The organism is Streptomyces griseorubiginosus, from assembly GCF_001514195.1.
Classification (GTDB): Bacteria; Actinomycetota; Actinomycetes; order Streptomycetales; family Streptomycetaceae; genus Streptomyces; species Streptomyces griseorubiginosus.
This window is the reverse complement of sequence record NZ_KQ948740.1, coordinates 171,059-226,049: the sequence shown is the minus strand read 5'-3', so window position 1 is coordinate 226,049 and position 54,991 is coordinate 171,059. Positions and strand designations below refer to the sequence as shown.

At 71.8% G+C, this 54,991-nt stretch carries 55 protein-coding genes (1 of these 55 only partly in view); 26 read left to right on the top strand and 29 right to left on the bottom strand.

Translation table 11 applies throughout. The annotated features are described in order from the left end of the window. Together AQJ54_RS29065 and AQJ54_RS29060 are read right to left on the bottom strand one after the other, a co-directional pair. Positions 1-747, bottom strand: the 5' portion of a protein-coding gene (locus AQJ54_RS29065) for an NAD(P)/FAD-dependent oxidoreductase (RefSeq protein WP_062242161.1). 930 nt of this gene lie to the left of the window's left edge; 747 of the gene's 1,677 nt are visible here — the first part of the coding sequence; it begins with the start codon at positions 745-747; its stop codon lies beyond the left edge, outside the window. Between the two features lie 191 nt (positions 748-938). Beyond that, the gene (locus AQJ54_RS29060; protein ID WP_062030496.1) at positions 939-1,292 is read right to left on the bottom strand and encodes a VOC family protein; all 354 of its coding nucleotides are present in this window, start codon (positions 1,290-1,292) and stop codon (positions 939-941) included. A gap of 58 nt (positions 1,293-1,350) precedes the next feature. On the opposite strand from AQJ54_RS29060, the gene AQJ54_RS29055 reads away from it, so the two are divergent. Then, the gene (locus tag AQJ54_RS29055; protein WP_062242159.1) at positions 1,351-2,223 is read left to right on the top strand and encodes a universal stress protein; all 873 of its coding nucleotides are present in this window, start codon (positions 1,351-1,353) and stop codon (positions 2,221-2,223) included. 1 nt (position 2,224) lies between these two features. Here AQJ54_RS29055 and AQJ54_RS29050 read toward each other — a convergent pair whose 3' ends face one another. The 3 genes from AQJ54_RS29050 to AQJ54_RS29040 form a co-directional block, all read right to left on the bottom strand. Beyond that, on the bottom strand, positions 2,225-3,466 hold the full coding sequence (locus tag AQJ54_RS29050; protein ID WP_062030499.1) for a DUF4032 domain-containing protein: 1,242 nt from the start codon (positions 3,464-3,466) through the stop codon (positions 2,225-2,227). Between the two features lie 40 nt (positions 3,467-3,506). Beyond that, entirely contained in the window at positions 3,507-4,253 is a 747-nt protein-coding gene (locus AQJ54_RS29045) for an MBL fold metallo-hydrolase (RefSeq protein WP_062030501.1), read from the bottom strand. Between the two features lie 258 nt (positions 4,254-4,511). Continuing rightward, positions 4,512-5,141, bottom strand: coding sequence for an alpha-ketoglutarate-dependent dioxygenase AlkB (locus AQJ54_RS29040; RefSeq protein ID WP_062242158.1), 630 nt, complete (start codon positions 5,139-5,141; stop codon positions 4,512-4,514). Positions 5,142-5,271: 130 nt separating this feature from the next. Here AQJ54_RS29040 and AQJ54_RS29035 point away from each other — a divergent pair, with 130 nt between their 5' ends. Together AQJ54_RS29035 and AQJ54_RS29030 are read left to right on the top strand one after the other, a co-directional pair. Continuing rightward, the gene (locus tag AQJ54_RS29035; RefSeq protein WP_062031064.1) at positions 5,272-5,898 is read left to right on the top strand and encodes a TetR/AcrR family transcriptional regulator; all 627 of its coding nucleotides are present in this window, start codon (positions 5,272-5,274) and stop codon (positions 5,896-5,898) included. Positions 5,899-5,915: 17 nt separating this feature from the next. Continuing rightward, positions 5,916-7,589, top strand: coding sequence for an FAD-binding dehydrogenase (locus AQJ54_RS29030; protein WP_062242156.1), 1,674 nt, complete (start codon positions 5,916-5,918; stop codon positions 7,587-7,589). Positions 7,590-7,646: 57 nt separating this feature from the next. Here AQJ54_RS29030 and AQJ54_RS29025 read toward each other — a convergent pair whose 3' ends face one another. Further along, complete coding sequence (locus AQJ54_RS29025) at positions 7,647-7,997, bottom strand: DUF488 domain-containing protein (RefSeq protein WP_062030507.1); 351 nt, start codon at positions 7,995-7,997, stop codon at positions 7,647-7,649. Positions 7,998-8,138: 141 nt separating this feature from the next. On the opposite strand from AQJ54_RS29025, the gene AQJ54_RS29020 reads away from it, so the two are divergent. The 5 genes from AQJ54_RS29020 (at position 8,139) to AQJ54_RS29000 (ending at position 13,435) form a co-directional block, all read left to right on the top strand. Continuing rightward, positions 8,139-9,524: a M1 family metallopeptidase gene (locus AQJ54_RS29020; protein WP_062242154.1), complete on the top strand. Its 1,386-nt coding sequence runs from the start codon at positions 8,139-8,141 to the stop codon at positions 9,522-9,524. Positions 9,525-9,628: 104 nt separating this feature from the next. Then, positions 9,629-10,378 carry a L,D-transpeptidase family protein gene (locus tag AQJ54_RS29015; RefSeq protein ID WP_062242152.1) on the top strand — a complete coding sequence of 250 codons (750 nt, stop codon included), beginning with the start codon at positions 9,629-9,631 and terminating at the stop codon, positions 10,376-10,378. A gap of 19 nt (positions 10,379-10,397) precedes the next feature. Continuing rightward, positions 10,398-11,099 carry a response regulator transcription factor gene (locus AQJ54_RS29010; RefSeq protein WP_062242150.1) on the top strand — a complete coding sequence of 234 codons (702 nt, stop codon included), beginning with the start codon at positions 10,398-10,400 and terminating at the stop codon, positions 11,097-11,099. After that, positions 11,096-12,916, top strand: coding sequence for a sensor histidine kinase (locus tag AQJ54_RS29005; RefSeq protein WP_062242148.1), 1,821 nt, complete (start codon positions 11,096-11,098; stop codon positions 12,914-12,916). Before AQJ54_RS29010 ends, AQJ54_RS29005 begins: the two co-directional genes overlap by 4 nt. Before the next feature lie 69 nt (positions 12,917-12,985). Further along, on the top strand, positions 12,986-13,435 hold the full coding sequence (locus tag AQJ54_RS29000; protein ID WP_062242146.1) for a DUF6098 family protein: 450 nt from the start codon (positions 12,986-12,988) through the stop codon (positions 13,433-13,435). A 159-nt stretch (positions 13,436-13,594) separates the two neighbouring features. Here AQJ54_RS29000 and AQJ54_RS28995 read toward each other — a convergent pair whose 3' ends face one another. Beyond that, entirely contained in the window at positions 13,595-13,849 is a 255-nt protein-coding gene (locus AQJ54_RS28995; protein WP_030325883.1) for a WhiB family transcriptional regulator, read from the bottom strand. A 110-nt stretch (positions 13,850-13,959) separates the two neighbouring features. After that, entirely contained in the window at positions 13,960-15,180 is a 1,221-nt protein-coding gene (locus tag AQJ54_RS28990) for a saccharopine dehydrogenase family protein (protein WP_062242144.1), read from the bottom strand. A gap of 112 nt (positions 15,181-15,292) precedes the next feature. On the opposite strand from AQJ54_RS28990, the gene AQJ54_RS28985 reads away from it, so the two are divergent. Then, positions 15,293-15,997: a TetR/AcrR family transcriptional regulator gene (locus tag AQJ54_RS28985; RefSeq protein WP_062242142.1), complete on the top strand. Its 705-nt coding sequence runs from the start codon at positions 15,293-15,295 to the stop codon at positions 15,995-15,997. Between the two features lie 58 nt (positions 15,998-16,055). On the opposite strand, the gene AQJ54_RS28980 is transcribed toward AQJ54_RS28985, so the two are convergent. Continuing rightward, on the bottom strand, positions 16,056-16,946 hold the full coding sequence (locus AQJ54_RS28980; protein ID WP_062242140.1) for a LysR family transcriptional regulator ArgP: 891 nt from the start codon (positions 16,944-16,946) through the stop codon (positions 16,056-16,058). Between the two features lie 69 nt (positions 16,947-17,015). Here AQJ54_RS28980 and AQJ54_RS28975 point away from each other — a divergent pair, with 69 nt between their 5' ends. Together AQJ54_RS28975 and AQJ54_RS28970 are read left to right on the top strand one after the other, a co-directional pair. After that, positions 17,016-17,633: a LysE/ArgO family amino acid transporter gene (locus AQJ54_RS28975; protein WP_062030525.1), complete on the top strand. Its 618-nt coding sequence runs from the start codon at positions 17,016-17,018 to the stop codon at positions 17,631-17,633. Positions 17,634-17,743: 110 nt separating this feature from the next. Then, positions 17,744-19,042: an MFS transporter gene (locus tag AQJ54_RS28970; RefSeq protein WP_062242138.1), complete on the top strand. Its 1,299-nt coding sequence runs from the start codon at positions 17,744-17,746 to the stop codon at positions 19,040-19,042. Between the two features lie 22 nt (positions 19,043-19,064). Here AQJ54_RS28970 and AQJ54_RS28965 read toward each other — a convergent pair whose 3' ends face one another. The 3 genes from AQJ54_RS28965 to AQJ54_RS28955 form a co-directional block, all read right to left on the bottom strand. Beyond that, on the bottom strand, positions 19,065-19,520 hold the full coding sequence (locus AQJ54_RS28965) for a cyclic nucleotide-binding domain-containing protein (RefSeq protein ID WP_062242136.1): 456 nt from the start codon (positions 19,518-19,520) through the stop codon (positions 19,065-19,067). Between the two features lie 255 nt (positions 19,521-19,775). Further along, on the bottom strand, positions 19,776-21,254 hold the full coding sequence (locus tag AQJ54_RS28960; protein WP_062242134.1) for an aminotransferase class I/II-fold pyridoxal phosphate-dependent enzyme: 1,479 nt from the start codon (positions 21,252-21,254) through the stop codon (positions 19,776-19,778). Positions 21,255-21,288: 34 nt separating this feature from the next. Then, on the bottom strand, positions 21,289-21,525 hold the full coding sequence (locus tag AQJ54_RS28955; RefSeq protein ID WP_062242133.1) for a hypothetical protein: 237 nt from the start codon (positions 21,523-21,525) through the stop codon (positions 21,289-21,291). A gap of 214 nt (positions 21,526-21,739) precedes the next feature. On the opposite strand from AQJ54_RS28955, the gene AQJ54_RS28950 reads away from it, so the two are divergent. The 5 genes from AQJ54_RS28950 to AQJ54_RS28930 all read left to right on the top strand — a co-directional run bounded on the left by AQJ54_RS28950 (position 21,740) and on the right by AQJ54_RS28930 (position 24,872). Beyond that, positions 21,740-22,183 carry an ATP-binding protein gene (locus tag AQJ54_RS28950; RefSeq protein WP_062242131.1) on the top strand — a complete coding sequence of 148 codons (444 nt, stop codon included), beginning with the start codon at positions 21,740-21,742 and terminating at the stop codon, positions 22,181-22,183. Positions 22,184-22,387: 204 nt separating this feature from the next. Continuing rightward, positions 22,388-23,245, top strand: a complete 858-nt coding sequence (locus AQJ54_RS28945) for a SigB/SigF/SigG family RNA polymerase sigma factor (RefSeq protein ID WP_062242129.1) — start codon at positions 22,388-22,390, stop codon at positions 23,243-23,245. A 145-nt stretch (positions 23,246-23,390) separates the two neighbouring features. Continuing rightward, a complete protein-coding gene (locus AQJ54_RS47830) occupies positions 23,391-23,483 on the top strand; it encodes a hypothetical protein (protein WP_428843807.1) in 93 nt (30 codons plus the stop codon). Positions 23,484-23,569: 86 nt separating this feature from the next. Continuing rightward, positions 23,570-24,409: a DUF1206 domain-containing protein gene (locus AQJ54_RS28935; RefSeq protein ID WP_062242127.1), complete on the top strand. Its 840-nt coding sequence runs from the start codon at positions 23,570-23,572 to the stop codon at positions 24,407-24,409. A gap of 28 nt (positions 24,410-24,437) precedes the next feature. Continuing rightward, a complete protein-coding gene (locus tag AQJ54_RS28930) occupies positions 24,438-24,872 on the top strand; it encodes a hypothetical protein (protein ID WP_062242125.1) in 435 nt (144 codons plus the stop codon). A 34-nt stretch (positions 24,873-24,906) separates the two neighbouring features. Here the strand turns inward: AQJ54_RS28930 and AQJ54_RS28925 are convergent, their stop codons facing one another. From AQJ54_RS28925 to AQJ54_RS28915, 3 genes are all read right to left on the bottom strand, one after another. Beyond that, on the bottom strand, positions 24,907-27,138 hold the full coding sequence (locus AQJ54_RS28925) for an FUSC family protein (RefSeq protein ID WP_062030543.1): 2,232 nt from the start codon (positions 27,136-27,138) through the stop codon (positions 24,907-24,909). Between the two features lie 62 nt (positions 27,139-27,200). After that, positions 27,201-27,413: a DUF4287 domain-containing protein gene (locus AQJ54_RS28920; protein WP_062242124.1), complete on the bottom strand. Its 213-nt coding sequence runs from the start codon at positions 27,411-27,413 to the stop codon at positions 27,201-27,203. A 94-nt stretch (positions 27,414-27,507) separates the two neighbouring features. After that, complete coding sequence (locus tag AQJ54_RS28915; protein ID WP_062242122.1) at positions 27,508-28,884, bottom strand: NAD(P)/FAD-dependent oxidoreductase; 1,377 nt, start codon at positions 28,882-28,884, stop codon at positions 27,508-27,510. Between the two features lie 268 nt (positions 28,885-29,152). Between AQJ54_RS28915 and AQJ54_RS28910 the strand changes: the two genes are divergently transcribed. Further along, on the top strand, positions 29,153-29,512 hold the full coding sequence (locus AQJ54_RS28910) for a ribosome maturation factor RimM (protein ID WP_062030549.1): 360 nt from the start codon (positions 29,153-29,155) through the stop codon (positions 29,510-29,512). Positions 29,513-29,548: 36 nt separating this feature from the next. On the opposite strand, the gene AQJ54_RS28905 is transcribed toward AQJ54_RS28910, so the two are convergent. Both AQJ54_RS28905 and AQJ54_RS28900 read right to left on the bottom strand, forming a co-directional pair. Further along, positions 29,549-29,953 (bottom strand): ATP-binding protein, encoded by a 405-nt coding sequence (locus AQJ54_RS28905; RefSeq protein ID WP_062031066.1) that lies wholly within the window; start codon positions 29,951-29,953, stop codon positions 29,549-29,551. A gap of 179 nt (positions 29,954-30,132) precedes the next feature. Further along, positions 30,133-32,037 carry an AMP-dependent synthetase/ligase gene (locus AQJ54_RS28900; RefSeq protein ID WP_062242120.1) on the bottom strand — a complete coding sequence of 635 codons (1,905 nt, stop codon included), beginning with the start codon at positions 32,035-32,037 and terminating at the stop codon, positions 30,133-30,135. A gap of 152 nt (positions 32,038-32,189) precedes the next feature. Here AQJ54_RS28900 and AQJ54_RS28895 point away from each other — a divergent pair, with 152 nt between their 5' ends. Beyond that, on the top strand, positions 32,190-32,423 hold the full coding sequence (locus tag AQJ54_RS28895; RefSeq protein ID WP_062242119.1) for a DUF6480 family protein: 234 nt from the start codon (positions 32,190-32,192) through the stop codon (positions 32,421-32,423). A gap of 54 nt (positions 32,424-32,477) precedes the next feature. Here AQJ54_RS28895 and AQJ54_RS28890 read toward each other — a convergent pair whose 3' ends face one another. From AQJ54_RS28890 to AQJ54_RS28865, 6 genes are all read right to left on the bottom strand, one after another. After that, positions 32,478-33,566, bottom strand: coding sequence for a glutamate--cysteine ligase 2 (locus AQJ54_RS28890; protein WP_062242117.1), 1,089 nt, complete (start codon positions 33,564-33,566; stop codon positions 32,478-32,480). A 66-nt stretch (positions 33,567-33,632) separates the two neighbouring features. Continuing rightward, positions 33,633-35,834 (bottom strand): 1,4-alpha-glucan branching enzyme, encoded by a 2,202-nt coding sequence (glgB, locus tag AQJ54_RS28885; protein WP_062242116.1) that lies wholly within the window; start codon positions 35,832-35,834, stop codon positions 33,633-33,635. A gap of 3 nt (positions 35,835-35,837) precedes the next feature. Further along, complete coding sequence (locus AQJ54_RS28880) at positions 35,838-37,202, bottom strand: maltokinase N-terminal cap-like domain-containing protein (RefSeq protein WP_062030558.1); 1,365 nt, start codon at positions 37,200-37,202, stop codon at positions 35,838-35,840. A 26-nt stretch (positions 37,203-37,228) separates the two neighbouring features. After that, a complete protein-coding gene (gene treS, locus AQJ54_RS28875) occupies positions 37,229-38,947 on the bottom strand; it encodes a maltose alpha-D-glucosyltransferase (RefSeq protein ID WP_062242114.1) in 1,719 nt (572 codons plus the stop codon). Next, complete coding sequence (locus AQJ54_RS28870; RefSeq protein WP_062242112.1) at positions 38,944-40,920, bottom strand: alpha-1,4-glucan--maltose-1-phosphate maltosyltransferase; 1,977 nt, start codon at positions 40,918-40,920, stop codon at positions 38,944-38,946. The genes treS and AQJ54_RS28870 overlap by 4 nt, the downstream gene beginning before the upstream one ends. 75 nt (positions 40,921-40,995) lie before the next feature. Next, complete coding sequence (locus AQJ54_RS28865) at positions 40,996-41,295, bottom strand: DUF5133 domain-containing protein (RefSeq protein WP_062242110.1); 300 nt, start codon at positions 41,293-41,295, stop codon at positions 40,996-40,998. A 291-nt stretch (positions 41,296-41,586) separates the two neighbouring features. Here AQJ54_RS28865 and AQJ54_RS28860 point away from each other — a divergent pair, with 291 nt between their 5' ends. Both AQJ54_RS28860 and glgX read left to right on the top strand, forming a co-directional pair. After that, positions 41,587-42,081 carry a hypothetical protein gene (locus tag AQJ54_RS28860; RefSeq protein WP_030325233.1) on the top strand — a complete coding sequence of 165 codons (495 nt, stop codon included), beginning with the start codon at positions 41,587-41,589 and terminating at the stop codon, positions 42,079-42,081. An 85-nt stretch (positions 42,082-42,166) separates the two neighbouring features. Beyond that, positions 42,167-44,263, top strand: coding sequence for a glycogen debranching protein GlgX (gene glgX / locus AQJ54_RS28855; protein WP_062242431.1), 2,097 nt, complete (start codon positions 42,167-42,169; stop codon positions 44,261-44,263). 70 nt (positions 44,264-44,333) lie between these two features. Here the strand turns inward: glgX and AQJ54_RS28850 are convergent, their stop codons facing one another. Further along, on the bottom strand, positions 44,334-45,137 hold the full coding sequence (locus AQJ54_RS28850) for a VOC family protein (protein ID WP_062030562.1): 804 nt from the start codon (positions 45,135-45,137) through the stop codon (positions 44,334-44,336). A gap of 169 nt (positions 45,138-45,306) precedes the next feature. On the opposite strand from AQJ54_RS28850, the gene AQJ54_RS28845 reads away from it, so the two are divergent. Next, positions 45,307-45,639: an ANTAR domain-containing protein gene (locus tag AQJ54_RS28845; RefSeq protein ID WP_062030564.1), complete on the top strand. Its 333-nt coding sequence runs from the start codon at positions 45,307-45,309 to the stop codon at positions 45,637-45,639. Positions 45,640-45,665: 26 nt separating this feature from the next. Here AQJ54_RS28845 and AQJ54_RS28840 read toward each other — a convergent pair whose 3' ends face one another. Further along, positions 45,666-46,454: an RNA polymerase sigma factor SigF gene (locus AQJ54_RS28840; RefSeq protein WP_062242106.1), complete on the bottom strand. Its 789-nt coding sequence runs from the start codon at positions 46,452-46,454 to the stop codon at positions 45,666-45,668. A 248-nt stretch (positions 46,455-46,702) separates the two neighbouring features. Here AQJ54_RS28840 and AQJ54_RS28835 point away from each other — a divergent pair, with 248 nt between their 5' ends. From AQJ54_RS28835 to AQJ54_RS28820, 4 genes are all read left to right on the top strand, one after another. Beyond that, positions 46,703-47,158, top strand: a complete 456-nt coding sequence (locus AQJ54_RS28835; RefSeq protein ID WP_062242104.1) for a MarR family winged helix-turn-helix transcriptional regulator — start codon at positions 46,703-46,705, stop codon at positions 47,156-47,158. Next, complete coding sequence (locus AQJ54_RS28830; protein WP_062242102.1) at positions 47,155-47,976, top strand: ABC transporter ATP-binding protein; 822 nt, start codon at positions 47,155-47,157, stop codon at positions 47,974-47,976. Before AQJ54_RS28835 ends, AQJ54_RS28830 begins: the two co-directional genes overlap by 4 nt. Further along, on the top strand, positions 47,936-48,778 hold the full coding sequence (locus AQJ54_RS28825) for an ABC transporter permease (protein ID WP_062242100.1): 843 nt from the start codon (positions 47,936-47,938) through the stop codon (positions 48,776-48,778). The genes AQJ54_RS28830 and AQJ54_RS28825 overlap by 41 nt, the downstream gene beginning before the upstream one ends. Before the next feature lie 192 nt (positions 48,779-48,970). After that, positions 48,971-49,486: a hypothetical protein gene (locus tag AQJ54_RS28820; RefSeq protein ID WP_062242098.1), complete on the top strand. Its 516-nt coding sequence runs from the start codon at positions 48,971-48,973 to the stop codon at positions 49,484-49,486. Positions 49,487-49,576: 90 nt separating this feature from the next. Here AQJ54_RS28820 and hemC read toward each other — a convergent pair whose 3' ends face one another. Then, positions 49,577-50,512 (bottom strand): hydroxymethylbilane synthase, encoded by a 936-nt coding sequence (gene hemC / locus AQJ54_RS28815; protein ID WP_062030578.1) that lies wholly within the window; start codon positions 50,510-50,512, stop codon positions 49,577-49,579. 113 nt (positions 50,513-50,625) lie between these two features. Continuing rightward, entirely contained in the window at positions 50,626-51,825 is a 1,200-nt protein-coding gene (locus AQJ54_RS28810) for an MFS transporter (RefSeq protein WP_062242096.1), read from the bottom strand. A 123-nt stretch (positions 51,826-51,948) separates the two neighbouring features. On the opposite strand from AQJ54_RS28810, the gene AQJ54_RS28805 reads away from it, so the two are divergent. Beyond that, on the top strand, positions 51,949-52,938 hold the full coding sequence (locus tag AQJ54_RS28805) for an ArsR/SmtB family transcription factor (RefSeq protein ID WP_062242094.1): 990 nt from the start codon (positions 51,949-51,951) through the stop codon (positions 52,936-52,938). Here AQJ54_RS28805 and AQJ54_RS28800 read toward each other — a convergent pair. Together AQJ54_RS28800 and AQJ54_RS28795 are read right to left on the bottom strand one after the other, a co-directional pair. Next, complete coding sequence (locus tag AQJ54_RS28800) at positions 52,935-53,960, bottom strand: questin oxidase family protein (RefSeq protein ID WP_062242092.1); 1,026 nt, start codon at positions 53,958-53,960, stop codon at positions 52,935-52,937. The genes AQJ54_RS28805 and AQJ54_RS28800 overlap by 4 nt on opposite strands. Positions 53,961-54,092: 132 nt before the next feature. Continuing rightward, a complete protein-coding gene (locus tag AQJ54_RS28795) occupies positions 54,093-54,872 on the bottom strand; it encodes an NPP1 family protein (RefSeq protein WP_062242090.1) in 780 nt (259 codons plus the stop codon). Positions 54,873-54,991 lie beyond the last annotated feature (119 nt).

Genomic DNA, 54,991 nt, shown 5'->3' with positions numbered 1-54,991 from the left:
CACCGCGGCTCCGAGCCCGGCCGGGCCGCCTCCGATGACGACGAGGTCGTAGAAGTCGGCGGTGGGGGTCGTGGCCAGGCCGACATGGGCGGCCAGGTCGGGCGCCTCCGGCTTGACCAGGGGGGTGCCGTCCGGGGTGATGACCACCGGCAGCCGCTGCCCGTCCTGGCCCGCGGCGGTCAGCAGCCGCTGCCCCTCGGGCTCGTCGGTGGAGTACCAGCGGTAGGGCACCTGGTTGCGGGCCAGGAACTCCCGGACGTCCGAGGAGCGCGCCGACCAGCGGTGTCCGATCACCTTGGTGGCCGGGACGGGCCGGTAGTCGCTGGACCGCCACGCCTCCAGGAGGTCGTCGAGGACCGGGTAGAGCTTCTCCTCGGGCGGGTCCCAGGGCTTGAGGAGGTAGTGGTCGAGGTCGACGACGTTGATCGCGTCGATCGCCGCGTTGGTGTCCGCGTACGCCGTCAGCAGCACGCGGCGGGCCCCCGGATACACGTCCAGGGCCTGTTCCAGGAACTCGATGCCGTTCATCTGCGGCATGCGGTAGTCGGCCAGGATCACCGCCACGAGGTCGCCGCGCAGCTTCAGCTCCCGCAGCGCCTCCAGCGCGGACTCGCCGGACTCCGCGCGCACGATCCGGTACGACTCGCCGTAGCGCCGCCGCAGGTCGCGGGCGACGGCACGGGAGACCCCCGGGTCGTCGTCCACGGTCAGGATGACGGTCCGCGCCGATTCGGCGGCCTGTGCCATACGTCTCCCCACCCCGGGCGGTCCGTGGGGGCACGGCGCCCCCCGGGTCACCGGCCCGGTCCCGCCCATCGTATGTTCGATCGCCCGGCTTCGCGCCGGGATGACGGACCCTGCCGGGGTCAGGCTCGGCGCCGGCCCGGCACGCGGAAGCGTGGGTCGGGCCCGGCGCCGCCCGGGACGCGGAAAGGGCGTCAGGTCCGGCGCTCGCCCAGCACGCAGAACTCGTTGCCCTCGGGGTCCAGGAGCGTCACCCACGACTGCTCGCCCTGCCCGATGTCCGCGTGCCGTGCGCCCAGGGCCAGGAAGCGGGCGACCTCGGCCTCGTGGTCGTCGGGCCGGAAGTCGAGGTGGAGCCGGTTCTTGACGGTCTTCGCCTCCGGCACCGGCACGAACAGCAGCCCCGGGATCCGGTCCTTCTCGGGACGGATCTCGAACTCGTCGGGGGAGTCCTCGACCACCACCCAGCCCAGCGCCTCCGCCCACCAGCGCCCGAGCGCCGCGGGGTCGGCGGAGTCCACGATCACTTGCTCCCATTCCAAGGTCATTCCGGCAGCGTAGTGAAGACTGGGGTTCCACGTCACCGCGATAAAAGGAGGCCACCCCATGCCCGGCCCGATCACCGCAGGCATCGACGGAACCGAGGAGAGCCTCGCCGCACTGGGCTGGGCCGCCCGGGAGGCGGTCCGGCGGGGCACGGGGCTGCGGGTGGTGCACGCCTGGCGGTTCCAGGCGTACGAGGGGATCGACGCCGGCGACCGGGACACGCAGGCGAACTGGGCGCGGGACGCGATGGCCGAGGCCGTGCGGGCCGTCACGGGGCGGCACACCGGTCTTGAGGTGGACACCGACCTGGTGGAGGGCGGCAGCGTGGACGTGCTGGTCGCCGCCGCGGCCGACTCCGAACTGCTGGTCCTCGGCTCCCGCGGGTACGGCCCCGTGGTCGGCTTCCTGCTGGGCTCGGTCGGCCGGCAGGTGATCGCCGAGGCGACCCGGCCCGTCGTCCTGGTCCGCGCCGGCGACCAGGGCACCGCGGAGGCCGCGGGACACGAGATCGTCGTCGGTCAGGAGGGCGACCCGGAGGACAGCGCCGAGACCCTGCGGTTCGCCTTCGAGACGGCGGCCGCCCGGGGAGCCACGGTCCGTGCCGTGCGGGCCTGGACCCTGCCGCCGGTGTTCGCCTACAGCCCCGGCTCGCTCAAACTGCTCGACGAGGCCGGCGGCTTGGAGCCGTACGAGAAGAAGGCCCTGGCCACCGCGCTCCAGCCGTGGCGGGAGCGCTTCTCCGACGTGCCGGTCGCCGAGCACGTGGAGATGGGCAGCGCCGGTCAGGTGCTGCTGTCGATGTCGGCACGGGCGCAGCTGATGGTCGTCGGCCGCCGGGCCCGCCGTACCGCCGTCGGCGCCCGCATCGGCTCGGTGGCGCACGGCGTGCTGCACCACGCGGACTGCCCGGTGGCGGTGGTGCCGCACACCTGAGTCACTCGGCGGTGGCGGGGGTGGGCTGGAGCGTCTCACGGGCCTTGGGGAGGATGTTCGTGATGTAGTCCTCGACGGCCGTGTCGAGCCCGATGTCGTGCTGGGCCCGCTCGGACAGGTACCAGCGGTGTTCGAGCAGCTCGTGGTAGATCTCGGCCGGGTCCATCGAGCCGCGCATCTCCGGTGGCACGGCCCGCACGGTCGGCCGGAAGACGTCCCGTACCCAGCGGTGCGCGAGCACCTCCGGGCGGGCGCCGAGGGGGTCGCCCGGGGCGTAGTCGTCCTGGGTGGCCATCCAGCTCTCCAGGTCGTTGAGCAGCCGCCGGGCCTGGTTCTCCTCGGTGTCCAGGCCGGTCAGGCGCAGCAGCTGGCGCTGGTGGTGGCCGGCGTCCACGACCTTCGGCACGAACGTGACCGAGTCCCCGTTCGGGGCGTGCTCGATCTGCATCTCGGCCACGTCGAAGCCGAGGTCGTTCAGCCGCCGGATCCGGCGCTCGATGAAGTGGTACTTGCCCGCCGGGTACACCGACCTGCGGGTCAGCTCGTCCCACAGGCTGCCGTAGCGCGAGCAGATCTCCATGCCGAACTCGATGGCGTCCACGGAGGGGTGCAGCGCCCCCGAGGCCTCCAGGTCGAGCAGCTCGCCGCTGATGTTGACGCGGGCGAGGTCCAGGTCGTAGTCCCGCTGCCCGGGGCTGAGCTGCGGATGCAGGTCACCCGTCTCGGCGTCCACCAGGTAGGCGGCGTAGGCGCCCGCGTCGCGCCGGAACAGGGTGTTGGACAGGGAGCAGTCGCCCCAGGCGAACCCGGCCAGGTGCAGCCGGACCAGCAGGACGGCCAGGGCGTCCATCAGGCGGTGCATGGTGGCGGGCCGCATGGTCGTCTCGAACATCGAGCGGTACGGCATCGAGCCGCCCAGGTGCCGGGTGACCAGCACCGACTCCAGGGGCGCGTCGTCGGCGTCGGTGCGCCCGGTGACCACGGCCAGCGGGTCGACGGCGGGGATGGCAAGCCGGTCCAGGTCGCGCAGCAGCTCGTACTCGCGCAGCGCCGGGCGCTCGGCCAGTTCCTTGACGGCGATGACCTCGTCGCCGGCGCGCGCGTAACGCACCACGTGCCGGGATATTCCGCGCGGCAGCGGGACCAGGACCTCCTCCGGCCACTCCTCCAGCGGCAGGTGCCAGGGCAGTTCCAGCAGGAGCGCGGGGTGCTCCGGGTTCGTCGCGCTGATCTGCAGTGCCATGGTGCGGTGTCCTTGTCCGGCCGGTGATCGTCACCTCACCTTAGAGCGCGCGGTCCCGCGCCTGAAGTGCCGCTTCACGGACCGGACCGCGGTGGAGCGGACCGTGCCCGGGAAGCAGTGCGTCGCCCTCCAGCCCGGCGAGGACGTCCAGGGAGGCCACGGCACGCGCGCGTTCGTGGTGGAACATGTCCGGCAGCAGCTGGGGCCCTTTGACCCGGGACGTGGCGTGGCCGCTCACCAGGGCGTCGCCGGAGATCAGCACCCCCCGCTCGGGAAGGTGGAAGGCGCAGTGCCCGTCGGTGTGGCCCGGCGTGTGCACGGGCACCGGACGGCCGGGCAGGTCCAGGGCGCCCTCGGCCGGGAACGGCTGCGGGGAGGCGACCGGCACATGGGCGGTGCCGCCCACACGGATCGCGTGTACCGCCCACGGCAGCACACCGGGCCGCCAGCCGTTCTTCAGGACCGTCCCCACGGACACCTGGTGCAGGAAGTCCCGCCGTGCGTGGGGCACTTCGGCCTCGTGCAGATAGACCGGCGTGCCGTAGGCGGTGCGCAGGTACTCGGCGGAGCCCAGGTGGTCGTTGTGGGCGTGCGTGACGAGGACGGCGGTGACCGCCTCCGGTGAACTGCCCACCTCGGTCAGGGAGGCGAGCAGCTGCTCCCGGTCGCCCGGGTAGCCGGTGTCGACGAGCGTGGCGGAGCTTCCCTCGGTCAGGATCACCCAGTTGGTGTTGCTGCCGTGCACCAGATAGGTGCCGTCCGCGACTTGCTGCACGCCCGCGCTCATGATCGCCCCGCCCGCTGAGTACCTGCCCGACGGCACACAGCAAAGCAGACGCTCAGCCGATCCGGAGCGCCGGGTACCGGTCCTCCAGCGCTCAACTTCCCCTGCACTTCCGGCATGTGCTTTCGGCGGGACGGGCTCGGGCATCGGGACCTGCGCGCACAGGGCCCCGCCCGTCCGGCTCGCCGCGGGACGGGGCTGCCTCCGGCACCGTCCGCCGGAGGCAGCCCCCGCGTGCCCCGAAGCGGCCGCCTCTCCGCCTCAGTGCACGCCGTGCGGGCGGAACTGGATGCTGATCCGCGGTCCCGTCGCGCGCGTGGTCTTCGGTACCGAGTGCTCCCAGGTGCGCTGGCAGGAGCCGCCCATCACGATCAGGTCGCCGTGGCCCAGCGGCCGCCGTACCGTCTCGCCGCCGCCACGCGCCGGCCGCAGCAGCAGGTCGCGCGGCGCGCCCACGGAGAGGATCGCGACCATGGTGTCGTAGCGGCCGCCCCGCCCGCCCCGGTCGCCGTGCCAGGCGACGGAGTCCCGGCCGTCCCGGTAGTAGCAGAGCCCGGCCGTGGTGAACGGCTCGCCGAGTTCGTCGGCGTAGTGAGCGGTGAGCGCCGCCCGCGCCTCCTCCAGCACGGGGTGCGGCAGGGCGTCGTCCGCGCGGTAGAAGGCCAGCAGCCGCGGTACGTCGACGACGTGGTCGTACATCGTGCGGCGCTCCGCCCGCCAGGGCACCTCGTCGGCCAGCTGTTCGAACAGGGTGTCGGAGCCGGTGAGCCAGCCGGGCAGTACGTCGATCCAGGCGCCGAGACCCAGCACGGTACGGCGGATCCCGTCGAGGGAGCCGAGCCGGAGCTGGTCGGTCTGGTCGAAGAGGGAGCCCTGGAGGTGCGCGGTCATGGATCCAGCGTACTCCTGATTCGAAAATCTGTTCCAATGGGATCCGTCGAGATGTTCGGCCTTCCCAGGCGCTCGCCTCTTTCGATACATCGGTGTATCGGATACATTCATGTATCGAATGGAGGCGGACATGGCGGTGGAAGAGACGGCCAGGCGTGTGACCAAGCGCCGGGTCCGCACCCGTGCCAACCTCCTCGACGCGGCCTTCGCGGTCTTCGCCGCCAAGGGCTTCGGCCGGGTGTCGATCGAGGAGGTCTGCGAGGCCGCCGGCTACAGCCGGGGCGCCTTCTACTCGAACTTCGACAGCCTCGACGAGCTCTTCTTCGCGCTCTACCAGCAGCGCGCCGAGCTGATCGCGGAACAGGTCGCCGGAGCCCTCGCCCTCGACGGACCGGGACTCGACGTGCCGGCCGCCGTCGACCGGGTGACCGAGGTGCTGCTCCTGGACCGGGACTGGCTGCTGGTCAAGACCGACTTCCTGGTCCACGCGGCCCGCGCCCCCGAGGTCGCCCGCACCCTGCTCGAACACCGGGCGCGGCTCCGGCGGGCGATCGCCGACCGGCTGGCACGCACGCGTGGGGAAGCCGCACTGCCCGCCGTGCTGGTCGACGCGGAGGGGGCCGCCCACGCCGTGGTCGCCGCCTACGACGGGGTCACCGTCCAACTGCTGCTGGACGGGGACCTGGAGCGGGCCCGCGCCTGGCTCAGGCAACTGCTCACCGCGCTGCTCACCGACGGCAGCGACACCACCGTATGAGGGAAGGGACGGTCGCCATGGATGCCGACGTCATCGTCGTCGGAGCGGGGCTCGCGGGCCTGGTCGCCGCGCACGAACTCACCAGCCGCGGCAAGCGGGTCGCACTGGTCGACCAGGAGAACGCCGCCAACCTCGGCGGCCAGGCCTTCTGGTCCTTCGGCGGGCTCTTCCTCGTCGACTCCCCGGAACAGCGCCGCCTCGGCATCAAGGACTCCTTCGACCTCGCCTGGAGCGACTGGCAGGGCAGTGCCGGGTTCGACCGCGTCGACGACGAGGACTCCTGGGCGGTGCGCTGGGCGCGCGCCTACGTCGAGTTCGCGGCGGGGGAGAAGCGGTCCTGGCTGGAGGGGCACGGCATCAAGTTCCTGCCCACCGTCGGCTGGGCCGAGCGCGGCGACCTGACCGCGCACGGCCACGGCAACTCCGTGCCGCGCTTCCACATCGCCTGGGGCACCGGCACCGGTGTCGTCGAGCCGTTCGTCGGCTACGCCAAACAGGCCGCCCGTGACGGACTGTTGACCTTCTACCACCGCCACCAGGTCGACGAGCTGGTCATCGAGGACGGCACCGCGCGAGGCGTGCGCGGGACGGTTCTCGCCCAGGACGACTCCGCGCGCGGGGTGGCCTCCAACCGCGACCCGATCGGCGACTTCGAACTCACCGCCCAGGCCGTCGTCGTCACCACCGGCGGCATCGGCGCCAACCACGACATCGTCCGCCGCTACTGGCCCGAACGGCTCGGCACCCCGCCCGCCGAGATGGTCACCGGCGTGCCCGCCTACGTCGACGGCCGGATGCTCGACATCAGCGCGGACGCAGGGGTCCGCCTGGTCAACCGCGACCGCATGTGGCACTACACCGAGGGCATCCAGAACTGGGACCCCATCTGGCCCGGCCACGGCATCCGCATCCTGCCCGGCCCGTCCTCGATGTGGTTCGACGCCCTCGGCCGCCGGCTGCCCGACCCGTGTCTGCCCGGCTACGACACCCTCGGCACCCTCCGGCACCTGCGCACCACCGAGGACATCGCGGAGCACGGCCACTCCTGGTTCATCCTCACCCAGAAGATCATCGAGAAGGAGTTCGCGCTCTCCGGCTCCGAGCAGAACCCCGACATCACCGCCAAGGACCGCGCGGGCTTCCTCAAGGAGCGTGTCCTCGGCAAGGGCGCGCCCGGGCCGGTCGACGCGTTCCTGCGCAAGGGCGCGGACTTCGTGACCGCCCCGAACCTGGAGCAGCTGGTCGAGAAGATGAACGGCCTCACGGACAAGGCCCTCCTGGACGCCGCCTCGATCCGCCGCCAGATCGAGGCCCGCGACCTCCAGATCGCCAACTCCTACAGCAAGGACGCCCAGGTGCAGGGCATCCGCAACGCCCGCCGCTACATCGGCGACCGTCTCGGCCGGGTCGCCACCCCGCACCGCATCCTCGACCCCGCGGCGGGCCCCCTGATCGGCGTCAAGCTGCACATCCTGACCCGCAAGACCCTCGGCGGCATCCAGACCGACCTCGACTCCCGCGCCCTGGGCACCGACGGCAAGCCGCTCGAAGGCCTCTACGCGGCGGGCGAGGTGGCCGGCTTCGGCGGCGGCGGCGTCCACGGCTACAACGCCCTGGAGGGCACCTTCCTCGGCGGCTGCCTCTTCTCCGGCCGCGCGGCGGGCCGGGCGGCCGCGAAGCAGGTCGGCTAGGGCTGGGGGCAGGCGAGCCGGTGAGCCGGTGAGCGGGGTCCGGCCCACCGGGGCGGGCTAGGACCCCAACAGCCCGGCCAGGACCGTGGCGTGGCTCTGTTCCGGTGTCTTCGACGCCGTCAGCAGGGTCATGTCGCCCTGGTGCGCCAACTCCCTCAGCCCGTCGAGGGACTCGACGGCCTCGGGTGCGGCCAGCTCCGCCTCGTACCGCTCGGCGAACTCCTCGTAGGAACCCTCGCCCGCGTGGTACCAGCGGCGCAGCTCGGTGGACGGGGTGAGCGCCTTCGGCCATGCGTCCACGCGGGCCGCGTCCTTCGACAGGCCGCGCGGCCACAGCCGGTCCACCAGGACGCGGACGCCGTCCTCCGGCTCGGGCGGGTCGTAGACACGGCGGACGCGCACGCTCACGGCAGGCCTCTCGACGAAGTGCTGGGTGTGCCGCGAGCGTACTGTCCGACCTGCCGCGACTTGACCTGATCATGGGTGAGTCGCATCGCGCCCGGCCTTTAGGGTGAGGCGACCATTCGCCCCCCATCTGTAGGAGCGCACGTGCCGAAGGCCGCCAGACGCACCTTCGTCCTCGTCACCACCCCCGTCGCCCTCGTGGCCCTGATCGGCGCCGCGGCACCCGCGGCGACGGGTTCCAAGGGAGTGGGAGACCCCTACTTCCCCCTCGCCGGCAACGGCGGATACCACGTCGAGCACTACGACCTGACCCTCGGTTACGACCCCGGCACCCGGCACCTCGACGGCAAGGCGGTCCTCACGGCCCGCGCCACCCAGCGCCTGACCCGCTTCGACCTCGACTTCAAGGGACTGACGGTCACCGGTCTGACGGTCGGTCACGCCAAGGCCGCCTTCCGCCGCGACGGACAGGAACTCGTCGTCACCCCGAGGCGCGCCCTGAGCAAGGGCGAGCGCTTCTCCGTGACGGTCACCTACAAGGGCAAGCCGGGCCCCGTCAAGGACCCGGACGGCTCGCTCGACGGGTGGATCCCCACCGACGACGGCGCCTTCGTCGCCGGGGAGCCGCAGGGCGCGATGACCTGGTTCCCGGCGAACAACCACCCCAAGGACAAGTCGTCGTACGACTTCACAATCACCGTCCCCAAGGGGCGCACCGCGGTCGCCAACGGCGTGCTGCGCTCCCAGCGGACCACGCACGGGAAGACCACGTTCCGCTGGCGCCAGAGCGAGCCCATGGCCGCCTACCTGGCCACCGCGACCGTCGGGAAGTTCAAGGTCGAGCAGTTCACCACCCGCGACGGCATCCGCGTCTACAACGCCGTCGACGCGCGCGAGGCGGCCGCCGCGGCCCCCGTCCTCAAGAAGCTGCCCTCCGTTCTGGAATGGGAGAGCAAGCTCTTCGGGCGCTACCCCTTCCGCGCCGCCGGCTCGATCGTGGACCACGCCCCGAACGTCGGCTACGCGCTGGAGACCCAGTCCCGTCCCGTCTACGACCGGGCGCCCGACCTGAGCACCCTCGTCCACGAGAACGCCCACCAGTGGTTCGGCGACTCCGTGTCGCTGACCTCGTGGAAGGACATCTGGCTCAACGAGGGCTTCGCGACCTACGCGGAGTGGCTGTACGCCGAGCAGCACGGCGGGGACAGCGCGCAGAAGGCCTTCGACGACCTCTACGCGAAGCCCGCGAGCGACGAGCTGTGGGAGTTCCCGCCCGGCGATCCCGGCAGCGGCGGCAACATCTTCGGCACCCCCGTCTACGCCCGCGGCGCCATGACCCTGCACGTGCTGCGCACGACCGTGGGCGACCGGGCGTTCTTCGGGATCCTGCGCGCCTGGGCGGGCGGACACCGGGACGGCCACGGCACCACCGCACAGTTCGAGCGACTGGCGGAGAAGGTCTCGGGGAAGAAGCTGGACGGACTGTTCAAGACCTGGCTCTACACCCCGGGCAAGCCGAACCGGCCCTAGAACCCGCCGAACCGGCCCTGGAACCCGCCGAACCGGCCCTGGAACCTGCCGAACCGGCCCTGGAACCTGACGAGTTTCTTACAACTCTCCGTCAGAGTCGCATCATGATCACACGCAGAACCCATGTGGCCCTGCTCGCCGCATCCCTTCTTCTGACCGGATGCGGCGGCGGTGCCCTGGCCAGTACGGAGGGCGCGCCCGCGCCCGCACGCGAGACTCCGGAGCCGGTGCCCACGCCCTCTCCGGAGATCTCCGTCGAGGTGGCTCCCCAGCAGATACCCGGCCTCGGCCCGAAGACCTGGGCGAAGGTACCGGCCGACGCCCGGCAGGCCGTCGTCGTCACCGGAGAGGGCCCCGACTCCTCGGACTCGACCGTGGTCCTCTTCCAGCGCACCGAGGCGGGCTGGCGGGCCGGCGAGAGCTGGCCCGCGCACAACGCCCTCAAGGGCTGGACCGACCACCACCTCGCGGGCGACCTGCGCTCACCGATCGGCGTCTACACCCTCACCGACGCCGGAGGACTGCTGAGGAACCCCGGCACGAAGCTGCCGTACGACCGCTCCGGCAGCTTCACCGCACCCGGCACCGGCTTCGAGGGCGAGCCGCTGGCCGGGTCGTTCGACTACGTGATCGCCATCGACTACAACCGGCGGCCCGGCACCTCGCCCCTGGACTGGACCCGCCCGATGGGCGCGGGCCGCGGTGGCGGGATCTGGCTCCACGTCGACCACGGCGGCCCCACCCACGGCTGTGTGAGCGTCTCCGAGGAGCACATGAAGGAACTGCTCCGCACCCTGGACCCCGGCCTGCATCCCGTGGTCGTGATGGGCGACGGCCCGTCCCTGGCCCGCTGAAGCGCTTAGGATCCGCCGGGTGTGCGCACATGTGCTGGTCGCCGAGGACGACGAGATGCAGGCCGAACTCATACGGCGGTCCCTGCTCGCGGAGGGTCACACCGCCACCGTGGTCCACGACGGGCGGGCCGCCCTGGACGCGGCCCGGCGGACTGCTCCCGACCTCGTCGTCCTGGACCTGATGCTGCCCGTGATCGACGGCTTCGGAGTGTGCCGGGTGCTGCGCCGGGACGCGGACATCCCCGTGGTGATGCTCACCGCCCGGTCCGCCGAGGACGACGTCCTGCTGGGCCTGGAACTGGGCGCCGACGACTACATGACCAAGCCGTACAGCCCGCGTGAGCTGATGGCCCGCATCCGGACCGTCCTCAGACGCAGCGGCCGGGGCGTGGACGCCGGACCGCGCGAGGACCCCGTCGTGCGCGCCGGTGACCTCGCCGTCGACCCCGTACGGCACGAGGTCCACTGCGACGGGACGCCGGTGGAGTGCACGCCGGCCGAGTTCGAGATCCTGCTCGCCATGGCCGCCGAGCCCGAACGGGTCTTCTCGCGGCGGCAGTTGCTGGAGGTGACCCGGGGCACCGACCGGGCCTCCACCGAACGGGCCGTGGACGTGCACATCATGAACCTGCGCCGCAAGATCGAGGCCGATCCGCGCCGCCCGGCCCGGCTGCTCACGGTGTTCGGCGTCGGCTACAAGCTGAGCGGCGGCCGCGGATGACCCCCTGGCGCAGGCGGCGGGCGAGCGTCCGGATACCCCTGCACAAACGGCTGCTGGTGCGATTGCTGATCACGTCCGGGCTCATCGCCGTGTGCTCGGTGGCCGCGACGGCCTGGCTGGCCGTGGCCACCACCACCCAGGCCCTGCGCGAGGAACAGGGCCAGGCGCTCGCCGACGACATGGAGGTCCTCGCCGACCTCAGCGGGTACGCGGCCACCCATCCCGATTGGAGTGGTGTCGCCGCCACCGTGCGGAGACTGTCCGAGCGGACCGGCCGGCGTATCGCCCTGACCACCTCCGACCGCCGGCTCATCGCCGACTCGGCACCGCGCGGGACGTCCCTGCCGCCGAGCGCGGCCGCCGCCGTGGACCCGCTGCACACCGACACCTACAGCGAGCGCGGCGCCCAGATCCCCGGCATCGACCCGCGAGCGGTGGGCCCGTACCGCCTCCCCGAGAAGGAACGCGTCACGGTCGCCGCCCTGGCCCGCAAACGCCAACTGTGCTTCTCCCGGCACGGTCTGGAGACCCGACTGAAGCGGACCCCCAGCGGGCGGACGGAGCTCACCGACCCGGACAGCGGCTCCACGCCCGACTACGTACCCGACGCCTGCGCCGACGGACTCCTCAACACCCCCACCCCGACGGAGGAGAAGGCGACCGAAGCGCTCAAGGGGCTGGCCCACGACTGCCTTGCCAAGGTCGGACTGAGCGGTGGGATGGCCGTGCCGGTCGGGAGCGAACTGGGCGGGCTGGACGCGCGCGACCCCCTGTCCGGGAAACTGGGCGACAAGGAGAGGCGCCTGGCCCAGCCCTGCGTCGACGAGGCCCGCCGCACCCAGCTCGACCCCTATGTGGCACCCGTGGCCGAACTCTTCCTCGGCACCGGGGACACCCCCGCCGTGCTCTTCGACATGTCCCCGGGCAACAAGGCCAAGGTCGTCGGCACCGCCGCCCTGGTGCTCGCCGTCACCGTCGCCGCGACCGCCCTGGTTGCCGGCCGGCTGGTACGGCCGCTGCGGGCGCTCACCGCGGCGGCCCAGCAACCGCCCGAACTCCACGTACGGGTGCCGGTCACCACCCGGGACGAGACCGGCATCCTCGCCGCAGCCTTCAACGACCTGACCGAACGCCGTGAGCGCCTCGAGGCCCAGCGCAAGGCGATGGTCAGCGACATCGCCCACGAACTGCGCAGTCCGCTCACCAACATCCGCGGCTGGCTGGAGGTCACCCGGGACGGTGTCGTCGAACCCGACCCGGCGCTGCTCGCTTCCCTGCACGAGGAGTCGCTCGTCCTCCAGCGCGTCATCGACGACCTCCAGGACCTCGCGGCCGCCGACGCCGGCACGCTGCGTCTGCACCGCGAGCCGGTGCGCTGCGACGAACTGCTCCAGCAGGTGGCGGCGGCCCACCGGGTCGCCGCCCGGGTGGAGGTGCGCACCCGGGCCGAGGACGCGCTGTGGCTTGACGCCGACCCCGTGCGGATGCGGCAGGCGCTCGGCAACCTGGTCTCCAACGCGCTGCGGCACACCCCGCCCGACGGCACGGTCACCCTGTCCGCGCGCCGGGACGGCGACGAGGTCGTGCTGGCGGTCGCCGACACCGGCTCGGGCATCGCACCCGAGGACCTGCCGCACGTCTTCGACCGGTTCTGGCGCGCGGAGAAGTCCCGCAGCCGCCGTACCGGAGGCTCCGGGCTCGGTCTGCCCATCGTCCGCCATCTGGTCGCCGCCCACGGCGGCACGGTCGACGCGGCGAGCGAGCCCGGCAAGGGCAGTGTCTTCACGCTGCGGCTGCCTGGCGGCCCGACCCCCTAGCGAGATCCCCGATTTCCTCCGTGGCCTGCGGGTACTCCGTAGAACCGCGAGACAGAGGGAGGTCACGAGATGGATGAGTCGGACGGGCTGCCGGTGGTGCGGACACTGGCGGAACTCGCGGACCTGGCCGGGCGGTACGAGCGGCTGTACGTCCGCTGGTCGCGCGGCCCCGCGGTCGACCTGGCCCGCTCGTCCAGCACCGACGACCTCACCGGGCTGGCCCTGCCGGGGCTCTCGGCCAACCCGCTCGACATGGAGGAGTGGTGGCAGGGGCGGCCGGCGCGACTGTGGGTGGCCCGCCGGCTGTACGACTACTCCCATCTGCCGCACGACAAGGGCCCCGGGGTACGCCCCTGGGTGCTCCAGGGACACGAGCGGGGCCGGGGACCGGACAACGAGCCGCTCGTCGCGGACGTGCGGCCGATGTGCTGGATCGATCCCGTGGTCATCGACGAGGCACGGGACGCGGTGGAAGGCCAGGAGACCGCCTGGGGCCCACTGCGCCGCACGGGCCCCTGAGCGGGGCGGCCCGGACAGTGGCGGGCTGCCTACGGGCTCCGAGCGAATGGCCCAGGCAGCGGCTGCCGACGCGGGAACGGGCCCGGTTCGGCGTCTGGTCCGGACTCGTTGCCGAACCGGACCTGGCGCCGAACCGGGCCCGCCGTCGGACCGGCCCGCTCAGCCGGACCTTCTCCGTGCGGCACTCGCCCGCCGCGCCATCGCGCGGCGTTCCGTCTCGCTGGTGCCGCCCCAGACGCCGATGCCCTGTCCCGTCTCCAGGGCCCACTCGAGGCACTGCTCCTGGACGGGGCAGCGCCTGCACACGGACTTGGCCTGCTCCGTCTGTCCCACAGCGGGTCCGGTGGTGCCGATCGGGAAGAAGAGGTCGGGGTCCTCATCGCGGCACGCGGCATGGGTTCGCCAGTTGTCCATCAAAAGTCACCTGCGATCGAAGTCGTACGTGCCCTCGTGCATGCCTTACTCGCTTTCGGGTGACCTGTCGATCCGCCGTGAAACAAACGGGTCCCGTGGGAATCCCCGAGTCACTGCTCGCGGATGCCCCACGGGGAGCCGTACGCGGTCAGCAACTCCAGGAAGGGGCGGGCCGGGAAGGCCTCCGGTCCCAGCACGCCGGTGCCCGACCAGGCGCCGTCGGCGAGGAGTTCGAGGGCGACGACCGGGTTCACGGCCGTCTGCCACACCACCGCCTGGCTGCCGTACTCCGCCATGGACCACTGGTTGTCGACCACGTGGTAGAGGTACACCTCGCGTGCCGAACCGTCCTTGACGCCCTTCACCCACGTCCCCGCACAGGTCTTGCCGTGCATCCGCTCGCCCAGCGTCGCCGGGTCGGGCAGACAGGCGGCGACGACGTCCCGGGGCGAGACCGCGACCGGCCCCGCGGCGCTCGGCACGGTCACCGGCTCGGTGCGGTCCAGGCCCAGCAGGTGCAGGGTCCTCAGCGTCTCGACGAACTCGCGGCCGAGGCCGTACTTGAAGGTGACCCGGCGGGCGCCGACCCAGCGCGGGACGAGCAGCACCTCCTCGTGCTCCACGTTGACGCACTCGACCGGGCCGATGCCCTCGGGGAAGTCGAAGACCTCGGGCTCGCTGAAGGGTTCCGTGGTGAACCAGCCGCGGTCGGCCTCGTACACCACGGGCGGGTTCAGGCACTCCTCGATGGTGGTCCAGATGCTGAAGGAGGGCGCGAAGTCGTAGCCGTCGACGGTGAGGTTCGCCCCGTCACGGACACCGATCTCCTCGATCTCGTCGAAGAGTTCGTCGGCCGCGTACCGGGCGAAGACGTCGGAGAGGCCCGGCTCCACCCCCATGCCGACCAGGGCCAGCCCGCCCGCCTTCTCCCACTCCTCGGCCAGCGCGAACTGCTCGTCGCCGAGCTTGACCCCGCATTCCTGGTAAGGGCGTGAGGGGTGCGGCCGGGAGAGGGACATCGCCATGTCGACATAGGTCGCCCCGGCGGAGCCGGCCGCCCGGAACAGCGGCATGACGAACCGGGGATCGGTGGCGTTGAGCAGCACGTCGCAGGAGTGCCGCTCCAGCAGCGCGGTCACGGCCGACTCGTCGCTCGCGTCCACGCGCTCGGCGGTGAACCGGCCGGCCCGCTCGCCGAGGGCGGCGACGGCTGCCTCGGCGCGGGCCGGGTCGTAGTCGGCGACGACCATGGCGTCGAAGAAGGGGCGGCGGGCGGCGATCCGGGTGATGGCGGTGCCGACGCCGCCGGCACCCACGAGCAGGACACGCATGACGATGACTCCCTGTTTCGGGTCGAAGGTCGCGGATGTACGGGGCCCCTGCGGGAGATACAACGCCGTGCGCTCGTTTAAGGTCAATGGCGTTGGCATAAGGAGGCCGGTGATGCCCAAGCCCGTCGTCCCCGAGGAGAAACGCCGCCGTCGCAGGCCCACCAGGAGCGGCACGGTGCTGTCGGAGCGGCTGATCGTCGAGACCGCCCTGCGCATGCTCCGCGAGCACGGCAGCACCGGTCTCACCGCCCGCCGCCTGGGCCTCGCCCTGGACGCCGACCCGAGCACGCTCTACCGCTACTTCCGCGGCATGGACGACCTGACGCTGGCGATCGGGGACGCGCTGATCGGACAGGGGCTGGCGGGCTGGGAGCCGACGGGGGAGTGGCGGCGGGACCTGCGCGAGGTGGGCCTGCGCATCCACGCCGCCTACGTGGCCCACCCGCAGGCCGCCCTGCTGACGACGAGCCGGGTCACCGGCCGGGCGAACGAACTGGCGGCGGACGAGGCGGTCCTCGACGTCCTGCGCACGGCGGGCTTCCCGCTGGCCGACACCGTCCGCATCTACCACGCCTTCATCGACCAGACGCTGGCCTTCGCGGCGCTGGACGCGGCGTCCCTGGCCCTGCCGAGCGCGGCCCTGGACGAGGACGAGGCCAGGTGGCGTTCGACCTATGCGCGGCTTCCGGCCGACCGCTATCCGAGGATCGCCGAGGCCGCGCCCCTGCTCGCGCAGCGCATGATCACCAGCGCCTATCCCACGGCCCTGGACATGCTGCTGGACAGTGTGGAGGGACGGCTGGGCAGCGCCCCGTGAGGGGCGCGAGGAACGGCGCGACCAGCCACGACGAGCCCGAGGCGAACGACGGCGAGTCCTATCCGAGCGCTTCCGACGCGGCCTCCGCCACCGCCGACGCCACAGAGGCCAACGCGGGCGAGTCCAGCTTCCACTGCTGCCAGTACAACGGGACGTCGACCGGCCGGTCGGGCGCCAGCGCGACCAGCCGCCCCTCCCGCAACAGCCTCTCCGCCTGCACCTCCGGCACCATCCCCCACCCCAGCCCCAGCGCGACCGCCTCCACGAACCCCTCCGACGTGGGCACCGCATGCCGCGCCGCGCTCGCACCGGCGCAACCCAGCTCCCGCAGGAACCCGTCCTGGATGTCGTCGCTCCGGTCGAAGGTGACCACGGGCGCCTCCCCGAGCCCGGCGACCGACACCCCGCCGAGCCACCGCTCGACGAACCGCGGACTCGCCGCCGCCAGATACCGCATCCGCCCCAGCGGCCGTACGGAACACCCCGCCACCGCTTCCGCCGAGGACGTCACCGCCGCCATCACCGCCCCCTCCCGCAGCAGCTCCGCCGTCCGCTTCTCGTCCTCGCGCAGCAGCTCGAAACAGAGCCGCTCCCTTTCGGGGACCCGGGTCAGGGCCTCCAGGAACCAGGTCGCCAGCGAGTCCGCGTTCACCGCGACCGAGACCCGGGTGACCTCCCCCTCGGCCGGCATCCCCAGCTCGGCGAGCGCGTCCCGTTCCAGCCGCGCCAGCTGCCGCGCGAAGCGCACCACCACCTCGCCCGACTCGGTCACCCGCACCGGCTTCGTCCGCACCAGCAGCACGCGTCCCGTGCGCTGCTCCAGCGCCTTGACCCGCTGGCTCACCGCCGACGGCGTCACGTGCAGGGCCGCCGCCGCGGCGTCGAACGTGCCCTCGTCGACCACGGCGAGCAGCGTCCGTACCTGATCCAGAGGCAGTTCGGTCATCATCACGTCAGCTAATGATACGTAAGAATCTTTAGCTGTACGTACGGTGATCGTCTCCGTACCGTCGAAGCCATGCCAGCCTCCCTGTCCGCCGCTGCCGCCGGTTTCGGCACCGGCCTCTCGCTCATCGTCGCCATCGGCGCCCAGAACGCCTTCGTCCTGCGCCAGGGGATCCGCCGCGACGCGGTCCTCGCCGTGGTCGGGATCTGTGCCCTGTCCGACGCCGTGCTCATCGCCCTGGGCGTCGGCGGGGTCGGTGCCGTGGTGGTCGCCTGGCCGGGCGCGCTGACCCTGGTGGGCTGGATCGGCGGGGGATTCCTGCTCTGCTACGGCGCCCTCGCCGCCCGCCGGGTCCTGCGGCCGGGCAAGTCGGGGCTGCGGACGGAGGGCGCGGCGTCGGACTCCCGCCGCCGCGCGGTGCTGACCTGTCTGGCCATGACCTGGCTCAACCCGCACGTCTACCTCGACACGGTGTTCCTGCTCGGCTCCGTCGCCGCCGACCGGGGCCCGCTGCGCTGGACCTTCGGACTCGGCGCGATGCTCGCCAGCCTGTGCTGGTTCGCCGCGCTCGGGTTCGGGGCACGGCTGCTCAGCGGCTTCCTCGCCAGGCCGGCCGCCTGGCGGTTCCTGGACGGGCTGGTCGCCGCGACGATGATCGCCCTCGGCGCCACGCTCGTGGCCGGAGCGTGAAGTCCGCCCCCATGTGTCCCACGAGCTGAGACATCGCGCTTCGAACTCCTGGGCGGTGCTGCGATAGTGAACCCCGGACCCGATAGATGTAACGAGCAACCAGGACGCGCGTGGACACCGGCGAGAGCAGCACCGAACCCCAGACCCCCCGCGCGGACACCGCACCGCCGCCCCGGCGCGGCTGGCGGCGCTGGGCCATGGACACCCGCCCGCTGCGCATCCCGGCCTACCGCCGCCTGTGGAGCTCGACGATCGTCACGGCCGTCGGCAGCCAGCTCACCGCCGTCGCGGTGCCCAAGCAGATCTACGACATCACCGGCTCCTCGGCCTGGGTCGGCGCCGCGAGCATGGCCGGGCTGCTGCCGCTGATCGTGTTCGCGCTGTGGGGCGGCGCGGTGGCGGACACCATGGACCGCCGCAAGCTGCTCCTGATCACCAACAGCGGCATCGCCGTCACCTCGGTCCTGTTCTGGCTTCAGGCCGTGACCGGACTCCACTCGGTGGCCGCCCTGATGGGCCTGCTGGCGGTGCAGCAGGCCTTCTGGGGCCTCAACTCCCCGGCCCGCAACGCCTCCATCGCCCGTCTGGTGCCCGAGGACCAGCTGCCCGCCGCCAACGCCCTCGGCTCCACCGTCATGCAGACCGGCCAGGTCATGGGCCCGCTGCTCGCGGGTGTCCTGATCCCCGTCATCGGTCTGCCGGAGCTCTACCTCCTCGACGCGCTCGCGCTGTGCGTGACGGTCTGGGCCGTGTACCGGCTGCCCTCCCTGCCGCCGCTGGCGAAGGCCGTGGCCCGCCGGGCGGGCGTGCGCGAGATCGTCGAGGGCTTCCGGTACATCTCCGCGCACAAGGTGCTGCTGCTGTCCTTCCTCGCCGACATCGTCGCCATGGTCTTCGGCATGCCCCGGGCGCTGTTCCCGCAGCTCGCCTCCGAGACCTACGCCTCCTACAACGAAGGGGTCGCGCTGGGCCTGCTGTTCGCCGCCATCCCGATCGGTGCGGTGGTGGGCGGGCTGTTCTCGGGCACGTTCTCCCGGGCCCGGCGGCACGGCTGGATGGTCATCGGCGCGGTCGTCGCCTGGGGCGCGGCCGTCACCGGGTTCGGGCTGAGCCGCAGTCTCTGGATCGCCGTCGTCTTCCTCGCCGCGGCCGGGGTCGCCGACATGGTCTCGATGGTCTTCCGCGGAGCCATCCTGCTCTCCGCCGCCACCGATGAGATGCGCGGCCGCATGCAAGGCGTCTTCACCGTCGTCGTCGCCGGCGGCCCGCGCCTGGCCGATGTCCTGCACGGCACCGCGGGATCGGTCTTCGGGCCGCGCGCCGCGGTGGCCGGCGGCGGCCTCCTGGTCGTCGCCGTGATGCTGGGCCTCGCGTTCGCGTTCCCGGCGCTGCGCCGCTACCGGATCTGAGCCCCGGCAGAGCGGCCCGCGCCTACAGCGCGCTTCTGCGGCGCGAGCCGTACTGCTCCATCAGCCTGCCGCGCGTCGTCTCCAGCCGGTGGGCCAGGATCTCCGCGACGCTGCGCACCAGGATCATCCCGAGCTGGGGATCCTCCTCGCACAGCCGCAGCACCGCCGACGCGTCGAACTCGTAGGCCCGCACCGGGCTGAAGGCCTCCGCGCCGAAGTCCCACTGGTACGGCGGGAACAGCCAGGACCAGCCGAGCAGGTCGCCGGAGCCGAGCCCGGCGACGGTGACCCGGTGCTGGGGGGTCACCTGCTGGGTGAGCGAGACCGCGCCGGAGCGGATGACCCAGAAGCGGTCGGCCGTGCCGCCCGCCTCGAAGATGTGGTGGTCCTCCGGGAAGGAGACCTCCCTGGCGAGCGTCATCAGGCTCTGGCGCTGCGGTGGCGGCAGGGCGGTCAGCAGTTTCGTCGCTTTGGTCATGACGCGGGGCTCCTCGCCGGCCAGGGATTCCGGTGTTGTGCCTATGCCCATTTCAGCGGCTGCCGCCGTCCGGGGCACCTCGGCGGAGGTGAGGATCTGCCCACGGCATGGAAAAGCCCTGGCTGGACGGGGGAGGCCAGCCAGGGCAGTCAGAGGTGGTGCGGAGGAGGATGTCGACCCCGTCACCACGTATGGATGAACCGTAAACCATCCATGGTGATTTCGCGCAATCCGGTGCGGGGCAAGTGACCGGTTTCACTCGGAACTGGTGTTTACCACCCTGATCGTCTCCAACGTCGCATCGGCCGGATCGGGGAGGTTCATGCCCGCGGCCAGTCCGGTCCGCAGGTACTCCAGCACCGGCTCGGTCAGCAGCTCGCCGGGCAGCACGGCCGGGATCCCCGGCGGATACGGGGTGACCATCTCCGCCGCGATCCGCCCCGCGGCCTCGCCGACCGGAACGTTCTCGGCCGGCCCGAAGAACGCGTCCCTGGGCAGCCGCACCTGCTCCAGCCGCAGCTCGGACGGCGGCGGCACCGCCACCCGCGGGGCCGGTCCCCACTCCGGTGCCGCCCGGACGAGATCCCTGAGCGCGTCGAGCAGCTGGCCCGTGGTCTCCTCGTCGTCGCCATGGGTGATCTGCATGCCGATGCGACGGTGGTCGGTGAGGTGGGCATCGATGCTCCGGTGCTCGCGCAGCCAGTCCGCCGCCTGGTACCCGGTGATCCCGAGCCCGGTGACGTCGATGACGCCGGGCAGCGGATCGAAGTCGTCGGCGAGACCCGGCCCGCAGAAGTCGTCCCGGTCGTTGACGTGCAGCCCCTCGATCTCCTCGACGGCGGCCCGGACCCGGGCCGCCAGATCCAGCGCCCCGCCCATCAACTCCTTGCCGTGCAGGGCCATCTGCCGCCGCCAGCCGTCGATCCCGGCGTACAGCAGCACCGAGGGGCTGGTCGAACCCAGCAGGTCGGCGCGCATCTTCAGCAGGTCCGGCGGGACGAGATCGCCCTGGAGGTGGAACACCGACCCCTGTTCGAGACCGCTGCCCATCTTGTGGATGCTGGTCACGCAGATGTCGGCGCCCGCGTCCATGGCCCAGGCCGGCAGATCGGGGTGGAAGGGCAGATGCGCCCCCCAGGCCTCGTCCACGATCAGCGGCACGGAACGGCGGTGGCACACCTCGGCGATGTCCTCCAGCGCCGCGCAGCCGCCGTACGGCGTCGGGCTCACGACGAGGGCGCCCTTCGCGTCCGGGTGGGCCTCGAAGGCCCGCTCGAAGTCGGCGGCGGACGGCGGGTGGGCGAGATGACGCCCGGCGTCCCACCGCGGCTCGACCCACACCGGCTCGATCCCCGACAGGATCAGCCCCGACACCACCGACTTGTGGGCGTCCCGTCCGATCAGCAGCTTCTCGTGCGGGCCGGCGACGGCCAGCATCGCCGCCTTCACGGACAGGGAACTCCCGCAGGTGGTGAAGAAGGTGTGCTCCGCGTGCACCGCGTCGGCCAGCAGCTCCTCGGCACGCTCCAGCACCCGACCGCGGGTCAGCCGGTCGTCCAGACCGCCCGACGCCAGCACATCGCCGAGGAAGACCGCGTCGCCCAGTACCTCCCGTACCGCGGGGTCGGCCCCACGCGCCTGTTTGTGGCCCGGCGGGGCGAACGCCGACAGCCCCTGACGGTGGAAATCGGCCAGGGCCTGCGGAACCGGTGCTTCGGTGTGGTCGACAGTCATGGGCCGCCGGGTGCCCGGACCCGACCCGCGTCAATCAGTCCCCGTCGGACCCCGCCGAAGGCCGCCGGCTGCCCGGTCGCAGCACCTCGTCCAGCACCCGGGTCACCGCCTCGTAGGCCAGCGTGCGTACGGCGGCGTCCCGGGCGGCGCCCGTGTCGGCGGGGCCCAGCTCCTCGCTGCGGGCCCGCCAGGACCGCTCCTCCTCGGCCGCACAGGCCCGGGCTCGTTGGATACGGCGCAGCAGTTCGTCTGAGTCCACGACATCCGTCATGCAGACCGCGTACCCGTCCTGAGCCGACGAATGACCCGGACATCCACCCGAGACGGGGAGGTTTGACCAGGCGCGCACAGGTCAGCCGATTACAGGAGGCCCACGGAGAGTACGCACCGCAGACCGCGGTCACCGTGTTCGCGGGCCCGGGCCGGGCCCGGCTTCTGCTGCACAGACCAGACAGCCAGTCGAATCACCGATCAGGAGCCACGTCATGTGCGACGAGCACAGGACCGACGCCACCCCCGAATCCTCCGTGGCGTTCCGACAAGCACCGGCACGCCCCTACCGGCCGGCCGAGGCGCGCCGCGCCGTCGCACGTGCGGTGTCCGAGCGATGCCGAGCCACTCACACCTCCTGCGACGAGCAGGCCCTGTCGGACGCGCTGCTCGTCGCCTCCGAACTGACCACCAACGCCATCCTGCACGGCGGAGGCATCACCGACTTCGACGTGTGCGTCGATGAGCGGGACGTACGCGTCTCGGTGAGCGACCGCAGCACCGCGCTGCCGGTCGCCAAGGAACCCGTCGACCGGCAGGGCCGGTGGCGGCCCGGCGGCCGCGGCTGGCCCATCGTGTGCCGGCTGGCCCAGGACGTCCGGGTCACCGATCTGCCCGCGGGCGGCAAGTGCATCACCGCGATGGTGCCCCTGAGCTGATCCGGCACTGCTGGGAAAGCTCCGGAAACGGAGTTTCGACAGCGGTGTTTGGGCCGCATGCAGCAGGGCAGACGCAGTTTCGTGCTTCGGACCGGAGGCGCGCCAGCGGGAGCCGTACGGCTTGCTGCGGGCCCCTCTTCGGCGGTCCCGGCGGCCTTCCTCCCGCGGTCATTCCCTGAACCCGTTCTTCAGGAGCGAATCCGCATGCTCACCGACACGTCGACCAGCCGTCCCACCACCCAGGACCGCCCCGCCGCAACCAGGCGGCGGCACGACGACGCCCCCGACACCATGGCCCAGTTCGCCCGGCTGGCCGGTCTGGCGGAAGGACCCGAGCGAGACGCCCTGCGCGACGAGCTCGTCACCGCCTGGCTGCCCATGGCCCACCGCATCGCGGGCCGGTTCCGCGACCGCGGGGAGTCCCTCGAGGACCTGCGCCAGGTCGCGGCCCTCGGGCTCGTGAAGGCCATCGACCGGTTCGATCCGGAACGAGGAGCCTTCGAGAGCTACGCCGTGCCCACCATCACGGGCGAGGTCAAGCGCCACTTCCGCGACCGCATGTGGGCCCTGCGGGTGCCCCGCCGGGTGCAGGAACTGCGCAACAAGGTGCGGTTGGCCCGGCGCGAACTCACCCAGAACCCCGGCTCCCCGGAACCGTCCCCCGCCGACCTCGCCGCCCACACCGGCCTGACCGAGGAAGAGGTCACCACCGGTCTGGAGGCGCTGGAGAGCTTCAGCACCCTGTCCCTGGACGCCGAGCTGTCGGCCGGCGACGACGGCTACAGCCTCGCGGACACCCTGGGCGGCCCCGACACGTCGTACGACGTGGTGGTCGACCGCGAGTCCGCCAAGGAAGGCCTGCGCAGGCTGCCCGAGCGCGAACGCGCAATCCTCTACATGCGTTTCTTCGAGGACATGACCCAGAGCCGCATCGCCGACCAGCTCGGCATCTCCCAGATGCACGTCTCCCGGCTCATCAGCCGCAGCTGCGCACGGGTGCGCGACGAGGCGCTGGCCGACCGGGCGAGGCGGCAGGCCGCCGACGGCACGGCCGGGGCCTGAGGGGACGAGGGGGGAGACAGATGCTGATACCCGATCCCGCGTTCCTGCGGGGGCTCGTCGAGGAGTACGAGGCACTGCGGGCCGCCGAGGCCCGGACGCCGCCGAGCCGAGCCCGCGGGCGCGGGACCTCGCCTACACGCTCTGCGTGGTGACCGGGACCCGGGACGTGCGGCCGGCCCTGGAGACCGCCCACCGGCTCCTCGGGGCCGTCCCCGACCGCGCCCGAACCGCCGACTGACCGTATGCCATACGACCGCCCGCCCAGGGCATCCGTGCCTCAGGATGCGATCGCCCGCCCAGGGCATCCCCAACCCAGGAGTGGACATGAACACTGCCTCCGTGGCGCAGACCGGCCGGACCGGGGCCAGACGCGCGGCGCGCGGCTCCGTGACGAAGGGGGCCGCCCGCGTCGGCTTCACCGCCCGCGGGGTCATCTACCTTCTCGTCGGCGTGCTGGCGCTCCAGATCGCCTTCGGTGACGGCAAGCGCCAGGCCGACCGCGGTGGCGCCCTCGCCACCCTCGCCGACAAGCCCTTCGGCTCGGTCGTCCTGTGGGCGCTGGGCATCGGGCTCGCCGGAATGGCCCTGTGGCGGCTGTCCGAGGCGCTGTTCGGCGCGGCCGGGCCCGACGGCCGCAAGGCCGGCAAACGGCTGATGTCGGCCGGGCGCTTCCTCTTCTACGCCTTCGTCGCCTACTCCGTCCTGTCCTTCGCCGCGGGTTCCGGTTCCGACGGCAGCGGTTCCAGCGACAAGCAGTCCAAGGACGTCACCGCCCGGGTGCTGGAGTGGCCCGGCGGGCAGTGGATCGTCGGCGTCGCGGGCGTAGGCGTCGCGGTGGCGGGCCTGTGGATCGCGGGCCGGGCGTTGATGCGGTCCTTCCACGACAAGCTCAAGCTCCACGAGATGAGCCCGCGGGTCCGCAAGCTGGTCGACGTGACGGGGGTGGGCGGCGGAGCGGCGCGCGGCGTGGTGTTCGCCGCGGCCGGCGCGTTCGCCGTCCGCGCGGCGGTCGACTACGAGCCGGACAAGGCGAAGGGCCTCGACGACACGCTCCGTTCGTTCGTCGACACCCCGCTGGGGCCCTGGCTGCTGGTCCTGGTCGCGGCCGGTCTGGTGCTGTTCGGGGTGTTCTCGTTCGCGATGGCCCGCTGGCGGCGGGTCTGATCGGCGGCTGGTGGGGAACCCGGGGTGTATGAGCGAACCCGAGCTTCCGCCCGACGGTAGGCCCGTGGACGTCTACCTGGACCTTCTGCGCATCCGCATGCCCTCGGAGGACTACGAGCTGCTGCTCAGCGTGGTCCGTCCGGTGCTGCGGGCGATCGACGAACAACGGCTGCCCGCCCTGGACTTCGCCCTTGAGGACAGTCAACAGGACGGGCTGCCCCAGGAGATCCGCGACGAGGCCGCCCTGGTCATCGCCACCGCCGTCACCGGGCGCATGGACAACAAGGTGATCGAACTCCACGTCGACGAGCGGACCGACCCGATCCGGGTGGTCACCGACGCGGACACCGCCGACGATCCGGTACGGCTCGGCGAGATCGCCGAGTACATCCGCGAACGCAGGCGGCTCGACGACGAGTTGCGGGGCATCGCCGAGGTGAGCGGTCTGCCCACGGACCTCTGACCACCCTGCGGACGTCCGAACGACCAGGCGTCCGCTACCTCTTCGGAGCCGAAACCGGCACGTGCAGCGGCCGGGCCAGACCCACCAGGGTCTCGTCCAGCCGCTGCACGTGCCGCAGCACGCGGTCGGTGACCCGGCCGAACCGCGGGGTGCCGGGGACCTCGGTGTCCAGCAGCGAGGCGATGCTCGGCCCGGTCTCGACCGCGGCGGTCGAGTGTTCGTCGCGCACATGCGCGGCGATCGCCGCGATGTTGTCCCCGATGCGCCGGCCCGCCCGCCGCAGCCGGGGATCCGCCGCGATCGACGGGTGCGTGGGCAGCAGTTCGGCCGTCGCCGCCAGGGAACGCGCGTGGTACGCGCAGGTCTCCAGCAGCGCCACCACATAGCGGGCCGTGTCCCGGCGGGCCCGCAGCGGTGTGATCGGATGCGTGAGCGGCTGGGTCGCCGCCCGCAGATCCGCCAGCGCCTGGTCCAGGTCGCGCGCCTGGTCGAGCAGTTCGACCGGGGTGCCGCCGCTGAGCTGGTCCACGGCGGCCTCGGTGACCTCGTCGAGCCGCTCCAGGACGGTGACGAGCAGGTCGTTGGTACGGCGGTCCGTGCGCACCGGCAGGACGAACGCCGCCGCGATCACCCCGCAGGCCGCGCCGAGCGCGGTCTCCTCCACCCGCAGCACCAGCACCGAGAGGCTGTAGGTGTGCAGCAGGGTGTAGAGCAGGCCCAGGGCGGCCGTGACGAAGAACGACATCAGCGTGTAGGAGAGCGGCGCGGTGTAGAACATCGCGAACACCAGCACCAGCACCAGGGCGAACGCGGTCCAGGTGTGCTGCCCGACCGACCCGGCCAGCACGATTCCGGCGAGCACGCCGAGGACCGTGCCCAGCAGCCGGCGGTAGCCCTTGACCAGGATCTCCCCGGTGGACGAGGTGTTGAGGAAGACGATCCAGCAGGTCAGCACGGCCCAGTACCAGCGCTGGCTGGACAGGAACTCACCGCCCACGATGGCGAGCGAGGATCCCACGGCCACCTGCACCGCGGCACGGGTGGTGGGCCGTCGGAGCCCCGTCAGCTCCTCCTGCGCCGCTCCGTCCGCCTCACCGGCGTCGATGACGGCGTCCTCGGCGTCCAGCTCCTCGCGCGAACGGGCCGTTTCCGGGGAGTCGTCCGACTCGTCCTGCGGACCGTCCAGGGCGATCCTGAGGCCCAGGACCGCCCGCGCGGTCTCCCCGATGCCCCGGAAGACGTCCTGGACGGCGGGCGGCGCGGGCGGCAGCCGGTCCTCCTCGCGGTAGCCCAGCAGCCGGTTGCGCACCTGGGACAGCGCGGTGCCGGACCGGGCCGCCGCCGGACGCAGCACCAGCAGCCGCAGCGCCTCCAGATCCCGACGCACCTGCGCCATCGCCTCGTCCCGGCCCGGCATCCGCCCCGCCCGCGGGGCCGGCGCGCCCGGCAGGTGCAGGGTCAGGGTGTCCGCCCGCTCCGCGCTGCGGGCCGTCAGCAGCAGCAGGCCGAGCCGCTCGGCGGCGATCTCGGCGTCCGCGATCCGCCGCTGCACCAGCCGCGCCGTGGCCTCGTCGGCGGTCCCCTCCTCCAGCCGCCCCTGGATCATCAGCGCCGTCTCGTGCAGCCGCGCGGTCCCCTCGCGTACCGTCTCCAGCACCTCGTCGATCTCCTCGGGCCCGGCGTCGAGGAGCCCCAGCTGTGCGGACACCAGCTGGGCGAGCCGGGCCCGGAAGGCCTCCCGCAGCCGCTCAAGGAGGCCCGCCGGGGTCTCCGGCACCAGCAGGAACCGCGCCGCCGCGCTGCACAGGAAGGCCACCGCGAGGACGCCGTACAGCTCGGGCAGGCCGGAGACCGTGGCGCCGACGAACAGGGAGACGAAGTAGACCTGGAAGCCGATGAGACCGAGGGCGGTGCCCCGGTCGCCGAAGCGGCGGCCGTAGACGGCACAGAAGATCAGCGCCACGAAGAACAGGTCACCGGCCACCACCCGGGAACTCAGCAGCGCCCCCAGCGACAGGGAGACCAGCGCCAGCGGCAGTCCCAGGGCGAGCGTCACCGCCTGCGCGGTGCGCTGCTTCTCCCGGATGGCGAAGGTCGCGACCATGGCCGCGATGGCGCCCGCCACCAGATGGCGGACGCTCACGCCCGCCAGACCCAGCACCGCCAGCGTGAGCGCGATCGCCGCCACCGTGCGCAGACCGGCGGCCAGCCGCAGCAGCCCCGGATCCGACGCGGCGACTCGGTCCCGCAGCCTCGCTGTGTTCACTCCGCCGTACTCGCTCCCGTGTCACGTCATGATCCGTTTCCAGCATGGCACGGCGGAGTGGATCACTTCCCCCTGGCCTCGGCGAGGGTGTGCGCCACCAGCGCGTTGGCGTGTCCGTGGCCCATGCCGTGCTCGGACTTGAGCCAGGCGACCAGCTCCATGTGCCGGGTCAGCGGGGAGGAGCGGATCAGTTCCTGCCATTCGGCGACGGGGCGGCCGTACTTCTTCTCGATCGAGGGGAAGTAGCTCGCGGGGCCCTTCACGGTCTCGGCCATGACGGTGTCCTTTCGGGGGACGCGGATGTCGTCCCTCCTGCGACCGCCGACCGGCCGGAAACCGATCGGCGGTCCGGGGTGACGTGCGCCACACCTACGGGTCCAGTCGCTTCGCCCCCTCGACCTGGGCCCGGACCTGTTCCGGGGTCAGATAGGCGTCGGTGTACTCGAAGTCCTTCAGCTTGGCGGGCTTGCGGGCCTGGAAGCCGGTGCGGACGAAATCGTCGCCCGCGACCGCGTTGAGCGTCCAGTTCGTCGCCACCCGGACCTTGGCGACGTTGGTGCGCAGCGCCGCCCAGTGATAGCCGCGGGCCGCGAACTGGGCGGGCAGGCCGCGCAGTTCGATGCCGAGCGGCTTGGAGACGGCGTCCGTGCCGCCGAGGTCGACCACCAGGCCGAGGTCCTTGTGGACGTACGGCTTCAGCGCCTGGCCCCGCAGCGTCGCGATGACGTTGTCGGCGACCACCTTGCCCTGCCGCATGGCGTGCTGGGCCGTCGGCGGGCACACCGCGCTGTCGTCGTCCTTGGCCTTGTCGGGCACGGCGGCGGAGTCACCGAGCGCGAACACCCCGTCCTGGCCCGGCAGGGTCATCTCGGCCGTCACCGCGAGCCGTCCGCGCACCGTCTCCGCGCCGAGCGTGGCGATCAGGGGGCTCGCGACGACCCCGGCGGTCCAGATCAGGGTCCTGGTGGGGACGACCCGCCCGTCGGTGAAGGTGACCTCGTCCGGACCCGCCTTCTCGATGGATACGCCCAGCGACACGTCGATACCGCGCCGGCGCAGGATCTCCTGCGCACTGCGGCCCAGCTTGTCGCCCAGCTCCGGCATCAGCTTCGGGGCGATGTCGATCAGATGCCACTTGATCAGCGCGGGGTCGATCCGCGGGTACCGCTTGACCGCGGCGTGGGTGAGCTTCTGGAGGCAGGCCGCGGTCTCGGTGCCGGCGTAACCGCCGCCGACGACCACGAACTGGAGCCGGGCCGCGCGCTCCGCGGGGTCGTGGCTGGCGTCGGCCAGGTCCAGCTGGGAGATCACGTGGTCGCGGATGTAGGCGGCCTCGGCCAGCGTCTTCATGCCGAAGGCGTGCTCGGTGAGGCCGGGGATGTCGAAGGTACGGGTGATGCTGCCGGGCGCCAGCACGATGTAGTCGTACGGCTCGTTGACGATCTCGTCCGTGATGGTGCGGATCACACAGACCTTGGACTTGAGATCCACGCCGATCGCACCGCCCGGGATGATCCGGGTGCGGTACTTCTTGCTGCGGCGCAGGGAGACGGCGATCGACTGCGGCGTCAGCACGCCGGAGGCGACCTGGGGCAGCAGGGGGAGATAGAGCTGGTAGGCGAACGGCGTCACCAGGGTGACGTCGGCCTCGTCCGGCGAGAGCTTGCGTTCCAGCCGGCGCACGCACTCGACGCCGGCGAAGCCGGCGCCGACCACCAGGATCCTGGGTCGTGTCACGGTGTTCATCCCTTTCTGCGGCTCCAGGCGGTCTGCCTCGAACGCCCTTCGTCTGCCCATGCGGACGCGACGAATGCGTTCGAGGACCACCATGCCCGTCCTGGCCCCAAAACGCACCGGGAGAAAGGTGAAGACGGTGCGCGCAGCGGAGGCCGGGAAACCGCTTGCGAGGCCGTCCGGTCCCGAATGCGCGTGCGGCATACGGGTATTTGGTGCAGTGGGCCCGTGCGCGGCGGACCGCCGGGACCCGTGCAGCGTGCGGGAGGAAAGGAGCAGTGTGACCACCGACAGAATCTGGTCGTACCCGCCGGACAGCGGACTCGTCGAGGGACAGGACCTGACGGGCTTCAGCGTGGACGCGAGCGACGGCACGATCGGGCTCGTGGACCGGCAGGCCGCCCCCGGGGGACTGGCCCACCTCGTCGTGGACACCGGCGTGTGGATCTTCGGCCGCAGTGTCCTGGTTCCGGTGGGCGTCGTGACCCGCGTCGACCTCGAGGGCCGCCGGATCACGGTGGCCTGCACCAGGTCGGAGGTGAAGGCGGCCCCGCGCTTCCGCACCGACAGCGAGACCCGCGACCGCGCCTACCTGTCCCAGGTCGGCGCCTACTACCTGGGCCTCACGGCCACCGCCTGACCGCCGTCGGGCACCTCACCACGACCGTCGGGCACCTCACCACGGCAGGAAGACGTGCACGTCCTTGCCGCGGTCGTCCGGCACCACGCTGACCTGGTCGCACAGGGCGTGGATGAGATGCCAGCCGATGCCGCCGCCGCCCGTGCGGGGATTGAAGGAGCGGGGGGCGGGCGGCGTCGGGTTGGTGTCCCGCAGGGTCACGTGCACACCGTCGAAGGTCCGCCGCATCCGCAGCGCGAACGGCCCGGGTGCGTACTGGACGGCGTTGGCGGCCAGTTCGGTGACGACCAGCAGGATGTCGTCCCAGTGCTCGGGGCTGGCGGGCGGCTCGTTGTCGCCGAGGTCGCTCAGGAATTCCTCGGCAGCGAGCCGCGCACCCGTCACACAGTGCGGTTCGCCCGCGAAACGAGTGGTGCGGCTCGGAATCGCCTCGGAAGTCAGGGTCTCTCCCCACGCGGCTCGGGCGCCGTGCCGCTCGCGCGGCCCGGCGTCAGCGGGACTCTCGGACACCGGTCATGGTGCCACTGATCCGTGTTCCCGACGGCGCGCCGCCCAATCGTTCCGGCCTTCCCGAACGCGCCAGGTGTGACCTCCCCGAACGCGCTAGGTGTGCGCCCCGGTCAGCGGAACACGTCGTCGGAGTCGTCCCAGCTCAGCAAGTCCTCGGCCGCGTTGCGCCGGGCGCCGGCCGAGCGCGCCTGGTACATGGCGTCGATCTCGGCGGCGTACCGGTGCACGATCTCGTCCCTGCGCAGCTTCATCGACGGCGTCAGCAGTCCGTTGGCCAGGTCGAACGGTTCCGACAGCACCCGGAAGACCCTGATCGACTCCGAGCGCGAGACCGTGCTGTTGGCGGCGGCCACGGCCCGGGCGATCTCCTCCCGCAGCAGGTTCTCCTCCCGGGCCTCCCGGACCGCGGGGTCCTGCTGGGCGAGCAGCACGCCACGCCAGTGCGCGAGGAACTCCGGGTCCACGGTGAGCAGTGCGCCGACGCAGGGCCGGTTGTCGCCGACGACCACCGCCTGGTGGATCAGCGGATGCATCCGCAGCCGGTGCTCCAGGGCGGCCGGAGCCACGCTCTTGCCGCTGGTGGTGACGAGGATGTCCTTCTTGCGGCCGGTGATCGTCAGATAGCCGTCGGCGTCCAGCCGCCCCAGATCCCCGGTGGCCAGCCAGCCGCCGTACAGCGCGGCCCGGGTGGCGGCCTCGTCGTTGACGTACCCCTGGAACACCGACGGGCCGCGCACCAGGATCTCCCCGTCCTCCGCCACCCTGAGGTCCACCCCGGGCAGCGGCTTGCCGACGGTCCCGGACTTCTCCCGGCCCAACGGCTGCATGGTGATCCCGCCGCAGGTCTCGGTGAGGCCGTAGCCGTCGTGGACGTAGAGACCGATGCCCTCGTAGAACAGGGAGAGCTCGCGGTTGAGGGTCGAGCCGCCCGAGGTGCCCCGGCGGGCCCGCCCGCCCAGCGCCGCCCGCAGCCTGCGGTACACCGTCCGCTCGTACAGGGCGTGCTGGAGCCGCAGGTCGAACCCGGGGCCCGGACCCTCGCCCAGCCGCTGCCGCTCACAGGCCAGGGCGAAGTCGCGGGCGGTCTCCGCGGCCCGCTCGAACAGGGCACCGCGGCCCGACTGCTGGGAGGCGCGCAGGAAGTTCTTGTAGATCCTCTCGTAGACCGAGGGCACGGCGTAGAAGTACGTGGGCCGGAACGACTGGAGGGAGACGGCCAGCGCCTCCTCGCTCAGGTCGGGCTCGTGGGCCATGAGGAAGCCGCCCCGGATGCACACGCCCTGGATCATGAGGCCGTACACGTGCGAGAAGGGCAGGAAGGCGAGGACGGACGGCTGCTCGCCCGGCGCGGACGTGATCTGCCGCCAGCCCTCCAGCAGGATGTCGCAGGGGGTCGCGAGACCGCGGTGACTGAGCGCGCACCCCATCGGACGCCCGGTGGTGCCGGAGGTGTAGGCGACCACCGCCGTGGAGTCCGGGAGCACGATGCGGCGCAGCGACTCGACCGTGGCGAGCGGGATCACCTCGCCCCGCTCGGCCAGGTCGTCGAGGGCCGCGGCGTCCAGCTGCCAGACGTGCCGCAGCCGGGGCAGCGCGGCGCACACCGAGCCGACCGTCATGACCGCCTGCTCGTCCTCCACCACCACGGCCACACAGCCGGCGTCCCGCAGGATCCACTCGACCTGGTCGCGCGACGCCGTCGGGTAGATCGGCACGACCTCGGCGCCGACCGTCCACAGCGCATAGCTGAGAACCGTCCACTCGTACCGGGTGCGTGCCATGATCGCCACCCGGTGACCGGGCGAGATCCCGCAGGCGACCAGCCCCTTCGCAAGGTCCACGACCTCGTCCCGGAGCTCCACCGCCGTGACCTCCTGCCAGCCTCCCGGGGAGCCCTCGGGGCGGCGGGCGAGCACCGGCAGGGTGGGGTCGAGCTCCGCTCTCTCGAAGACGCTGTCGGCCAGACCCCCGCTGGAGCGCGACAGGGTCCGGGGAGCGAGGGCGAAGTCGCGCATGCGCTGCTCCTGACGTGTACGGGCTGTGACTGCGCCGACGAGCTCGGTCATCCGCGGTGCTCGAATGTAGCCCAGGAGACAGCAAGGGGTGCCTGTATTACGGAAGTAGTCGGTCACCTGTGATCTCGCCGAGATCGGGGGACTCGGACCCCATGAGTCACACGAATCCCGATCCCGAACCCGAGCGCACCACCGGACTGGAGCCGGGCGGCGGCGTACCCCCGGGGGAGACCCCGCCCGGGGAGAGCAGCATGCCCGGCGCCGGCCCCCGGGAGACGCACAACCCGACCAAGGGCTGGGCCAAGGGTCCACTGGCCCTGATCCTGATCCTGGTCGTGCTCGTCGCCGCGTTCTTCCTGGTGTACGCGATCACGCTGGCCCTGTGACGGCCGCGGCCGGTGCGCCGGACGGGGCCCGGGTCGTGCTTCCTGAAGTCGGCCCTAGCCCTGGGTCAGACGCACGCACTCGGTGACCACGTCCCGCAGGCTGCCGGTGCGCTCCAGCAGCTCGCGCTGCACCCGGGCGCCGTTGCCGTGCCGCAGCAGTTCCTCGCAGTGCTCGCGGACCCGGTCCAGGTCGCCGCTGTCGGCGAGCGCGTCCTCGACGTGCTCCAGCAGGGCCCGCACTACCGTCTCGGCGGGCATCCGGTGCATCGTCGCCGGATGCAGCAGCTCCTCGGTCAGCCCGGAGCGCGCGGCCCGCCAGGCGGCCAGCCGCAGCAGGCTCACACTGTGCGTCACCGGTTCCCGTTCCGCCCGCCACTCGCGGGCGGCCGTCTCCACCAGGCCGCGGGCGAGCGTCGCGAGGAGGACGGCGGTGTCCGCCTGGAGACAGACGTCCGAGACCCGGATCTCCACCGTCGGGAAGTTCCGGGACAGCCGGGCGTCGAAGTAGATCATCCCCTCGTCGAGGATCACCCCGGTCGCCACCATGTCCGCGACCCGGCGGTGATAGCGCTCCGCCGAGCGGAAGGGCTCGGTCGGACCGGCCGAGGGCCAGCGCTGCCACACCCGGCTGCGGTAACTGCTGTACCCGGTGTCCTTGCCCTGCCAGAACGGCGAGTTGGCGCTCAGCGCGGCCAGCACGTTCAGCCAGGGCTGGATCCGGTCCACCACGGCGACGGCCTCGTCGTCGGACTCCACGGACACATGGACGTGGCAGCCCATGACGAGCTGCTCCCGGGTGGCGATGCCGTACTGCTCCGCCATCCAGTCGTAGCGGCGCCCGACGGCGACGGACGGGCTGACCGGCAGCGGAGAGGTGGCCAGCGAGGCCACCGCGCAGCCGCTCTCGCCGGCCAGCCGTGCGGCCTCCTTGCGGCAGCGCACGATCTCCGCGTGGAGCGCGTCCATCCCCGACTGCGGGTGGGTGGCGAACTCCAGCATCTGGTTGTGCAGTTCCTTCTCGAACACGACCTGATCCGCGTCGTCCTGCGCGGCCCGGGCGAGGACCGCGGAGGACAGCGCCTGCGGTTCCCCGCTCTCCGGGTCGACCAGGAGGAGTTCCTCCTCCACTCCGACGGTGCGCACGTGAGCCGCCCTTCTGCCGAGACGCCGGTGTTTTTCGTACGCCCCGACTGCCCACAGGACGGGTGATCACACAGGCGTGAGCCACACCGTCGCCAGGGGCGGCAGCGTGAGCCGCAGCGCGCCGTCCTCCGTCTTGACCGGGTCGGGACAGGTGACGTCGCTGCCGCCGTACCGCGCGGAGTCGGTGTTGAGCGCCTCCCGCCACAGGGGGAAGCCCTCGGGGACGGCGAGCCGGTAGTCCTCGCGCACGGCGGGGGAGAAGTGGGAGACCGCGAGCAGTGGTGTGCCCTGCGCGTCGAAGCGCAGGAAGGCGAACACGTTGTCCTCGGCCGCGTCCCCGAGCACCCACCGGAAACCGCCGGGGTCGGTGTCGCGCTGCCACAGCGCCGGCGTCTCCCGGTAGACGGCGTTGAGGTCGCGCACGAGATCCCGCACGCCCCGGTGGTCGGGCTCGGCGGCGTACGCCGGGTCCAGCAGCCACCAGTCCGGGCCGTGCTCCTGCGACCACTCCGCGCCCTGGGCGAACTCCTGTCCCATGAAGAGGAGTTGCTTGCCGGGATGGGCCCACATGAAGCCCAGGTACGCGCGGTGGTCGGCCCGCCGCTGCCGCCAGTCGCCCGGCATCTTGGACACCAGTGCCTGCTTGCCGTGCACGACCTCGTCGTGGGAGATCGGCAGAATGTAGTTCTCGCTGTACGCGTAGACCATCGAGAACGACATCTCGTTGTGGTGGTACTTGCGGTGCACCGGCTCGTGGCTGATGTAGCCGAGGGAGTCGTGCATCCAGCCCATGTTCCACTTCAGGCCGAAACCCAGACCGCCGCTGTCCGTGGGCCGGGTCACGCCGTCCCAGGCCGTGGACTCCTCGGCGATCGTGACGACACCGGGGGCCCGCCGGTACACGGTCGCGTTCATCTCCTGGAGGAAGGCGACCGCGTCGAGATCCTCCCGGCCCCCGAACACGTTGGGGCTCCACTGGCCGGAGTCCCGCGAGTAGTCGAGGTAGAGCATGGAGGCGACCGCATCGACCCTCAGGCCGTCGATGTGGAACTCCTCGCACCAGTACACGGCGTTGGCGACGAGGAAGTTGCGCACCTCCACGCGCCCGAAGTCGAACTCGTACGTCCCCCAGTCCGGGTGCTCCGCCCGCCGCCAGTCCCCGGGCTCGTACAGGGGCTCCCCGTCGAACCGGGCCAACGCCCAGTCGTCCTTGGGGAAATGGGCCGGCACCCAGTCCATGATCACGCCGATGCCGGCCCGGTGCAGGGCGTCGACGAGGAACCTGAAGTCGTCGGGGGAGCCCAGCCGGGAGGTCGGCGCGTAGAAGCCGGTGACCTGGTAACCCCAGGAAGGACCGAAGGGGTGCTCGGCGACCGGCATCAGCTCGACGTGGGTGAAGCCCAGCTCCTTCACATAAGCGGGCAGCTCCTCAGCGAGTTGACGGTACGTCAACCCCTTGCGCCAGGACGGGAGATGGACCTCGTACACCGAGAACGGCGCCTCGTGCACCGGGGTCGCGCCCCGTCGGTCCATCCACTCCTGGTCGCTCCACTCGTAGCGCGAGGAGGTCACCACGGACGCGGTCGCGGGCGGTACCTCGGTGGCACGCGCCATCGGGTCGGCCTTCAGGAACCGGTCGCCGTGCCGGGAGGTGATCTCGAACTTGTACCGGGCGCCCTCGCCGATCCCCGGCAGGAACAGCTCCCATACCCCGGACGCGCCGAGCGAGCGCATCGGGAACGCCTGTCCGTCCCAGTGGGTGAACTCCCCGGCGACCCGGACCCCTTGGGCGTTCGGCGCCCAGACGGCGAAGCGGGTGCCGGTGACGCCCTGGTGGGTGATCGGCTCGGCGCCGAGCGCCTTCCACAGCTGCTCGTGGCGTCCCTCGCGGATCAGGTGGAGGTCGGTCTCACCGAGCGCGGGCAGGAAGCGGTACGGGTCGTGCACCTCCTGCTCCCCGTCCGCGTACGCCACCAGCAGGGTGTAGTCGGGAATGGCGTCGAGGGGGAGCAGAGCGGAGAAGAGGCCGTCGCCCTCCGAGGCCAGCCCGCTGCGCATGCCGTCGATCACGACGCTCACCGCGCGGGCGAACGGGCGCAGCGCCCGGAACACGATGCCGCCGGCGACCGGGTGGGCGCCGAGCAGCGCGTGCGGGTCGTGGTGGGCGCCTGCCAGCAGCCGGGACCGGTCGGTGCCGTCCAGCGGCGGCGCCGGCAGGCACCGGGCCGGTCCGGACGGCTCGGGCAGTGAAGTGTCACGCAGGGCCACGGCTCAGTCTCCTCTCACGGCGAGGCGCTCGATCGCCGCCATCGGCACGGGCAGCCAGTCGGGTCGGTGTCGCGCTTCGTACAGGACCTCGTAGACGGCCCGGTCGGTCTCGTAGGCCCGCAGCAGGCCGTGTTTCTTGCGGGGGTCCCATCCGGCGAGGGCGGCGTAGCCCCCGCAGAAGGACTCCCGGCAGCGGCGCGCCCACTCCGGGCGCCAGGGGCGGCGCTGGCGGGCGGCGTAGTCGAAGGAGCGCAGCATGCCCGCGATGTCCCGCACGGGCGACTGGGCGGTGCAGCGCTCGGCGAGCGGACGGGACGGCTCGCCCTCGAAGTCGATCACGAACCACTCGCGGCCCGCCCGCAGCACCTGCCCCAGATGCAGGTCGCCGTGCACCCGCTGGGCGGGCGGTCCGGCGTCGCAGGTGGCGAGCGCGCCGAACGCGCTCCGCAGGCCCGGCACGAACGGCCGCAGCGCGGGCACGCTGTGCGCGGCCGAGTCCAGGCGTTCGGCCATCGCGGCCGCCGTGGAGCCGTTGTCGCCGTGGACCCCGTCACCGGGGAACGCGGCGGCCAGCGCGAGATGCACCTCGGCCATGGCCCGCCCCAGCTCGTGCGCCTGCACGGTGAAGTCGTCGCCGGAGGCCAGCGCGTGCAGGGCCAGCGTCCAGCCGTCGGAGGCGTCCCGCAGATACGGCTGGAGCACGCCGAGCGTCGCCTCCTGCGGATGCGTGGTCCGGAACCAGGCCACCGGCGCGGGCACCCTGCGGCAGCCCTGCCCGGCCAGCGCGACCGGCACCTCCAGGTCCGGGTTGACCCCGGGCTGGATCCGGCGGAAGACCTTCAGGATGAACTCGTCGCCGTACACCAGCGAGGAGTTGGACTGCTCCGCCTCCAGCAGCCGCGGGGGCAGCCCGGCGGGCACCGGCACCGACGGCGCGCGCTCGAAGCGCAGCGGTCCCGCCGCGCCGGGCTGCCGCAGCCGTTCGAGGAGCAGCTGGGCCGAACGCGGGTCGTGCAGGGCGTCGTAGACCGTGAGCCCCGCCAGGGGGCCCTGCTCCGCACGGCCGATCAGGGCCCGGCCGAGACGCGGCGTCAGGTGCTTGCGCACGCCCAGCAGCAGCTGGTAGCAGTCCCCGGCCGGGGTGCCGCCGCCCGGTGCGGGCACCCCGCCGTGACTGGCGTGGACCAGCAGATGGAGACAGCCCGGGAACAGCTCGGTCATCGACAGCAGACCGAGTTCGCTCACGGGCCGGTCCTTGCCGGCGAACCAGCGCTGGCGCGGCAGCCACTCGCGCAGCAGCCCGCCCAGGGAGGCCATCAGGTCGCTCGCCGGCGCGGGTCTCGGGCTGAGGGGTGCGGTCTTCGGCATGGTGACGCGTCCTTTCGTCGGCACGCTCAAGAGCGTCGGCCGATGCGGGATGCGACTCGGGAGAGCCGGAACCAGTAGAAGCCGTGCCCGCCCAGGGTCAGCAGGTACGGCAGTTCACCGATGGCCGGGAACCGCACCCCGCCGAACAGCTCGACAGGGTGCCGGCCGGCGAACTCGCGGAGGTCCAGCTCGGTGGGCTGGGCGAACCGCGAGAAGTTGTTGACGCACAGCACCAGGTCGTCCTCGTACTCCCGCAGGAAGGCCAGCACGGCGGGATTGGAGGACTGGAGCTCGGTGAAGGTGCCCAGGCCGAACGCCGGGTTCTGCTTGCGGATCTCGATCATCCGGCGGGTCCAGTGCAGCAGGGACGACGGCGACGCCATCGACGCCTCGACGTTGGTGACCTGGTGCCCGTAGACCGGGTCCATGATGATCGGCAGGTTGAGCCGGCCCGGATCGGCCGTGGAGAAGCCCGCGTTGCGGTCGGGGGTCCACTGCATGGGGGTGCGGACGGCGTCGCGGTCGCCGAGCCAGATGTTGTCGCCCATGCCGATCTCGTCGCCGTAGTAGAGGATCGGCGAGCCCGGCAGTGCCAGCAGCAGGGCGGTGAACAGCTCGATCGTGTCCCGGTCGTTGTCGAGGAGGGGGGCGAGCCTGCGCCGGATGCCGATGTTGGCGCGCATCCGCGGGTCCTTCGCGTACTCGGCCCACATGTAGTCGCGTTCCTCGTCGGTGACCATCTCCAGGGTCAGCTCGTCGTGGTTGCGCAGGAAGATGCCCCACTGGCAGTTCGACGGGATGGCCGGCGTCTTGGCGAGGATCTCGGAGACCGGGTAGCGGGACTCCCTGCGGACCGCCATGAAGATGCGGGGCATGACCGGGAAGTGGAACGCCATGTGGCACTCGTCGCCACCCTTGGCGTAGTCGCCGAAGTAGTCGACGACGTCCTCCGGCCACTGGTTGGCCTCCGCCAGCAGCACCCGGTCCGGATACATCGCGTCGATCTCGCTGCGCACCCGCTTCAGGAACGCGTGACTGGCGGGCAGGTTCTCGCAGTTGGTGCCCTCGGCCGCGTAGAGATAGGGCACGGCGTCGAGACGGAAGCCGTCGATGCCGAGGTCGAGCCAGAAGCGGAGGGCGGCCAGGATCTCCTCCTGGACGGCCGGGTTCTCGTAGTTGAGGTCCGGCTGGTGGGAGAAGAAGCGGTGGAAGAAGTACTGCTTGCGGACCGGGTCGTAGGTCCAGTTGGAGACTTCGGTGTCGACGAAGATGATCCGGGCGTCCTGGTACTGCTTGTCGTCGTCGGCCCACATGTAGTAGTCGCCGTAGGGGCCGTCGGGGTGGGCGCGGGACTCCTGGAACCACGGGTGCTGGTCGCTGGTGTGGTTCATGACGAAGTCGATGATGACGCGCATGCCGCGCTGGTGGGCGGCGTCGACGAACTCCACGAAGTCGGCGAGGTCACCGAACTCGGGCAGCACGGCGGTGTAGTCGGAGACGTCGTAACCGCCGTCCCTGAGCGGTGACTTGAAGAAGGGCGGCAGCCACAGGCAGTCGACACCGAGCCATTGGAGGTAGTCCAGTTTGGCGGTCAGGCCCTTGAGGTCGCCGACACCGTCGCCGTTGCTGTCCTGGAAGGAGCGGACCAGCACCTCGTAGAAGACCGCGCGTTTGAACCAGTCGGGGTCCCGGTCCTTTGCCGGGGTGTCCTCGAAGGTGTCGTGGACGGGCTCGTTGACAGTCACGCTGTGGACCCTCCGATCCGGGGCGCCGACCTGCCGACCTGGAACACGTGCCCGGGAGTCCGACCGGGCTCCAGGCGCACGTAGTTGGTTCTGCCCCAGCGGTAGGTCTCACCCGTCAGTTCGTCGTGCACGGATAGGGACTCGTGCCAATCCAGGCCGAGTTGTGGCATGTCCAACGAGACCGTCGCCTCGTGGGTGTGGTGCGGGTCGAGGTTCACGACCACCAGGACCGTGTCGTCCCCGGTGCGCTTGCTGTAGGCGATGACCGAGTCGTTGTCGGTGTGGTGGAAGCGGATGTTCCGCAGGCGCTGGAGGGCGGGGTGGCGGCGCCTGATGGTGTTGAGCCGGGTGATCAGGGGGGCGAGGCTGTCGGGGGTGTCCCAGTCGCGGGCCCTGAGCTGGTACTTCTCCGAGTCCAGGTACTCCTCGCTGCCCTCGCGCAGCGGGGTGTGCTCGGCCAGTTCGTAGCCGGAGTAGATGCCCCAGGTCGGCGAGAGGGTCGCGGCAAGGACCGCGCGCAGGGCGAACGCGGGACGGCCGCCGTGCTGGAGGAAGGCGTGCAGGATGTCGGGGGTGTTGGCGAAGAAGTTCGGCCGCATGTAGGAGGCCGCCTCACCGGACAGCTCGGTCAGGTACTCGGTGAGCTCTTCCTTGGTGTTGCGCCAGGTGAAGTACGTGTAGGACTGCTGGAAACCGATCTGGGCCAGCGTGTGCATCATCGCGGGCCGGGTGAACGCCTCCGCCAGGAAGATCACGTCCGGGTCGGTGGCGTTGATGTCGTCGATCACCCGCTCCCAGAACACCACCGGCTTGGTGTGCGGATTGTCCACCCGGAAGATCCGCACCCCGTGGCCCATCCAGTGCCGCAGCACCCGCACCGTCTCCGCGACCAGACCGTCCATGTCGGCGTCGAAGGCGATCGGGTAGATGTCCTGGTACTTCTTGGGCGGGTTCTCCGCATACGCGATGGTGCCGTCCGGGCGGTGATGGAACCACTCCGGGTGCTTCTGCACCCACGGATGGTCGGGGGAGCACTGCAGGGCGAAGTCCAGCGCGATCTCCAGACCGTGGGATGCGGCCTCCCGCACGAACCAGTCGAAGTCCTCGATCGTGCCCAGGTCCGGGTGCACGGCGTCGTGGCCGCCCTCCGGCGAGCCGATCGCCCACGGCACCCCCACGTCCTCGGGCCCCGCGGACAGGGTGTTGTTGCGGCCCTTGCGGAACGTGGTGCCGATCGGATGGATCGGCGGCAGATACACCACGTCGAAGCCCATCGCCGCGATCGCCGGCAACCGCCGCGCCGCCGTACGGAACGTCCCGTGCGGCCTCTCGGGCGTGCCCTCCGAACGCGGGAAGAACTCGTACCACGAGCCGAACAACGCCCGCTCCCGCTCCACCAACAGCGGCAACGACTCCGACGCCGTGATCAACTCCCGCAGCGGATGACGCGCCAGCACCGCGTCCACCTCGGGGGTGAGCGCACCCGCCAGACGGGTGGCGACCGGCAACGAGTCGTCGGCGAGCGTCTTCGCGGCGGCCAGCAGCACCGCCCGCTGCGGTTCCTCCGTGACGCCCGCCGCGGCACGGGTGTAGAGCTCGGCGCCCTCCTCCAGGACCGAACCGGCGTCGATACCGGCCGGCACCTTGATGCGCGCGGTGTGCCGCCAGGTGCTCACCGGGTCGCTCCAGGCCTCCACGCGGTACGTCCAGCGGCCCTCGACGTCCACGGTCACCTCGGCGCCCCAGCGGTCGCTGCCCGGGGCCAGCTCCCGCATCGGGGTCCAGGGACTGTGCCGGCCTTCGGGGTCGGTGAGGACGACGTTGGCGGCGACCGCGTCGTGTCCCTCGCGGAACACGGTGGCGGTGACCTCGAACGTCTCGCCCACGACCGCTTTCGCCGGGCGCCTGCCCGACTCGACGGCAGGACGGACGTCGCGTACCGGGATGCGGCCGATGGCCGGAGTGGTGCTCATGTTCTCGCCTCCGCCGTGCTCGAGGCCGGGCACTGAGTGCGCCCGGCCGGGGATCGAAGCTGCGCCGGAAGGGTCCTACCTCCCCGCGGGGGAACGTTCCGCCGATCTCGTTGGACTCCGTCGGACGGCGGCGCTCGTGTGCGGGAGGTCGCTCGTCTCCTGCAAGTAGGCGATCACGCTGCTCCGCAGATAGCGCTCGGCGGCGTCGGCGGCCTCGCGGGCGCAGCGCTTGCCCATCAGGACGCACAGCGTGTAACCCGAGTCCTCGAAGGTGCTCCGGACGGTGAGGTCGGCGGGGGAGGCCAGCATGCGGCGCTCCCATGCGCGGTAGCGCCGCAGTTGCCGGGCGACTTCGGCTTTGGCCGGTAGCAGCATGGCGCCTTCACCTTTCGGGGCTGGGGAAGATCCGGGACTCGTGGGATCTTCACTCATGGTGCACGGGTAACGACTCAGCGTCTTGTTGGATCTTCAACGGGATGAGACCAGGCCGAGTCGGCCGACACCGGCAACACGCGCCCCAGGGACCGCTCGTGTTGCACGAATGGCGTAGCACTCCCACTCTGGAGTGACTCTGAAGCGAACAGCGCTCACGCTCCGTGTGTTTCGGGGCCTGGTCCCGCGGGGGCCGGGAGGAGCGGGAGCTTCGCCGGTGAGGAGCGAGCGACGATGAAGACCGCAGTCCCCTGCTACTACCACCTCGACGTGGAGGTCAGCCCGGAACGGGTCGGACAGGTCAGGCGCATCCTGGCCGCCCACCTACGGCTCTGGGACCTGGAGACCCTGGTCGAGCCGGTCTGCCGCGGTGCCGTCCTGCTGCTGAAGGCCATCGACGAGCACGCGACGGACAAGAACACCTCGATCGAGCTGTGGTGGAACGGTCAGCACCTCATCACGGCCGTCGGCGAGAACGACAGCGACCTGCGCCCGGATCTGGATCTGCGCGCCTGCCTCGAACGCATCGCCGTGATGAGCGACGGCTGGGGCTGCTGCGCCACGGAGACCGGCAGCAAGGTCATCTGGTTCTCCCAGCGGGCCCGCTCCGGGGAGCGCGTCCCGCTCGTGCCGACGGCCCCGGAGCCCAGCCTGCGGGAGGTCCTCCAGGTGCCGCGCGAGCTGCCGGTCGCGGCCCTGGCCGCCGCTGCCGCCGAGGGCGGGTGCTGACGTGCCGGCATCCCGGAAGAAGCCGGACGCGGCCGTGAAGAAGCCGGACGCGTCCGGGAGGAAGCCGGACAGGAACGGGAAGCGGGTGCCCGCATGGAGCGGGCGCCCGTACCCGCTGGGCGCCGCCTTCGACGGCGAGGGCACCAACTTCGCGCTGTTCAGCGAGGTCGCCGAGCGCGTCGAACTCGTCCTGGTCGACGACAAGGGCCGCCACCGCACTGTCCCGCTGACCGAGGCCGACGGATTCGTGTGGCACGGCTATCTGCCGGGGGTCGGACCTGGGCAGCGGTACGGCTACCGGGTGCACGGCCCCTGGCAGCCCGAGTTCGGCCACCGGTGCGACCCCTCCAAGCTGCTCCTCGACCCGTACGCCAAGGCGGTCGACGGGCAGACGGACAACCACCCCTCGCTGGTCACCCCCCAGGCCGACAGCGCCGGGCACACCATGCTCGGCGTGGTCACCGACCCGGCCTTCGACTGGGGCGACGACACCCCGCCCTGCCGGGCCTACGCCGACAGCGTGATCTACGAGGCGCACGTCCGCGGACTCACCCGCACCCACCCCGACGTCCCGCCCGAACTGCGCGGCACCTACGCCGGTCTCGCCCACCCGGCGGTGATCGACCACCTGACCTCGCTGGGCGTGACGGCCGTCGAGCTGATGCCGGTGCACCAGTTCGTGCAGGACGGGGTGCTCCAGGACCGGGGCCTCTCCAACTACTGGGGCTACAACACGATCGGCTTCTTCGCGCCCCACAACGCCTACGCCGCCCACGGCACCCGCGGACAGCAGGTCGCCGAGTTCAAGACCATGGTCAAGGCGCTGCACGCGGCCGGTCTCGAGGTCATCCTCGACGTGGTCTACAACCACACCGCCGAAGGCAACGAGAAGGGGCCCACCCTTTCCTTCCGGGGCATCGACAACGCCTCGTACTACCGGCTGGTGGACGGCGACTGGGGCCACTACTACGACACCACCGGCACCGGGAACAGCCTGCTGATGCGGCATCCCTACGTCCTTCAGCTGATCATGGACTCGCTGCGGTACTGGGTCACGGAGATGCACGTCGACGGCTTCCGCTTCGACCTCGCGGCCACCCTGGCCCGGCAGTTCCACGAGGTGGACCGGCTGTCGGCGTTCTTCGACCTGATCCAGCAGGACCCGGTGATCAGCCGCGTCAAGCTGATCGCCGAACCGTGGGACGTGGGCGAGGGCGGCTACCAGGTGGGCAACTTCCCGCCGCTGTGGTCGGAGTGGAACGGCAAGTACCGGGACGCCGTACGGGACTTCTGGCGCGCCGAGCCGCACACCCTCGGCGAGTTCGCGTCCCGGCTGACCGGGTCCTCCGACCTGTACCAGCACAGCCGCCGCCGTCCCCGCGCGAGCGTCAACTTCGTGACCGCGCACGACGGCTTCACGCTGCGCGACCTCGTCTCCTACAACGACAAGCACAACGAGGCCAACGGGGAGGGCGGCCGGGACGGCGAGAGCACCAACCGGTCCTGGAACTGCGGGGCGGAGGGCGAGACCGACGACCCGGCCGTGCTCGAACTCCGGGGCCGTCAGCAGCGCAACTTCCTCGCCACGCTGCTGCTCTCCCAGGGCATCCCGATGATCGGCCACGGTGACGAACTCGGGCGCACCCAGGGCGGCAACAACAACGCCTACTGCCAGGACAACGAGGTCTCCTGGATCGACTGGGCGTTGAGCGAGGAGCAGCGCGAACTCGCCGCGTTCACGCGGTACGTGATCGGGCTGCGCGCCGCACACCCCGTGCTGCGCAGGCGCCGCTACTTCCGCGGGGAGACCGTGACGCACGCGGGGCAGCCGCTGCCGGACCTGGTCTGGCTGCTGCCGGACGCCCGCGAGATGACGGAGGCCGACTGGCAGCGCTCCGACGCGCACTCCGTCGGGGTCTTCCTCAACGGCGACGCCATCGCCGAACCCGACCCGCGTGGTCGGCGGGTGGTCGACGACTCGTTCCTGCTGCTGCTCAACGGCTACTGGGAGCCCGTCGACTTCCGCCTCCCCGACCCCACGTACGGCGAGCGCTGGACGACCCTCCTCGACACGGCGGAGCCCCAGGGCGCCGACGAGGCCGAGCACAAGGCCGGCACGGAGACGACGGTCCAGGCGAGGAGCCTGGTCCTGCTGTCCCGGCCGTCCCGCGGGGGCGGCTGACAGCGGAAAGGGGGGAGGGGCGCCGCGAACCTGGTCGCGGCGCCCCTCTTTCGTCGAGCCATTCGGACGTTCAGCGACTGCGGCGGGACGTCACCGTGAACTGGGCCCCGTCGGGGTCGCGCAGGACGGCCTCGGTGCTGTCCTTGGTCAGCACGCTGCCGCCGTGGGCCTCGGCGGCCCTGGCGCAGGCCGTCACGTCGGAGACCGCGAAGTGGACCTGCCAGTGCGGCCGGATCGAGGGGTCGGGCGCGGAGCCCAGGGCCCCCGACTCGATGCGGGCCACCACGTCACCGCCGCTGCGCAGCACCACCTCGCCGCCCTCGTACTCGACCTCGCAGCAGCCGGGGCGCCCCGTCGCCCACTCCAGGACCTCGCCGTAGAAGATCGCCGCGTCGAACGCGTCGCGGGTGTGCAGCCGCACGAAGGCCGGCTGGGCCCGCCGCCACCTCTCCCAGTCGGCGACCAGCTCGCCCTCCCAGATGCCGAAGGTCGCGCCGTCGCGGTCGGAGAGCAGCGCCGCCCGACCGGGCGGGAAGGACAGCGGCCCCACCGCCAGCGTGCCGCCGCGCTCCTGGACCCGGGCCACGGCCTCGTCCGCGCCGGCCACCGCGAAGTACGGCGTCCAGGCCGCCGCCATCTGCCACATCGACGCCACCGCAGCGATGCCGGCGACCGGCGTGCCGTCCACCAGCGCGACCCGGAAGCGCTCGCCGAGCTTGACCGGCTTCCACTCCCAGCCGAGGACGGCTCCGTAGAAGTCCTCCGTGGTCGCCTGGTCGCGGCAGGTCAGGCTCACCCAGCAGGGGGCTCCGAACACATGGTGGCTGGAGACGACGTCCGCGGTCGTACCGGGGAGTCTCGGGTCGTGGTTCATGGCGGTCGCGTCCTGCTCTCGTCGGGCTGCGGCCAGCGGGGCTTTCGTCCAGTGTCGTTCCGGAACCGCTGCGGCCGCCTGCCGAGTACCCCGGGGGAGTCACCGAAACGGTGCCCCGTACGGCCTGCCGTCCGATGCCGAGGAGCCGTCCGAGTGACACGATGGACGCGTGTCAGGCGTACCCGAGGAACCCGCCGCGGACCCGGACCGGGTCTTCGCGCTCCAGGAGGAGATCGACCAGCTGAAGGAAGCGGTCGCCTCCCATGCCGTCGTGGACCAGGCCATCGGCATGGTGGTCGCGCTCGGCAGGGTGACCCCGGACGAGGGCTGGGCCGTGCTGAAGGACGTCTCCCAGCACACCAACATCAAGCTGCGCAACGTCGCCGACCTCATCCTCATCTGGGGCAGGACCGGAGACATCCCCGAGGGGATCCGGGTCGAGCTCGAAGAGGCCCTGGACCAGTACGGCCCGACACAGATTCCGGGGGCGCCGCCGGAGTGACGGTGCTCCCCGGATCCAGGGTGGGGTCAGCCGGAGTCGGCCAGGATCTCCTCGCGCAGCCGGTCGAAGCAGGTGCTGAGCAGCCGGGAGACGTGCATCTGGGAGATGCCGAGCTCCTCGGCTATGCCGCTCTGGGTCATGCCGCGGAAGAACCGCAGGTACAGGATGGTCCGCTCGCGCTCCGGGAGGGCTTCCAGGCAGGGCCTGGCGGCGACCCGGTCGACGACGACGTCGTAGGCGGGGTCGGGGCCGCCGAGCGCGTCGCCCAGGGCGTAGCCGTCCGTGCCCGGCATCTCCGCCTCCAGCGACAGCGCCGAGAAGCATTCCAGGGCCTCCGCGCCGGCGCGCACCTCGTCCTCGGTGAGATGCGCCTTCTCGGCGATCTCCGCGACGGTGGGCGCCTGTCCAGGGGTCTGCGACAGTTCCTTCGAGGCCTGCCGGACCCGGTTGCGCAGGTCCTGCACCCGGCGGGGTACGTGCAGGGTCCACATGTGGTCGCGGAAGTGCCGCTTGATCTCGCCGGTCACGGTCGGCACCGCGTAGGCCTCGAAGGCGCTGCCGCGGGCCGGGTCGTAGTGGTCGACGGCCTTGACCAGGCCGAGGGCGGCCACCTGGTAGAGATCCTCGAGGGACTCGCCACGGCCGCGGAAGCGGACCGCGATCCGCTCCGCCATGGGCAGCCACAGCTCCACCAGCTCGTCCCGCAGCGCCTTGCGCTCCGGGCCCTCCGGCAGCAGTGCCAGGCGCTCGAACGCCGCGTTGGTGTCGGGGGCGTCGTCATGCGGATGGGGCTTGGTTCTGGTGGCGACGGTCATGTCGCGCACCTCCCTGAGCGGGTGCTGGATGGACAGACACCGTGGGAGGAGAGCACTCGGACCAAAAACATCCGGAACCCGCTCGCCGGGCTCCCACGGGGGTGCCTCCTGTCCGAAGCACTGTTGTACGGATTCCCGCTATCGGGTGATACGAAACAAAAGCACCGTTGATCCCATAAGGGGCTTGACCCTACGGCTTGACTGGTTCTTGGTCGAGATTACCTCTGACACAGAGGTAATCTCCCCGCATGGACGAGGAGACCTTTCCCGAAGAACTGGCCGACGCCCTCGTCGGAGTCCAGCGGCTGCTCAGGCGCAGACTGCGCGCGGGACTCACCGTGCCGCGGCTGCGCGGCGCCGAGGTCGAGCTGCTGCGCCTGGTCGAGTCCCGGCCCGGCATCGGCGTCTCCGAGGCCGCCAAGGAGCTCCACCTGGCCGGGAACTCCGTCTCCACCCTGGTCAACCAGCTCGCCAAGGAGGGGCACCTGGTCCGTGAGACCGACCCCGCCGACCGGCGGGCCGCGCGCCTGCTGCTCACCGAGCAGGCCGAGGCGCGGCTCAGCGACTGGAAGCAGCGGCGTGTCGCACTCGTCGGACGGCAGCTCGCCCGACTCGACACAGCCGAGCAGGAAGCCCTGCGGGCCGCGCTGCCGGCCCTGCGCGCCCTCGCCGTCACCCTGCAAGAGGAAGCCGAGGAGTCATGACAGCCGACGCTGTTTCCTGCACCGGACTCGACTACGCCTTCCATGACACGAAGGCCGTGGACGGACTGGACCTGACCGTGGCGGAGGGCGAGGTCTTCGGACTGCTCGGCCCCAACGGCGCGGGCAAGACCACCGCCATCCGCTGCATCACCACCCTGCTCCCGGTCCCGGCCGGCATGATCCGCGTCTTCGGCCGCGACACCGCCGAGGACGCCATGGCCGTACGGCGGCTGCTCGGCTACGTCCCGCAGCAGCTGTCCGCCGACGCCAACCTGACCGGCCGGGAGAACGTCACCCTGTTCGCCCGCGTCTTCGACGTGTCCCGCAGGGAACGCGCCGAGCGGGTCGCCCAGGCCCTGGCCGCCGTCGACCTCACCGACGCCGCCGACCGGCTCGCCGGCACCTACTCCGGCGGTATGGTCCGCCGCCTCGAACTCGCCCAGGCCCTGGTCAGCGCGCCCCGGCTGCTCATCCTCGACGAGCCGACCATCGGCCTCGACCCGATCGCCCGCACCGGCGTGTGGGAGCACATCAACGCCGTGCGCGAGGCCACCGGCATGACGGTACTGGTGACCACCCATTACATGGACGAGGCCGACCAGTACTGCGACCGGGTCGGCCTCATGCACCGCGGCCGCGTCCGCGCCCTAGGCACCCCCGAGGAGCTTTGCCGGGGGCTGGCCGAGAAGCGGGGCACCGACACCCTGCCGACGCTGGAGGACGTCTTCCGGGACGTCGCCGGCAGCGGCCTCGAAGACGAAGGAGGGGATTTCCGCGATGTCCGAAGCACCCGCCGCACCGCGAACCGTGTCGGCTGACATCGGCCTGCTGCTGAAGCCACCGCAGCCGCGCGCAGGATGGCGGCTGCTGCCCGCCCGGGTCGTGGCGATGTGCGCCGTCGAGCTCCAGAAGCTCAGCCACGACCGCACCGAGCTCTACACCCGTGCCGTCCAGCCCGCCCTGTGGCTGCTGATCTTCGGCCAGACCTTCACCCGCATCAAGGCGATCCCCACCGGGGGCATCCCCTACATCGACTACCTCGCCCCCGGCATCATCGCCCAGTCCGCAATGTTCATCGCCATCTTCTACGGCATCCAGATCATCTGGGAGCGGGACGCGGGCATCCTCAACAAGCTCCTGGTCACGCCCACTCCGCGCTCGGCGCTGACCACCGGCAAGGCCTTCGCGGCCGGAGTGAAGTCGCTGATCCAGGCCGTCGTCGTCGTCATCATCGCCGCTCTGCTGGGCGTCTCGCTGACCTGGAACCCGCTCAAGCTCCTCGGCGTCGGCGTGATCGTGATCCTCGGCTCGGCCTTCTTCTCCTGCCTGTCGATGACCATCGCCGGCATCGTGCTCAGCAGGGACCGCCTGATGGGCATCGGGCAGGCCATCACCATGCCGCTCTTCTTCGGCTCCAACGCCCTGTACCCGCTCTCCGTCATGCCGGGTTGGCTCCAGGCCGTCAGCAAGGTGAACCCGCTCAGCTACGAAGTCGACGCCCTGCGCGGCCTGCTGCTCGGCACGCCCGCCCATCTGGCGCTCGACTTCGGGGTGCTGGCCGTGGCCGCCGCGCTCGGCATCACCGCGGCCTCCTCGCTCCTCGGCCGGCTGGCCCGTTGATCATGGCGGGGGAACGTGATGTGCGGCACGCCCGTGGAAGCGTTTTTCCGGCCGTCTGGCGGATTCTGCCTGCGCACGGCTTGATCAGCGATCAAAGGGGGTGAATTCCCTGGCCACAGCGCATTCTGCTCATTTGACAGTGCATTGAGCACACAGATAGGAAGCAGCTCTCTGAGGTCGAAGAGGTGCACTGTGTACAAGCCGAACGTGGTCGGGGACTGGCAGGAGTACGACGAGCATGCCGGTCTGCGGGTCCGCGTCCACCGTCTGGAGGCGGCCGAGCCGCCGCGCGGGCGGGACGACGCCGCCGAAGGGCTCACCTACTTCAGCGTCCGCGTGACCGTGGAGAACCGCGGCGAGAAGCACCCGACGGTCCACCTCGAGGACGGCCAGATCGACGTGCGGATCGGCCCCGACGGCGAGAGTGCCTTCATCGACTGGCGGAACTCGCAGTTCATCGAGGGCTTCGACGTCTACCCGCTGCGCCGCGCCACCGCCGTGCTGTTCGCGGCGGCCCCGGAGGCGAGCCTGAGCCAGATCGACGTGCAGATCCAGCTGCGGGTCGACGACGAGTGGGCCGACCGGCGGCTGTGGGCGGGCGGCATCGGACTCCACGAAGGGGCCGCGCACACGGGCGCGGGCCGCGAGGGCCTGGCCTGCCAGGTCAGCAACTTCCTGCGGGACCAGGCGGAGGAAGGCACGGCCTGAGCAGTCCGCGCTCCCGCCGCCGCCCGGCCCCCCGTCTCTCAGTGCGGCGCCCGGTCCCCCCGACTGGGTGCGGAGTCCGGTCTCCCCGGGTCAGTGCGGGATGCCGTCGATGATCTCGCGGGCGCCCTGACGCAGCAGTGCCACCGCCACCGACGTGCCGAGCGTGGCCGGATCGAGACGGCCCGCCCACTCGTGGGCGTTCAGCCGCGTCTTGCCGTCCGGGGTGAAGACACAGGCGCGCAGGGAGAGTTCGCCGGTGTGGTCCACGCGCGCGTAGCCGGCGATCGGGCTGTTGCAGTGGCCCTGGAGGACGTGCAGGAACATGCGCTCGGCGGTGGCCTCCCGGAACGTGTCGGGATGACCCAGCGCGCTGACCGCGTCGATCAGTTCGGTGTCGCCCTCACGGCACTGGAGCGCGAGGATGCCCGCGCCGATCGGCGGCATCATCGTCTCGGGGGAGAGGATCTCGGTGATCACGTCCCGCCGGTCGATGCGCTCCAGGCCGGCCACCGCCAGCAGCAGCGCGTCCGCCTCGCCCGCCGCCAGCTTCGCCAGCCGCCGGTTGGCGTTGCCGCGGAACGGCACGCACTCCAGATGCGGATGGGTCGCGGCCAGCTGAGCCACCCGGCGCACCGAGGAGGTTCCGATCCGGGTCCCCTCCGGAAGTTCGTCCAGGGTGAGCCCGCCCGGGTGGATCAGGGCGTCACGGATGTCGTCCCGCTCGAGGAACGCGGCGAACGTGGTGCCCGCCGGGAGCGGCCGGTCGGCCGGCACGTCCTTCACGCAGTGCACCGCGAGATCCGCCTCGCCGGCCAGCAGCGCGGCGTCGACCTCCTTGGTGAACGCGCCCTTCCCCTCGACCTTCGACAGGTCGCCCATCCACTTGTCACCGGTGGTTTTCACCGGTACGACCTCGGTGCGCACCCCGGGATACAGGGCGGCCAACTCGCTTCTGACGCGCTCCACTTGGGCCAGCGCCATCGGCGAGTCACGGGAGACGATGCGGATCAGTTCCGGGAGGGACATGCGGGACACGATAGACCCTGCGGAGGTCCGGTGTTTGAAGGTCGGGGAGCAACGGGTAAGCCATAGCGCCACTTCTGCCCGGCCCGGGCTCCCGGAGAAGACACCTTCGGTCGTCATCCGGCGCCCGCCTCCGACTCCTTCACCGCTGTCCGCGTGACGACGGCCGCCGGTCGGCACAGCACGACCAACGCCACCGCCGTGAGCAACCCCCCGGCCAGGAACGTGCCGCGGGTCCCGGTCAGGGGCAGCAGCGCCCCGCCGAGCAGGGCACCGGCGGCCACGCCCACGTTGAAGGCCGCCGAGTTGGCCGCCAGCGCCGTCTCGGTGCGCCCCGGCGCCACCAACAGCACCTGGCTCTGCGTCGCCATGAACGCGGGCGCCACCGACCCGCCCAGCAGCATGAGCAGCACCACGGTCGCCGTCTGACTGCTCCCGGCCGCGTACAACCCGACCAGGGCCAGGACCTGTCCCGTCACCGGGACGACCAGCGTGGCCCGCGGATACCGGTCCAGCAGCGGCCCGACCGCCGCGACCCCGGCCAGCCCCGCCGCCCCGAACGCCAGCAGTACGGCGCTCACCGCGTCCCGACCGAACCCGCTCACCTCGTCCAGGAAGGCGACGAGGTACGTGAACCCGGTGAACGCCCCCGTCACCGACAGGGCGGTGGTGGTGAGCACCACCGCGAACCGGCGCCGGTCCGGAGCGGCGCCGTAGGCCGCGTGGCTCTCCCGCGGACGTGAGGTCGGCAGCAGCACGGCCACCATGACCAGCGACACGACGGCGAGCGCCCCGAGCACGGCGAAGGGCACCCGCCAGCCGCTGTGCCCGCCCAGCCAGGTGCCGGCCGGTACCCCGGCCACCGTGGCCAGTGAACCGCCCACCGACAGCAGCCCGATGATCCGGCCCCGCCGCTCCGGCGGGAACAGCCCGACCGCGACCGGCCCCATCACCGCCCAGAACAGCGCCTGCGCCAGCGCGGTCGCCACCCGGGCCGCCAGCAGCAGGCCGTACGACACGGTCGTGAGCGCGGAGAGCCAGCTGGCCGCCACGAGCACCGCGAGCAGACCGGCCATCAGATACCGGCGCGGCACGGACCGGGTGAGGTGGGCCAGCGGCAGCGAACCGACGGCCACCGCGAGGCCGTAGCCGGTGACCAGCGCGCCCACCGCGGTGAGGGAGACCCGCAGGTCGTCCGCCATCAGGGACAGCAGGCCCACGGGGAGGTTCTCGGTGGTGTTGAAGGTGAACGCGGCCAGCATCAGTGCCGCGACGACGGCGGCCCTGCGCCAGGGGGCCGGATGTACGCTGCCCATCCAAGTGCCTTCCGGGGGAGGGGAAGAGGGACGGCCAGCGTGCTGCGCCGGGCTGCACGGCTCTACTCTTTCGGTCCAGGACGAATCACTCACGGCCCACTCACGGCCGGCGGGGAGGCTGGTGTGGCGCTGACCCTGCGGCTCGGGAACGACGATCTGAGGCGGAGCCGGTTCGCCGTCTCCCCGCTGTGCCAGACCCATGAGGCGCTGCGCATGCTGCGCCGGTCCGCCCGGCACGGCTACCACCGGGACTGGCTGCGGCGCGCGGCACCCGCGGTGGCCGGGCTCGACCTGTCCCCGCTGTGGCTGTTCATCCCACCGGCCGGCGGCTACACCCCCGACTTCCTGGGGCCCCCGCCCGAGGAGCCCTGCCCGCGCTTCGAGGACGAGCTGGCCCGGGTGCGCGCCACCGATCCCTGCCTCGCCCGTGAGGAGATGGCGCGTTCGCTCGCCTGCACCCCGGGCCTCGCCGAGTCGCCGCGGGGCCGGGCCGCCCTCGACGACCCGGCCGGAACCGTACGGCGGCTCGCCGACCTCACCGAGCAGGCCTGGCAGGCTCTTGTCGCCCCCGACTGGGCGCGTCACCGGGCCGTGCTGGAGGCCGACATCGCCCACCGCTCCCGGCAGGTGGCGGACGCGGGGCTCGACGCGCTGTTCGCCGATCTGCACCCGGATGTCGACTGGGCCGACGGCAGCCTCACCCTCCCGGTGCGCGGGGACATGAGGGACGCCCAACTGGCCGACGGGCGAGGTGTGTTGCTCATGCCGAGCGTGTTCGTCTGGCCGGACGTGGTGAGCGGATTCGCCCGGCCCTGGCAGCCGACGGTGATCTATCCCGCCCGCGGTATGCGCGCCCTGGACTCCGCCGAGGCACCACGTCCGCCGGAGGCGCTCGCCCGGCTCCTCGGCCGCCGACGCGCCGCCGTCCTGGCCGGGTTGAACGACCCGGCCTCGACCACGGACCTGGCCCTCCGGCACGGCCTCGCCCCGTCGACGGTCTCCGCCCATCTGGCCGTCCTGCGCGAGGCGGGCCTGCTGGCCTCGCGGCGGCAGGGCCTCCACGTGCTCTACGAGCGGACGTCCCTGGGCGACTCGGTGGTGTCCGGGGCCTAGACGAGCGGCTCGCTGAGCTCGACCGAGCGCAGGGCGGCCGCGAGGGCCTGCTCGTCCCCGACGTCCAGAGCGGTGTCGGTGAGCTTGATGACGTGTTCGTCGCCGTGGGCGAGGGCGCGCTCCAGGACCTCCTCCGGCGCGAGGCGCCCCGGCGGGACGTAGGCGACCGGCTCCTTCGGCGCGTACATCGCCGTGACCGCCGCCGACGCCGCCCAGGCCGCATGCAGACTGGGGGCCCACTGGTCCCGGGGGAGTGAATCCAGCGTCCGCAGCACGGCATTGGGTGCCGTCGCCGCGTGCACGAGCATGGTGGGCTCGCCGTGGCCGTGGGTGGCGTAGCGATGGGTCGCGGCCCGGACCAGTTCGGTGAGCCGCTGCCTTGCGGTGTCCGGGTCGGTGACCTCCTGCGCCCACGCCGGCAGGTGCCGCACGGCGGACAGCCGGTCCCGGAACCCCACGTGCCCCGGCTCGATCGCCGGTACGGCGTCCAGGGCCTGTCCGGCGCTCGCCCCGCCCGGCACGGCCACGAGACCGGTCACCGGCTGGTACCGGGCGGCCCAGTAGCCCAGCGCGTGGGCGAGTTCGGTGCGCCGGGGCGCGTTCTCCTCGGCCGCCACCGCGCGCACGGCGTGGCCGACCCGGATGACGGTGTGGGTGGCGCCGCCGTACAGGCCGGGCAGCAACCGTGGCCACCACTCGGCGAGGACGTCCCGCCAGGGGCGCTCGGCGAGCGTGCGGGTGAAGTGGTCGGTCCAGTCGGCGATCCGGCGTGGATCGCCAAGCGCCGTGCGCCAGTTGTCGTCCGTGACGGGGGCCGTGCGGTCGGGGAAGTCCTCCAGCCGGTCCCGGTACAGGTCCAGCCACCGGTGCACCGAGTCAGCCCGTCCGTGCGCGGCGAGCGACTCGACGACCATGGGTGCGTGGTTGGACAGCCAGCCCTCTCGCTCCGGGCCGGACGCGTGCACGCGTTCCAGGGCCTCTTCCAGGAGTCCGCCGCTCTCGTTCGTGTGGGTGATGTCCATGACCGAAACGCTAGGCCGGGGGGAATCGGCGAGGATCGGGCGTGGGACGGAATCCGGCGTTGCCGGGTCCTAGGTCCCGCGCCCGATGTCGGTCGTACGGGCCCGGCGGGCGTTCGAACGGGCCTCGCCGGCTCAGGCGTTGGGGTCGAAGGAGATCCCCGACGGCTTCGCCGACGACAGATGGGAGGCGAAGTTGCCGTCCTTCAGGCCGAAGTTGGCGCTGCCGAAGTCGTAGGCGCTGAGCTTGTCGCGCAGAGCCGTGGAGGGGTAGCCGTTCCAGCCGACCAGCGGGGGGTACTGCCACGTGCCCTTGGCGTTCTCCGGCGGCTCGTCGTTCGAGTTGGCCAGCCGGAAGCAGTGCGTGCTGATGCCGTCCTTGTGGTAGACGATCTTCGCGTGCGTGCCCTCGAAGCGGACGCCGGAGGCCGCCGTCACCGTGAACGAGCCGTGGTTCGACGTCGACACGTACTGGACCGTGCCGTTCTGCGTCCAGATCACGACGTGCTCCCAGTCGTTGCGGTGCCCGCCGATGCTGGTGTTCGGCAGCGCCTGGTCCTTCTCGAAGTACAGGCCGTACAGGTAGGCGCACCAGCCGTTGTTGCACTTGTAGCGCGAGTACGTGTTGGTGTTGTCCAGGTCCGAGGCGTCATGGCAGTCGCCGCTCAGCGAACCCGTGGGCTTCAGACCGCCGTTGATCGTGCCGTCGGGGCCGATCGCCGGGGTGGAGTAGCAGCCGTCGGTGTCGTAGTCGAAGGCCGGCTGGTAGGTGAACTCGGCGCTCTCGGCGTTGGCGGGCAGCGCCTTGGGTGGAGCGGCGAAGGCGACGGCGGGGAAGGCCACCACGAGGGTCGCGGCGCCGGCCAGGCCGATGCCGAATCTCGTGCGGTGCTTCATGAACGACGGTGACGACACTGCGTCCTCCTCGTGTCCGGGCGCAGCCCAACGGCTGTGGGTTACTGGGGAGTTCAGCTTCCCGGCTTTCCATGTCCACGCCAAGAGGCGGGAGGCATCGCTCCGGTTACGCCTCGCCC

Excerpts from the sequence above, each read along its gene's own strand:
- AQJ54_RS29060 (WP_062030496.1), bottom strand. The coding sequence starts at position 1,292 with ATGACCTTGGAATGGGAGCAAGTGATCGTGGACTCCGCCGACCCCGCG.
- AQJ54_RS29055 (WP_062242159.1), top strand. The coding sequence starts at position 1,351 with ATGCCCGGCCCGATCACCGCAGGCATCGACGGAACCGAGGAGAGCCTC.
- AQJ54_RS29050 (WP_062030499.1), bottom strand. The coding sequence starts at position 3,466 with ATGGCACTGCAGATCAGCGCGACGAACCCGGAGCACCCCGCGCTCCTG.
- AQJ54_RS29045 (WP_062030501.1), bottom strand. The coding sequence starts at position 4,253 with ATGAGCGCGGGCGTGCAGCAAGTCGCGGACGGCACCTATCTGGTGCAC.
- AQJ54_RS29040 (WP_062242158.1), bottom strand. The coding sequence starts at position 5,141 with ATGACCGCGCACCTCCAGGGCTCCCTCTTCGACCAGACCGACCAGCTC.
- AQJ54_RS29035 (WP_062031064.1), top strand. The coding sequence starts at position 5,272 with ATGGCGGTGGAAGAGACGGCCAGGCGTGTGACCAAGCGCCGGGTCCGC.
- AQJ54_RS29030 (WP_062242156.1), top strand. The coding sequence starts at position 5,916 with ATGGATGCCGACGTCATCGTCGTCGGAGCGGGGCTCGCGGGCCTGGTC.
- AQJ54_RS29015 (WP_062242152.1), top strand. The coding sequence starts at position 9,629 with ATGATCACACGCAGAACCCATGTGGCCCTGCTCGCCGCATCCCTTCTT.
- AQJ54_RS29005 (WP_062242148.1), top strand. The coding sequence starts at position 11,096 with ATGACCCCCTGGCGCAGGCGGCGGGCGAGCGTCCGGATACCCCTGCAC.
- AQJ54_RS29000 (WP_062242146.1), top strand. The coding sequence starts at position 12,986 with ATGGATGAGTCGGACGGGCTGCCGGTGGTGCGGACACTGGCGGAACTC.
- AQJ54_RS28995 (WP_030325883.1), bottom strand. The coding sequence starts at position 13,849 with ATGGACAACTGGCGAACCCATGCCGCGTGCCGCGATGAGGACCCCGAC.
- AQJ54_RS28990 (WP_062242144.1), bottom strand. The coding sequence starts at position 15,180 with ATGCGTGTCCTGCTCGTGGGTGCCGGCGGCGTCGGCACCGCCATCACC.
- AQJ54_RS28985 (WP_062242142.1), top strand. The coding sequence starts at position 15,293 with ATGCCCAAGCCCGTCGTCCCCGAGGAGAAACGCCGCCGTCGCAGGCCC.
- AQJ54_RS28980 (WP_062242140.1), bottom strand. The coding sequence starts at position 16,946 with ATGATGACCGAACTGCCTCTGGATCAGGTACGGACGCTGCTCGCCGTG.
- AQJ54_RS28975 (WP_062030525.1), top strand. The coding sequence starts at position 17,016 with ATGCCAGCCTCCCTGTCCGCCGCTGCCGCCGGTTTCGGCACCGGCCTC.
- AQJ54_RS28965 (WP_062242136.1), bottom strand. The coding sequence starts at position 19,520 with ATGACCAAAGCGACGAAACTGCTGACCGCCCTGCCGCCACCGCAGCGC.
- AQJ54_RS28960 (WP_062242134.1), bottom strand. The coding sequence starts at position 21,254 with ATGACTGTCGACCACACCGAAGCACCGGTTCCGCAGGCCCTGGCCGAT.
- AQJ54_RS28955 (WP_062242133.1), bottom strand. The coding sequence starts at position 21,525 with ATGACGGATGTCGTGGACTCAGACGAACTGCTGCGCCGTATCCAACGA.
- AQJ54_RS28950 (WP_062242131.1), top strand. The coding sequence starts at position 21,740 with ATGTGCGACGAGCACAGGACCGACGCCACCCCCGAATCCTCCGTGGCG.
- AQJ54_RS28945 (WP_062242129.1), top strand. The coding sequence starts at position 22,388 with ATGCTCACCGACACGTCGACCAGCCGTCCCACCACCCAGGACCGCCCC.
- AQJ54_RS28935 (WP_062242127.1), top strand. The coding sequence starts at position 23,570 with ATGAACACTGCCTCCGTGGCGCAGACCGGCCGGACCGGGGCCAGACGC.
- AQJ54_RS28930 (WP_062242125.1), top strand. The coding sequence starts at position 24,438 with ATGAGCGAACCCGAGCTTCCGCCCGACGGTAGGCCCGTGGACGTCTAC.
- AQJ54_RS28920 (WP_062242124.1), bottom strand. The coding sequence starts at position 27,413 with ATGGCCGAGACCGTGAAGGGCCCCGCGAGCTACTTCCCCTCGATCGAG.
- AQJ54_RS28915 (WP_062242122.1), bottom strand. The coding sequence starts at position 28,884 with ATGAACACCGTGACACGACCCAGGATCCTGGTGGTCGGCGCCGGCTTC.
- AQJ54_RS28900 (WP_062242120.1), bottom strand. The coding sequence starts at position 32,037 with ATGCGCGACTTCGCCCTCGCTCCCCGGACCCTGTCGCGCTCCAGCGGG.
- AQJ54_RS28895 (WP_062242119.1), top strand. The coding sequence starts at position 32,190 with ATGAGTCACACGAATCCCGATCCCGAACCCGAGCGCACCACCGGACTG.
- AQJ54_RS28880 (WP_062030558.1), bottom strand. The coding sequence starts at position 37,202 with ATGCCGAAGACCGCACCCCTCAGCCCGAGACCCGCGCCGGCGAGCGAC.
- AQJ54_RS28870 (WP_062242112.1), bottom strand. The coding sequence starts at position 40,920 with ATGAGCACCACTCCGGCCATCGGCCGCATCCCGGTACGCGACGTCCGT.
- AQJ54_RS28865 (WP_062242110.1), bottom strand. The coding sequence starts at position 41,295 with ATGCTGCTACCGGCCAAAGCCGAAGTCGCCCGGCAACTGCGGCGCTAC.
- AQJ54_RS28860 (WP_030325233.1), top strand. The coding sequence starts at position 41,587 with ATGAAGACCGCAGTCCCCTGCTACTACCACCTCGACGTGGAGGTCAGC.
- AQJ54_RS28850 (WP_062030562.1), bottom strand. The coding sequence starts at position 45,137 with ATGAACCACGACCCGAGACTCCCCGGTACGACCGCGGACGTCGTCTCC.
- AQJ54_RS28840 (WP_062242106.1), bottom strand. The coding sequence starts at position 46,454 with ATGACCGTCGCCACCAGAACCAAGCCCCATCCGCATGACGACGCCCCC.
- AQJ54_RS28835 (WP_062242104.1), top strand. The coding sequence starts at position 46,703 with ATGGACGAGGAGACCTTTCCCGAAGAACTGGCCGACGCCCTCGTCGGA.
- AQJ54_RS28830 (WP_062242102.1), top strand. The coding sequence starts at position 47,155 with ATGACAGCCGACGCTGTTTCCTGCACCGGACTCGACTACGCCTTCCAT.
- AQJ54_RS28825 (WP_062242100.1), top strand. The coding sequence starts at position 47,936 with ATGTCCGAAGCACCCGCCGCACCGCGAACCGTGTCGGCTGACATCGGC.
- hemC (WP_062030578.1), bottom strand. The coding sequence starts at position 50,512 with ATGTCCCTCCCGGAACTGATCCGCATCGTCTCCCGTGACTCGCCGATG.
- AQJ54_RS28810 (WP_062242096.1), bottom strand. The coding sequence starts at position 51,825 with ATGGGCAGCGTACATCCGGCCCCCTGGCGCAGGGCCGCCGTCGTCGCG.
- AQJ54_RS28800 (WP_062242092.1), bottom strand. The coding sequence starts at position 53,960 with ATGGACATCACCCACACGAACGAGAGCGGCGGACTCCTGGAAGAGGCC.